Source organism: Pseudomonas sp. 8209 (genome assembly GCF_028682105.1).
Lineage (GTDB): Bacteria > Pseudomonadota > Gammaproteobacteria > Pseudomonadales > Pseudomonadaceae > Aquipseudomonas > Aquipseudomonas palmensis.
Map to the genome: position 1 here is coordinate 340,124 of NZ_JANIAH010000001.1, position 55,998 is coordinate 396,121.

A 55,998-nucleotide genomic window follows, 5' to 3' on the forward strand; every position below is an offset into this window, starting at 1 on the left:
CCGGCATCCAGCGCCGCGCCGATCAGCTGCCCGGTGCCATAGGTGCTGCTGCGGCATGCATCGCGCTGCGCGAGGCCGAGCAGTTGCAGGCCGCTGGCCTGGGCCATTTCGATGATGGCGGTGTGGCTGTCGGCCAACCAGCCCCAGTGGGCCAGTACCGGTGTGCCGAGCGGGCCCTGCACCTGCAGGCTGCGCTGTTCGCCGCTGCAGGTCGCCACCAGGGCCTGCAGGGTGCCCTCGCCGCCATCGGCCATCGGGCAACTGACCAGCTCGGCCTGTGGCAAGGCATCGGCCAGCCCCCGGGCGATGGCAGCGGCCACGTCTTCGGCGCTCAGGCTGTCCTTGAACGAGTCGGGGGCGATGACGATTTTCATGCGGTGTGCTCCTTATCCAGATGAGCTGCATGCTGACAGTTGCGCCGGCGGCGGGCGTCGGTCGGATGCACAGGCGGGCGCAGGGTTATTTGTTCAGTTGGACAATGCACCGACCAAGCGGCCCGCACAGGCAATCAACTGTTCACGGGCAACAACTGCAACCCCAGGTACAGGCTCAGCATCCCTTCCAGCCGCATCGGGTCCACCCCGCTCAACTCGGCCACCCGTTCCAGTCGGTAACGCAAGCTGTTGCGGTGAATGCCCAGCGCCTCGGCGCACGCCTGGCTCTGCCCGTCGTGGGCGCACCAGGCCCGCAGGGTGGCCAGCAGCTGCCCGTTGCTGTCCTTGGCACGCAGCCGTTGCAGCGGTTGCAGCAGTTCGTCCAGTGCATCGTCGTTGCGATGACGCCACAACAGCGCCGGCAGCCGATAGCGCGCCAGGGTCAGCAGGCGCTGGCGGGGCAGTACCTCGCGCCCGTAGGCAAGCAGGTCGCGCACCCGACGATAACCGCGGCGCAGGTTGTCCAGCCCTTCGGCCGGGCCAGCCACTGCCAGGCGCTGCACGGTCCAACCCTGGGCCTGCATCTTGTCCAGCAGGCGCTGTTCGTCCAGTGCCACCGTCGCCGGGCGGCACCACAGCAACGACTGACGTGCCGGGCTCACGCACCAGCTGTCGGGGTAGCGCAGCATCAGCCAGGCCGCCAGCGGCTCGGCGGCCGGGCCCTCCTCCAGCTCGAACAGGCACGGGATACGCGTGAGCTGGGGTTTGAGACCCAGTTGCCGAGCCTCGTCCACCAGCCGGGTGGCGTCGCCGTTGCCGCCCAGCAGCAAGGCCAGCAGGTCGTCGCAGCGCTGCTTGCGCCACTGCTGCTGCACTTGCAGGTGCCGTTGGGCCAGCAGCATCTCGGCGGTCATGCGCACCAGTTCGGCGTAGGTGCGCACCTGCTGCGGGTCGCCGGTGATGCCGAGCACGCCGATCAGGCGCCCGTCCAGCAGCAGCGGCAGGTTCACACCCGGCTGCACGCCCTTGAGGCACCTGGCGGCCTCTTCGTCGAGCTCGACGATGCGTGCGTTGGCCAGCACCAGTTGCGCGCCTTCGTGGCGGGTGTTGATACGCTGCGCCTCGCCACTGCCCAGGATCAGCCCCTGGCTGTCCATGACATTGACGTTGTAGGGCAGAATGACCATCGCACGGTCGACGATATCCTGTGCCAGGTCGTGGTCGAGCTCGAACATGGGCGGATCCTTGTGGTCGCAATGGTTGGTCGAGGGCACAGCGGTGCAGCGCAAAGGCTGTGCAAAAGCACAAAGACAGCGTCCTCTGGCTCAAACAGACTCGTCATGACAACTGCCTCGACGCAGTTGCGGCGATAAACATAAAAACAGAGAGAGAATCATGTCATACCGCCCTGCCCCTGACCAAGGCCACGACATCGACCGCAACGCGCTGTACCGGCGCATCACCCTGCGGCTGATCCCGTTCATCTTCATCTGCTACCTGTTCAACTACCTGGACCGCGTCAACGTCGGCTTCGCCAAGTTGCAGATGCTCGACGCGCTGAAGTTCAGCGAAACCATCTACGGCCTGGGTGCCGGCATCTTCTTCATCGGCTACGTGCTGTGCGGCCTGCCCAGCAACCTGGCGCTCAACCGCTTCGGGCCACGGCGCTGGATCGCGCTGATGATGATCGCCTGGGGCACGCTGTCGACCTGCCTGCTGTTCGTCACCACCCCCATGGAGTTCTACGTGCTGCGCCTGTTCACCGGCGCCGCCGAAGCGGGGTTCTTCCCGGGTATCGTGCTGTACCTCTCGCGTTGGTTCCCGGCGCAGCGGCGCGGGCGCATCATGGCGCTGTTCATGTCGGCGATCCCGGTATCGGGGCTGCTGGGCGGGCCGTTCTCGGGGTGGATTCTCAACCACTTCGCCGCCGGCCAGGGCGGCCTGGCCGGCTGGCAATGGATGTTCCTGATCCAGGGCGTGCCTACCGTGGTGCTCGGCTGTCTGGCGATCGTGCTGCTCAGCGATGGCTACGCCAAGGCCGGCTGGCTGACCCCGGCGCAGCGCCAGGCGGTTGAGGCCGACCTGGATGCGGATGCGGCGGCCAAGCCGAAAACCGCCAGCGACAGCCTGCTGTCGGTGCTGGCCAACCCGTTGATCTGGACCTTCGGCTTCATCTACTTCTGCATCCAGAGCGGCGTGTATGCGATCAACTTCTGGCTGCCATCGATCATCAAGAACATGGGTTTCGACGATGCCCTGCTGATCGGCTGGCTGAGCGCCATCCCGTACCTGCTGGCCGGGCTGTTCATGCTGCTGGTGGGGCGTTCGGCAGACCTGCGCAACGAGCGGCGCTGGCACCTTGTGGTGCCGATGCTGATGGGCGCGGTGGGGCTGCTGATGGCGGTCAACTTCGCCCACAGCCCGGTGATCGCGATTCTGGGCCTGAGCATCGCGACCATGGGCGCGCTCACCGGCCTGCCGATGTTCTGGCCGATGCCCACTGCCCTGCTCACTGCGGGCACTGCGGTGGCGGGCCTGGCGATCATCAACTCGGTGGGCCAGATGGCCGGGTTCCTCAGCCCGTACCTGGTGGGCTGGATCAAGGACCAGACCGGCTCGACCGACGTGGCGTTGTATTCGCTGGGGGGGTTGATCGTGGTGGGCAGCCTGGTGGCGCTGCGGGTGTCGCGCTCCAGCTGACGACCGCTTCGCCGGCAAGGCCGGCTCCTACGGGCCTGAGGGCCGTTCACACGATTGTGCGGGAGCCGGCCTTGCCGACGAAGCTTTCAACCCTGTAAAACAGCTCGACCCCCTCCCGCAAAAGGATGCTCGAGTATGATCTACCGTCCCCTGGGCCGCAGTGGCCTGCAGGTTTCCGCCCTCACCCTGGGCAGCATGATGTTCGGCGAGCAGACCAGCACCGAAGACTCGCTGCGTATCATCGACAAGGCCTGGGACCAGGGCATCAATTTCATCGATACCGCCGACGTGTACAACGCCGGCCGCTCCGAAGAAATCGTCGGCGAAGCCATCGCCCGCCACCGTCACGACTGGGTGCTGGCCTCCAAGGTCGGCTTCGGCCCGGTCGACGGCCTGCCCAACCGCAGCGGCCTGAGCCGCAAGCATATCTTCAATGCCATCGACACCAGCCTCACGCGCCTGGGCACCGATTACCTGGACATCTACTACCTGCACCGCGAAGACCACGCCACCCCGCTGGAGGTCAGCGTGGCAGCCATCGGCGACCTGCTGCGCCAGGGCAAGATCCGTCACTGGGGCGTGTCGAACTTTCGCGGCTGGCGCATCGCCGAGGTGTGCAACCTGGCCGAACGCCTGGGTATCCCCAAGCCTGTGATCAGCCAGCCGCTGTACAACATCGTCAACCGCCAGGCCGAAACCGAGCAGTTCACCGCTGCAGCCTTTCACGGCCTGGGCGTGGTGCCCTACAGCCCGCTGGCGCGTGGGGTGCTCAGCGGCAAGTACGCCCCCGACGCCACCCCGGACGCCAACAGCCGCGCCGGGCGCCAGGACAAGCGCATCCTCGAGACCGAATGGCGCAGCGAGTCACTGGCCATCGCGCAGAAGATCCACGCCTATACCCAGGCCAAGGGCGTGGGCATGGTCGAGTTCGCCATTGCCTGGGTGCTCAACAACCAGCACGTCAGCTCCGCCATCGTCGGCCCGCGCACCGAAGCGCAGTGGGACACCTATGGCGGTGCCCTGCAGGTGAAGATCACCGCCGAAGACGAAGCTTTCATCGATTCGCTGGTTACCCCCGGGCATGCCTCCACCCACGGCTACAACGACGCGGCGCACTTCGTCAGCGGGCGCCAGCCACGCTGAGTTCGCAACCGATCAGGTGGCTGATGGCGGCCTTGAGCTTCATCGGCCGCACCGGTTTGTGCAGCAGGCTGTGGCCCAGGTCGCGCACCTGCTGCTTGAGCTCCACGCTGTAGTTGGCAGTGATCATCAGGGCCGGCAACGGCGTGTGCCGCTGCGTATTGATCGACCCGACCGCCTCCAGGCCATTGCGGTCGTTGTCCAGGTGATAGTCGACGATCAGCAGGTCGGCCCACTCGCTGTCCAGTGCCACCTGGCGGGCCAGGTCCTGCTCGCTCAGGGCGGTGACCACCGAGCAGCCCCACTGCTCCAGCAGGCTGCGCATGCCCGCGCAGATCGCCGCATCGTTGTCCACCACCCAGATACGTGCGCCGTCCAGGCGTTCGGTCAGCGGCTCGACCTGTGACGGTTGCGGCTCGCGCCGGGGCGCACGCTTGCTGCGCGGCACCTCGATGGAGAACACCGAGCCCTTGCCCGGCGTGGAGCGCAGGTGCACGCGGTGGCCGAGAATGCCGGCGATCTTGTCGACGATGGCCAGGCCCAGGCCCAGGCCGCGATCCTGGTCGGGACGCTGCAGGTCGCCGCGCTTGAACTCCTGGAACACCTCGGCGCACTTGTCGGGGGCGATGCCGATGCCGGTGTCCCATACCTCGATGAACACCCGCTGCCCACGCCGCCGGCACCCGAGCATCAGGCGCCCCTGCGGGGTGTAGCGGATGGCATTGCTGAGCAGGTTGCGCAGGATGCGTGCCAGCAGCTGGATGTCGCTGCGCACCCGCAGGCTGCTGCGCACGTAGCTCATGCGCAAGCCTTCGCTGGCGGCGGCATGGGCGTACTCGGCGGCCAGGTTGTCGAGCAGGTCGCTGACGGCGAAGGTCGCGACATCGGCCTTGATCACCCCGGCATCGAGCTTGGAGATGTCGACCAGGGTGCCCAGCAGGCTTTCGACGTCATCCAGCGAATTGCTGACGTTGCGCACCAGCGCCGGGCTTGCACAGTTCTGCTCCTGCAGCGCGCTGGTGAACAGGCGCGCGGCGTTGAGCGGTTGCAGCAGGTCGTGGCTGACCGCGGCAAGGAACTTGGTCTTGGACAGGTTGGCCTGGTCGGCCTCCTGCTTGGCCTCGCGCAGGCGCGCTTCGGCGCGGCGCCGCTCTTCGATTTCGCGCAGCAGCTGCTGGTTGAGCTGGGTGAGTTCGGCGGTGCGCTCGCGCACCCGCAACTCCAGGTTCTGGTAGGCCTGGTGCAGGGCTTCGGCGGTACGCCGGCGTTCGGTGATGTCGCGGATCAGCACGAAGATCCCCACCACCTCGCCGCTGGCCAGCTGGTTGGGCACATAGGAGCGCAGCATGTAGCGCTCCTGGCCGTGGGCGTTGGTTTCGGCGAACTCGAACGTCACGCTCTCGCCCGACAGTGCCCGCTCCACGTAGCTCTCCAGGCGCTGGTAATGCTCGGCGCTGTGCACCTCGCGCAGGCTCTGGCCGAGCATTACTCCGCGCGGCCAGCAGTACCACTGCTCGTACACCTTGTTGGTGAACTCGTAGACCAGGTCGGCGTTGAGGTAGGCGATCAGCGCCGGCACGTGATCGGTGATCAGGCGGATCCAGCGCTCGCTCTCGCTCAGCGCCTCGGCATGCTGATAGCGCTCGGTGATGTCGGTGAAGGTGTTGACGAAACCGCCGGCCGGCAGCGGATGGGTACGGATTTCGAGCATGCGCCCGTCGAACAGGCGCTGCTCCAGTTCATGGATGCTGCGCCCGTTGGCATCGGTACTGGCCGGGGTGAGCAAGGCCAGCTCGCTGTCGGCGATCACCTCGGCAAAGTCGCGGTGGGCGGCAATCGGGGCCAGCCCGCTGAGTTCCAGGAAGCGCCGGTTCCACAACTCCAGCACGCCGTCGGCATTGACCATGGCCACGCCCTGGGACAGGTTGTCGACCGCACGCTGCAGCAGGTGCGACTTCTGCGCCACGGCCTGTTCGCGGCGCTGGGTTTCGCTGAGCTTGATCTGGGTGATGTCGGTGAACAGCATCACGCAGCCGCCGCCCTGGGTCGGCCGCTCGCTGACCTGCAGCCAGCGCCCGCCCTGCAGGCGGTACACCATGTGCTCGGCGCTGGGGCCGCGTTGTTCTTCGCAGAACAGCCCGGTGCTCTGCATCAGCCGCTTGATCTCGGCCAGACGCATGCCGCCGATGATGCGGATGCGGCTGTTGGCCCAGAACGCCTTGAAGCGCTGGTTGAACAGCACGATGCGCTGCTGCGGGTCGAACAGCACGAAGGCGTCGGAAATGCTTTCGATGGCGTCCACCAGGTACTGGTGCGCGGTTTCGGCGCGCAGCCGCGCATCGCTGAGCAGGTGGTTGCTGGCCTTGAGTTCGGCCATGGCCTGGTTCAGCGCATCGGTGCGCTCGCGCACCTGCTCGGCCAGCACCACCGAGTGCTGGAACGCCGCATACGAGTCGTCCGGGCGCGCGGCGCCCGATTCCTGGCGTTCGATCAGGGCGGCGTTGATACGGCTGAGCTTGCGGTTTTCATGCTGCAAGCGGGCGATCAGCGCGGCCTGGTCAATGTCCACGGCGTGCACGGGGCTGGCCAATGGCGACGCCGGTGAACGTCTGGTTGATGTGCATGCCATTGAACTGTTCTCCATAGGAGTTGAACCCCACCACAGGCTGCTGCTGCAAAAAGGCGCCGACGGCTTCGAACTCGGCGCTGCCTTCCAGCTCCAGGCGGCGCAGGAAGCAGTCGCAGCCGATGGTCAGCAGCAACGGCCCGAGGCGTTCGCGCAAGCCGTCGAACAACGCGCTCAGGTTGGGCAGCAGGGGCCCGGGGCGCATGGCGGTGAGCACGATGCCGTTCTCCACCGCGCAGTAGAAACTCAGGCTGCCGTCGTCGTGCACCTGCTGGATGGCCCGCACGTAGTAGCGCTCGTTGATGCGCACCGCCAGCGGGTGGGCGGCGAAGGTGCGGTGGTCGAGCTGTTCGGGGGGCACGCCGATCAGCGCGGCGTATTCCTGCGCGGCGGGTTCGGCATTGAGCTCGTAGACCCGGCGCAGGGTACTGTCGGCGCGGGTGACCACGAGCTTTTCCTGGCGCGGCTGGATGTGGTGGGTGGTGAATACCTCGAAATCCAGGCAGGTATTGACCAGCAGCACCACGGCAGCGCTGCTGTGGAAGGCGCCGTCGAAGTACACATGGGTGTGGTGCAGGTAGTTGTCGTCGCCGGCCGAGCCGCCGAAATGCGGGATGTCGCCCAGGGCGGCACTGAGGGCGGCAAGCACGGTTTCCTCACGGCTGGACAGCCCGTCGAGCAGGGTCAGGGCGAAGCTGTGGCCCTTGATCGGGGCCAGGGTGTTGCTGCGACAGTCGCCCACCAGGCGCTCGACCATCTGCTGCGCGTCGATCAGGCTGAAGTACTGCATGGGGGCGATGAGTTCGGCGGCAATCGAGAACATCCGGTAATCGAAGCCCAGCGCGGTGATGCAGCCGCGGCCGTAGCCTTCGGGGGTGATTTCGCCGGCGCTGGTGCAGCCTGCCAGGCGGATGCCGCCCAGGCTCTGTTGTAGCGAGTGGGCCAGGGCTGGCAGGTCGTATTCGGCGGAGCAGAAGAACAGCACGAAGCCCAGGTGCGGGTGCAGCAGCTGACGGGCCAGGTCCTGTGCGGCCTCTTCGGCGACACTGGCGCGCGAGACGGCACTGACAATGCCCTCGGCGGGGGGTTGGTGCATGACGGCCTCCGGCGGGGGCTTTAACGGATGGGCCCAGTGTACGAAGGGGCTGGAGGGGGTCGAATGCTACTTGGGTAGTGGGTGGGGGTGGCATTGGTTGTAGGTTTGCAAGGGGGGTGCCCTTTCGCTGGAACGCCGGCGCCCACAGGTTTGCCACTGACGTGAAGAACAGTGGCATCGCTGTGGGCGCCGGCTTGCCAGCGAAGGGGCGACGCGGTTTACCAGGTCAGCACGGCACCCAGGGCCAGCGTATCGGTGTCTTCGTTCTGGCTGCTGCCCTCATGCCCGCGGATTTCGAACTGGTTGTATTCGGCTACCAGGGTGAGGTTGGCATTGATGTCGCGGAACAGCGCGATGCCGCGGGTCTCGTAGTCGGCGCCGGTGTTGACCGCGCCGTTGCCGTCGTCCTTGGTCTTGCCGTACGACAACGCCAGGCGGTTCTTGCCGAACTTGTACGAGCCCTGCATCAGGTAGCCCTTGCTGTCGACCTCGCGCAAGGTGGCTTCCCCGGCGTTGTTGGTGAAGAACGGGTTGATGCCCTTGGCGGTGAAGCCGGAACCGGTCAGCGAGAAGGCGCCCATCTTGGCCTGTACGCCATAGCCCAGGCCCTTGGAGGTCACCGAGTCGACGTTGTGGTCGGTGTTGTCCGAGGTCTGGTAGCCACCGTTGATCCAGCTGTAGATCTTGGCGCCCCCCAGGTCGAACTGGTAGGTGATCTCGCTCTCGGTGCGCGGATTCTTCTGGTAGGCCTTGCCCACCGCGCTGTCATCGTTGGTATCGACCGGGTCCATGATGCCCACGGCGATGCGCAGGCCATCCATCACCGGGGTGCGGTAGGTGATCTGCGCAGTGGGGAACGGGTACGGGTAGCCGGTGCCGATGTTGCCGAACGATACACCGCCACCGTCCACCAGGCCGAGGGTGTCACTGACCTGGCCATAGCCGGCCAGCAGCTCGTCGAGCAGGATGTTGGAACGGGCGAACAGGCCGAAGTCCTTGCCGATCAGTACCTCGCCCCACTCCGAATTGGTCACGGTGCCGTAGAACTGACGCACGTCGATGGCCGTGTCGGTGCCGTTGGTTTCACTGTCGTTGATGGTGACCCAGAACGAAGCGCGCCCGCCCAGCTTGAGGTCGTCGATCTGACGGGTCATGTTGAAACCCAGGTAGTTGGGCAGAAAGCCCATCTTGACCCGGGATTGGCGACGGTCGAACTGCTCGCCGTCACGGTCGACCTTGCTGTTGACGTAGAAGGCGTTGATGTAGCCGTCGGTGGAAAAGGTCGTGTCGTCCTTGTCGTACAGCATGATCTCGGCCTGGGCCAGCGGGGTCAGGCCCAGCGCGGCAAGGCTCGCCACCAAGGGCAGGAAACGTGTATGGGCATTCTTATTGTTGTGCATGACGCTCTCCGCAAACGGGTGGACGGTTGTCGGAGGCGATTATCGAAAAGCGGCGCCGCGCGCCCTACGCTGCCTTGGGGGCAAGGCGCTGCTGCTTTGGCGAGGCGCGAGGTGCCAGGCACCGGGGAACTAATCCTGTGTCCGCCAGTGTCACAAGGCTAAAGTGCCAGCACCCGCTCCGGATGGCCGAGACCACCATGCAAAAATGCAGACAGGCACTGCAGTTTTGTCGATTGTAATGGGCAAAATTGCACTGTTACGATCCGACGATCCTTGAATTCATCTCCACGGCGCGACAAATCATGTGGAAAATCAATAACAAAGCAGGGAGACAGCGATGACCGCGCAAGCGCATTCCCCGGTCGATACCAACGTACTGGCTACCGTACGCAACCATGTAGGCCATCTGACCCTCAACCGCCCCGCCGGCCTCAACGCCCTGACCTTGCCGATGGTGCGTCAGCTGCAGCAGCAGCTCGACGCCTGGGCCGTCGACCCGCAGGTTCACGCAGTGGTACTGCGTGGCGAAGGCCCCAAGGGTTTCTGCGCCGGCGGCGACATCCGTTCGCTGCATGACAGCTTCAAGGCAGGCGACAGCCTGCACCGCGACTTCTTCGTGGAGGAGTACGCGCTGGACCTGTGCATTCATCACTACCGCAAGCCCATCGTTGCCCTGATGGACGGCTTTACCCTGGGCGGCGGCATGGGCCTGGCCCAGGGCGCGGAGCTGCGTGTGGTCACCGAGCGCAGCCGCCTGGCCATGCCCGAAACCGGCATCGGCTACTTTCCGGACGTGGGCGGCAGCTATTTCCTGTCGCGCATCCCCGGCGAACTGGGCACCTACCTGGGGGTGAGCGGCGTGCAGATCCAGGCGGCCGACGCGCTGTACTGCGGGCTGGCCGACTGGCACGTCGACAGCGCCAGGCTGAGCACCCTGGATGAACGCCTGAACACGCTCAAGTGGAGCGAGCACCCGCTCAAGGACCTGCAGGGCGTGCTGGCCAGGCTGGGCACCCAGGCCCTGGACAACCCTCCCCTGGCTGCGCTGCGCCCGGCCATCGACCACTTCTTCGCGTTGCCCGATGTGGCCAGCATCATCGAGCAACTGCGTGCCGTGACCGTCGGCGACAGCCACGAATGGGCACTCAAGACCGCCGACCTGCTGGCCACGCGCTCGCCCCTGGCGATGGCGGTGACCCTGGAGATGCTGCGCCGCGGGCGCCACCTGAGCCTGGAGGACTGCTTTGCGATGGAGCTGCACCTGGACCGGCAATGGTTCGAGCACGGCGACCTGATCGAAGGTGTACGCGCGCTGATCATCGACAAGGACAAGCAGCCTCGCTGGAACCCCGCCACCGTCGCCGAGCTTTCACGCTCGCGGGTGGATCAATTCTTCGAAGGCCTGTGAGGGCCGGAGTACGCACATGCAAGACCTGGAACTGACTGAAGAACAGATCATGATCCGCGACATGGCGCGCGACTTCGCCCGTAACGAGATCGCCCCGCATGCTCAGGCCTGGGAAAAGGCCGGCTGGATCGACGATGGCGTGGTGGCCAGGATGGGTGAGCTGGGCTTGCTGGGCATGGTGGTGCCCGAGCAATGGGGCGGCAGCTACACCGACTACGTGGCCTATGCACTGGCGGTGGAAGAGATTGCCGCCGGCGATGGCGCCACCGGGGCGTTGATGAGCATCCACAACTCGGTTGGCTGCGGCCCCCTGCTCGCCTATGGCAGCGACCTGCAGCAGCAGACCTGGCTGGAGCGTCTGGCCACCGGCCAGGTGATCGGCTGCTTCTGCCTTACCGAACCCCAGGCCGGCTCCGAGGCGCACAACCTGCGCACCCGTGCCGAGCAAGTAGGTGATGAGTGGGTGATCAACGGGTCCAAGCAGTTCGTCAGCAATGCGCGGCGCGCGGGCCTGGCGATCGTGTTTGCGGTGACCGACCCGGAGCTGGGCAAGAAAGGGTTGTCGGCGTTTCTGGTGCCGACCGACAACGAAGGTTTCGTGGTCGATCGCAGCGAACACAAGATGGGCATTCGCGCCTCCGACACCTGTGCGGTGACCTTGAACAACTGCCGTGTGCCGGCAGCCAACCTGCTGGGCGAGCGTGGCAAGGGCCTGGCGATCGCGCTGTCCAACCTTGAGGGTGGGCGTATCGGCATTGCGGCTCAGGCGCTGGGCATTGCGCGTGCGGCGTTCGAGGCGGCGCTGGTGTATTCGCGTGACCGCATCCAGTTCGGCAAGCCGATCAACGAGCACCAGAGTGTGGCCAACCTGCTGGCCGACATGCAGGTACAGCTCAATGCGGCGCGGTTGTTGATACTGCATGCGGCGCGTTTGCGCAGTGCGGGCAAGCCGTGTTTGAGCGAGGCTTCGCAGGCCAAGCTGTTTGCTTCGGAGATGGCCGAACGGGTGTGTTCCAAGGCCATCCAGGTGCATGGTGGGTATGGTTACCTGGAAGACTACCCCGTGGAGCGATACTACCGCGATGCGCGGATCACGCAGATCTATGAGGGCTCGAGCGAGATTCAGCGCATGCTGATTGCGCGGGAGTTGAAGCACTATCCGTTGTAAAGGCGCGGTTTGATGTGATGCCGGGCCACCATGGCCTGTCAGCCTTGTTGGCCCGGCCCCAGACCTTCTAGCGATCCACCCGCTTGAGCACCTGCCGCTCATACTGCGGGTACAGATGGCTCACGCTGCGAATGAGCTCGTACTGACTCAACGCTATGCCCGCAAACCGCTGGGGTATCGGCGTGGCAATCACCTCGGTCATGTCCAGCCCCTGCGCCGCACTCTCACGCATCACCTTGTCCAGCCACCCCAGGTAATCAACCATCTGCGCAAACGGCGCACGGTCCGTGGCCAGCGGGCCGTGCCCCGGCACCAGCACCTTCCACGGCAGCGCCTCGAGCCGCTGCAGATCCTGTAGCCACACCGCCAGGCCAGGGGTGTTGGGCGTGGTCAGCGCACGCTGGTAGAACAACAGATCGCCGGCAAACAACACTCCGGTCTTCTCGTCGAACACCGCCAGGTCGGCACCGCTGTGACCGGTCAAGGCCAGCAGCCGCAACCGGTGCGAACCGAACGCACGCTCACTCGCCGCCACCGGCTGGTCGGGCAGGCGCACCTGGGTGCCACGCATCCAGTCACCCACCATGCGGTACATGTTCTCGGCCAGGCCATCACCCTGCTCCTCCAGCAACTGCGTGGTGCCAGGCAGTGCACCGACAGGCACACCGGCAAAGGCCTGGCTGCCCAGTGCGTGATCGGGGTGGTGATGGGTCAGCAGCACCTGCACCACCGGCTGGTCGGTGACGCTTTCGATGGCTTTGCGCAAGGCCTGCCCATAGCGCAGCGACGGACCGCTGTCGATCACCACCACGCCAGCCTCGGTGACGATGAAACCGGTGTTGACGATGTTGCCGCCGTTGGTTCGGGAGAAGTGCTCGGTGCTGCCCTCCAGCACATAGGTGTCGGCCGCGATCTGGCGCGGCGCCAGGTGATAGTCCAGGTCGGCCAGGCTCGGCAGGCTGACACACGCCAGCAACAGCAACAGTGCTCGCATCACGGTCCTCACTCGATGGCAGCGTCGAACTGGTTACCGTTGTTGTCACGCAGCACCAGGCGGGTAGCCCCCTGGTTGAGCAGGTCGAAGCCCAGGCTGGGGTTCTCGCTCACGGCAGGAAACAGTTCGAGGGTGGCCAGCGACTGGCCCTGGGCATCGAACAGCTCGGCGTGTTCGATGAAGAATTCGGGGATGCCGCCAGTCAGGCCGTTATCCATCGGATGCGACACGTCCAGGCGCACGCGGCTGAAGGCTTCGCGCGGGTAGCGTGCACCCAGTACCTGGCCCAGACGCTCTTCCCAGCCGGGCTGGCTGCGTACCACGCTGGGCGCCGTGCAGCCACCGCCGGCGGCATCGATCAGGCTCGAACCGATGTGCCAGGTACCGTCATCGGTCAGCACGGCCGCCCGCAGCGGGGTGGCCTGCTCGATGCGTATGCGCACAGCCAGCCACGGCAGAACCTGCGGGCCGGGATGGAAATCGACGACCCGCGGTATCGGGTTGAGTTCGGCCCACACGAGTATGCGCTGCACCTTGCCCGGCAACGCCCGGGCATCGACCTGCAACGGCACCTGTCGGGCGTCCTCGGCGAATGGCGGGGCAATCACCCGCACGCGCTCATCAAAGACGTAGGGCTCATCCTGGAGCCACTGTTTGCGATAGAACTCCCACATCACCGACGGCACCGGATCGGCACCCGGCTGTATTGCACAGGCCGGGCCGGCCAGCAGCAACGCGGCCAACAGCAACGGTACCCGGCGCATGGCCTATTCCTCGATGTGCACGCTGTCAAGGTAGGTACGCACCGCCCACAACGCTTCCTGGCTCAGGTAGTCGGCCATCTTGGGCATGTACACGCGCCCGTCACGCACCGCGCCGTTGCGTACCCGCTCCACGAACCATTCATCGCCCGCCTCGCCCTCGTCCAGCAGGCGCAGGTCGGGGGCGATGCCACCGGACTTGGCTTCCAGGCCGTGGCAGGCCGCGCAGTTCTGGTTGTAGGCCGAGGCGCCGATGGACACTGCCTCGTCATGGTTGGGGCCGTTGCGGTAGGGGTTGGTTTCACGCCACTCGTCACCGAGTTTTTCCAGGGTGCCGGTGTTGACCGCCGACGGGGTCACGTTGCCATGGGCGAACACCGCCCCGGTACTCATCAGGCCGGCCATCAGCACGGCGCTCATCCAGGCGTTTTTCACTGTTGTCATTGTTCTGCCCTCGACTGCTTTGTCTGTACGGTTTGCACGCAGGCACCTCGCGATACCGGGGTGCTGCCGGGCATCTTAGAAAGCGCACTCCAGCGCCCCCATGCTGCTTTGGTGGTCGCGTGCTACTCCCTTGGTAGTAGGGCTTGTGGGGCAGTGCCAAATCATGCGCCGACTGGGACATTTTCCCGCTCAGGGCGGGAGTTTTTCCGTATCTGCGCAGGCGGCGACGATCCAGTCTAGGCAGGCACAAAACCTCCATTGGGAACACCCACTATGACAATAAGATCGTTACCCGCCGCGCTTTCCCCACTGTCCATGGCTGTGCAGGCCGTCCTGCTGGTCTCGAGCCTGGCCCTGGCACCGGCGGCCAACGCCAAGCCGGTGACCTGGGAAGACATCGCCAACGACCACCTCAACACCCAGAACGTGCTGCAGTACGGCATGGGCACCAATGCCCAGCGCTGGAGCCCGCTGGCCATGGTCAACGACAAGAACGTGTTCAAGCTGACCCCGGCCTGGTCGTACTCCTTCGGTGACGAAAAGCAACGCGGCCAGGAATCCCAGGCGATCATCAACGACGGCGTGATCTACGTCACCGGCTCCTATTCGCGGGTGTTCGCCCTGGATGCCAAGACCGGCAAGCGTCTGTGGACCTACAACCATCGCCTGCCGGACAACATTCGTCCGTGCTGTGACGTGGTCAACCGTGGCGCTGCCATCTTCGGCGACAAGATCTACTTCGGCACCCTCGATGCCCGCGTGATCGCGCTGAACAAAGACACCGGCAAGGTGGTATGGAACAAGAAATTCGGCGATCACAGCGCCGGCTACACCATGACCGGCGCCCCGACCCTGATCAAGGATCAGAAGAGCGGCAAGGTGCTGCTGATTCACGGCAGCTCCGGTGACGAATTCGGCGTGGTCGGCCAGCTGTATGCCCGCGACCCGGAAACCGGTGAAGAAGTGTGGATGCGTCCGTTCGTCGAAGGCCACATGGGCCGCCTGAACGGCAAGGACAGCACCCCTACCGGCGACGTCAAGGCCCCGTCCTGGCCGGACGATCCGACCACCGAGACCGGCAAGGTCGAATCCTGGAGCCACGGTGGCGGCGCCCCATGGCAAAGCGCAAGCTTCGACCCCGAAACCAACACCATCATCGTCGGCGCCGGCAACCCTGGCCCGTGGAACACCTGGGCACGTACCTCCAAGGACGGCAACCCGCACGACTTCGACAGCCTGTACACCTCGGGCCAGGTCGGCGTCGACCCGACCACCGGTGAGGTCAAGTGGTTCTACCAGCACACCCCGAACGATGCCTGGGACTTCTCGGGCAACAACGAACTGGTGCTGTTCGACTACAAGGACAAGGACGGCAAGCAGTACAAGGCCACCGCGCACGCTGACCGCAACGGCTTCTTCTATGTGGTGGACCGCACCAACGGCAAGCTGAAAAACGCCTTCCCGTTCGTGGACAACATCACCTGGGCCAGCCACATCGATCTCAAGACCGGTCGCCCGGTCGAAAACGAAGGCCAGCGCCCTGCCAAGCCATTGCCAGGCGAAACCAAGGGCAAGCCGGTGGAAGTCTCGCCACCGTTCCTGGGCGGCAAGAACTGGAACCCGATGGCCTACAGCCAGGACACCGGCCTGTTCTACGTACCGGCCAACCACTGGAAAGAGGAATACTGGACCGAAGAGGTCAACTACAAGAAAGGGTCGGCCTACCTGGGCATGGGCTTCCGCATCAAGCGCATGTACGAGGACCACGTAGGTTCGCTGCGTGCGATGGACCCGACCACCGGCAAGGTGGTGTGGGAGCACAACGAGCGCCTGCCGCTGTGGGCCGGCGTGCTGGCCACCAAGGGCAACCTGGTGTTCACCGGTACCGGCGACGGCTACTTCAAGGCCTTCAACGCCAAGACCGGCGAAGAGCTGTGGAAATTCCAGACCGGCAGCGGCATCGTTTCGCCACCGATCACCTGGGAACAGGATGGCGAGCAGTACATCGGCGTGACCGTCGGCTACGGCGGTGCAGTACCGCTGTGGGGTGGCGACATGGCCGAGCTGACCAAGCCGGTGGCACAGGGTGGATCGTTCTGGGTGTTCAAGATCCCGGCCTGGGATACCAAGACCGCCAAGCGTTGATCTGAGCGTTTTCGCGGGTCAAGTTCGCCACCACAAGGGATCACCAGACCTGTGGGAGCGGGCTTGACCCGCGTCTGCTTTCAAACTGCCAAGGAGATTCCCATGAAGTATCTGCCCCTAGTGCTCGCCGTCGCCCTGTCCCCGGCTTTTGCTGCCGACGACGAACTGGAACCACAGCCGCTGAAGATCAACGGCTGCATCATCCAGCCTGAAAGCCAGTGCCCCGGCGCCAACCTGCAGAACGCCGACCTGAACAACCAGGACATGCGCAAGATGAACCTGGCCGGTGCCGACCTGCGTGGCGCCAACCTGCGTCACGCCAAGCTCGACCTGGCCAACCTGGAGAAAGCCAACCTGCAAGGCGCCAACCTCACCCGTGCCAGCCTGCAGCAAACCAACCTGCGCGTGGCCAACTTCACCGATGCCACGCTGATCGCGGTCCAGGCCTGGGGCATGTACGCCCAGGGCGCCAACTTCAATGGTGCCAACCTCAGCGCCGCCTACCTGGAGTTTGCCCGCCTGTCCGGCGCCAAGCTGCACAATACCAACCTGCAAGCCGCCGACCTGGAAATGACCTGGCTGAGCAGGGCCGACCTTGTGGGGGCGAACCTGGCCGATGCCAACCTGCAGGAAGCCAAGTTCGGTGAAAGCAACCTGGAGAAAGCCGACCTGCGCGGCACTCGTCAGCACTACGCCAACTTCCAGGACAGCAACATGGAAGGCTGCCAGGGTTGCCCGAGCACCTGGGACTAGGTGCCTGCGTACACAGCCTACGCCGCTATACGCAGCAGGCCGGCTTCGATTGCCAGGTGCACCAGTTCGGCATGGGAGCTGACCTGCAGCTTGCTCTTGAGCAAGGTCAGGTAGTTGGAGACGGTCTTGGCGCTGATGCACAGCTGCTGGGCTATCAACCGGGTCGGCGTGCCCTTGGCCAGCATCAGGAAGATTTCGATCTCGCGCTGGGTCAGCCCCTGCAGGCGAGCATTGCCGCCACCCTGCCCCGGGTGCGGCTGACAGGCCAGCTGGGTGGCCAGCGGTTGCTCGATGTAGGCATGCCCCGCCAGTACCCGGCGCACGGCTTCAAGCACCACCGCCGGCGCTGCCGCTTTGGACAGAAACCCGCAGGCCCCCGCGTCCAGTGCCTGGCGAACCAGGCCCAGCTCGGTGTGTTCGCTGAAAAACAGCACGCGCAGTTGCGGCAGGCGCTGACGCAGGCGCCGGGTGGTTTCCAGGCCGCTGATGCCGGGCAGGTCGAAGTCCATGATCACCAGGCCGGGCAGTTCCTCCTGCACCTGCTGCAGGGCCTCCTCGCCGCTGCCGGCCTCGCGAACTGGCAGGCCATTGAGCCCTTCGCCCAGAAAGTGGGCCAGGCCCAGGCGGATCATCGGGTGGTCGTCGACCAGCAAGATGCCCATCGCGCAGTACTCCTGTAGTGGCTATACCCCATGCTAGAGCCGCTGGCGAGCACGGCCGCTACTACTTTGGTACTGCCCGCGCTGTCGATGGTCGCATTCACAAAGCGCCAGTACTGGCCTGTAATACCAGGCATAACAAAAACGAGACTGCCGACCATGCTGCTGCGTGCCTTGTTCGCTTCTGCCTGCCTGACCCTGGCGGTGCCCGCCAGCGCCGACACGGCGCTGTTCACTGCCGACGGCTACCGCGCCACCCTGTACCGCAGCCCTACCCCCGATAAGGCGCCGCCGGCGCAGACCCTCGATACCGCGCAGCTGCAGGCTCTGCTGCAACAGCAGCCCCCGCCGTTGCTGATCGACGTGTACAAGCGCCCCTGGCTGCATGGACGGTTCATCGACAGCGAGCCGCATGCCAACCTCCCCCACAGCCACTGGCTGGCCAACACCGGCGATGGCCAGCTGGACGCCGCCTGGGCCCGCTATTTCAGCCGCCACCTGCAACGCCTGAGCCATGGCGACAAGCAGCGCGCCATCGTCTTCTACTGTCGCTCCGATTGCTGGCTGAGCTGGAATGCGGTCAAGCGCGCCGATGCACTGGGCTACACGCGGCTGTACTGGTACCGTGATGGCCTGGATGCCTGGGAGAATGCCGGGCTGCCGGTACACCCCGCGACACCCGAAGCGTTCCCCTGACTACTGTCTGCCTAGCGGTCAACCACAACAATAAGGTGCAAAGCCATGTACAAGATTCTGATCGCCGACGACCACCCGCTGTTTCGCGAAGCGATCCACAACGTCATCACTGACGGCTTCCCTGGCAGCGAGGTCATGGAAACCGCCGACCTGGACAGCGCCCTGAGCCTGACCGGCCAGCATGACGACCTGGACCTGATCCTGCTGGACCTGAACATGCCCGGCATGCATGGCCTTGGCGGGCTGATCAACCTGCGCAACGAGGCGCCGACGATCCCGGTGGTGATCGTCTCGGCCGAGCAGGACAAGCAGGTGGTGCTGCAGGCAATCACCTATGGCGCGGTGGGGTTCATCACCAAGTCGTCGCCGCGCTCGCAGATGACCGATGCCATCGAGCAGATCCTCAACGGCAACGTGTACCTGCCGCCCGACATCATCCGCACGCAAAAAAGCACCGGCCGGCGCAACCAGAGCGAGCATGCAGGCTTTGCCCCGGAGCTGCTGCAGGCGCTCACCCGCAAGCAGTTGCTGGTGCTCGAGCGCATGACCAAGGGGGAGTCGAACAAGCAGATCGCCTACAACCTGGATATCGCCGAGACCACGGTCAAGGCCCATGTCTCGGCGATTCTGCGCAAGCTCAACGTGCACAACCGGGTGCAGGCGATTCTCAGTGCCGGCGATATCGACTTTACCGCCTATCTGCGGCGCTGATCAGCCGGCGCCGGGTAGCGCAAGGGTCTTGCCGCTGCCCACCGGCCCCATCGACAACAGGGTTTCGGCCAGGGTCATGGGAACGATCATGTCCTTGGCGTTCTGCACCTTGTAGTTGATGTCGGCATCGATGTGCTGTTGCACCTGCGCCGCATAGTCGGCCGGATACTGAGCCTTCTCGATTGCCGGCAGGCTGTTGTAGTGGGCCTGCACTTGCTTGAAGAAGTCCGTCATGCGGCCGGTGGTGTTGTATTCCTGCTGCGCCTTGTCGCTGACCTCGCGACGCCACGCCTGCTCCTGGCGGGTGGTCTCCTCGAACGCGGCGCGCCGTTCGTTGACCGTGAAGGTGCCGCTGTCATCGTAGGTGATCAGCGCCAGCTGCTCGCGCGACAGGCCGGCGAACGGGTTTTCAACGGTCTTGCTGCCCACGGTCAGCGTCGCGTTCACGAACGCAGTGGCCTGTTCGGCCCGGGCCAGCAGCTCGGGGTCATCTGTGGCCGGTACTTCCTTGTCGTAGGCGGCCTTGTTGGCCGAATACGCAGCGCCGGTAATCTTGTCGAGCAGCGACCTGGCCAACGCACCGAGTGCCGAATGGCTCAGGCCGGTATCGCGCTCGCTGGCACGGGTGGCACTTGCGGCCAGTTGACGGGCCAGGTTGGAGACACTGCTGGTGTCCTGGCCGGCGTAGGCATTCAGGGCCCTGGCGCTGCTGCTGTTGCCATGGTTGATGCCAAGGCTGGTAGGGAGGGGGCTTGCACCGGTGGTGCGGGTGGTAATGGCCGATGTGTAGTCGTTCACATGCATCGGGAGACTCCATGTGGTGGTATGCACGTCTGTGCGGCGTGCGCTGACAACGCTCCGGTGCCAGCAATCGGGCGCAAGCCTAACGCCATTTGCCAGTTGCATCCAGTTGCGCGCCTGAAGTAAGCTCGGGCAATCAACTGGAGCACAGCATGTCGTCTATTTCCCTCACTCAAGCACTGCACACAGGTCGCGTATCGCACCTGGCGGGTGTGCCTGCGTGCGCGGCACTGTCTGCCAGCGGCTTTTATTTTGGGTATTGGTTTAGCCACAGGCGCCGCTGATACCCACACCGGCGCCCACTCCCAGGGCCGCCGAACACGAGAATACTCAACCCCCGGTCGGCCCTGCCCACCGGGGGTTTTGTTTTGGGCGCCGTACACCACCGACATCGATGAGGATTGCACCATGAACCACAGCACCTATTACCGTTACCAAAGCCTTGCCTGGCGATTTAGCCACTGCCGTTCGGGCCAGCCAGCCGCCTCCGACCGGTCGAGTACAGGTGGCACGCAAACACCGACACGAAATCGAACATCTCGCTAGGGCCGAAGGCGCGGGACCGAACCCGCCTTCCGCCCAAGGAAACCCGACCATGCAAGCGTCCACCCAAGCCCTGAACCTGTCCCAACCCCAGGCTGTCGCAGCCAACAGTAGCCTCAACCTGCGCCTGCCCAGCCCGTTTCAGCTCAAGCAGCAACTGCCCTTGTCCAGCGCCCTTGGCGGCCAGGTCGAACGCCATCGCCAGGCGGTGAAGGCGATTCTCGACGGTGAGGATGATCGCCTGCTGGTGATTGTCGGCCCCTGCTCGCTGCACGACCCCCACGCTGCCCTCGAATACGCCGAACGCCTGGCCGCCCTCTCCCGCCAGGTTGATGACCAGTTGTTGCTGGTGATGCGTGCCTATGTCGAAAAGCCTCGCACCACGGTGGGCTGGAAAGGCCTGGCATACGACCCGCACCTGGATGGCAGCGATGACATGCAGGGTGGCCTTGCGCTGTCTCGCCAGCTGATGCTGGGCATGCTCGAACGGGGCCTGCCGGTGGCCACCGAACTGCTGCAGCCGATGGCAGCAGGCTACTTCGATGACCTGCTGAGCTGGGCGGCCATCGGTGCACGCACCACCGAATCGCAGATTCACCGCGAGATGGTCAGCGGCCTGGGGCTGCCGGTCGGATTCAAGAATGGCACCGACGGCGGCGTGGGTATCGCCTGCGACGCCATCCGCAGTGCCGCGCATGCCCACCGCCACTTCGGGCTGGATGCCCAGGGGCATCCGGCGATCGTCGAGACCCTTGGCAATCCTGATACCCACCTGGTGCTGCGCGGCGGCCACCAGGGCCCCAACTACGATGCCGCCAGCCTGGAGCAGGCACGCCAGGGCCTGCACAAGGCCGGCATCCGCCCACGCCTGATGGTGGACTGCAGCCATGCCAACAGCGGCAAGGACCCACTGCGCCAACCTCAAGTGTTCAATCAGGTGCTGCAGCAACGCTTGCAGGGTGACCGCTCGATCATCGGCATGATGCTCGAAAGCCATTTGTTCGAGGGTTGCCAGGCACTGGGCAAGGCCCCCCTGCGCTACGGTGTATCGATCACCGATGGCTGCCTGGGCTGGGGGGCCACAGAAGCCTTGTTGAGCGAAGCGGCCATTAGCCAACGCGGGTAGACACCTGCCGCCCCGACGAGGGCGCTTCGGCCCCCCTCACATAGGCAGAATGTTAAGGGGCAGGCAGGTCAGACGTTCTGGTCCTGCCGGCCCAGCTTGACCAGGGGCAGTGGGTTGGCCGCTGTCGCGTCGATTACCGAAGGGCCTGATCGTTCGGGTCGTAGATGAACAGGCGTCCATCTGTGGGCATCGGGTGCAACTGAAGCAACGGCAAGGTACGGCCCGTATCGGCGAAGTAATCGGTCTGGAACCGCTTGCCACCTGCCAGGCCATCGCCCGCAAAGTAACTGGCCCTGCTGTAGAGCAGCGCCTCAAGCGGCAATCCAAGCGGCGCACCGGCGGGCCAGGCCGCTACAACCATTTCATTCCAGCCAAGGCCATCGTTGAGCTGTTGGCGGATCTCGTTGGCCACCCGAAATTGTTGCGCCGCCGGGGAGAACCAACAACCTGAGTATGGGCTGCCACGGAAGCGCGCCAACCATGCCGCTGCCGAATCGATCCCCGCTGAGGCGCAAGAAAGCCGGAAGTCGCACATATCGGCCCGCCCGCCAGTGCTACCATCGAAGGGGTACACGCACCGTAGAGACAAGGGTCTGGTCGCCGGTGCCGCTTCTTCACGTATCACCAGCCCCTGCGCCTTGTAGGTACGCAGCACCTTGCTGTCGGCGCGAAAATAACTGAAGGACACGCCATTGCCGCGTACCGAATTGGAGCTCGGGTTCCACGCACGGAAGTTGCCGACATCGGTCGTGCGCAGCAGTACACCACGGCAGTAGAAGGCGCCCCGATTGCCCCGGCAGGTGTCGTCGCCATTGCCGGTGTCGAGGTAGCGTGTGTTGAGCCGTGCCGCCACCCGGTAGCCATTGTCCAGTTGGTCTTGCTGACTGAAGCCGAAGACCTGCCCCTGCGGTTCGCCAAGCTGCAAGCGCAGTAGCGGCAGCCATGTACCGGTGGCCTGGAAGTAATCGCGTTGGCTGCTCTGGGCGCGCAACAGACTGCCGGCTTGCCCGGGGTCATAGAACACGCCCTGGATCGCGAGTTGCCCCGGCGCCTGCGCATTCCAGCCGTTCACCACCACCTCGCCCAGGTTGGCCGCTGGCTGGGTGGCCTGGTACGGCTTGCCGTGGGCCAGCGCCGTAAAGCGATCAAACAGCAAGAACCCCGCGCCCGAGCCCAATGTCGTCGGCACATGGTCTTTGCGCACAAAGATGAAGCGCATGTCGGTGCCTTCGGCGGCGTCAGGCACCCAGAACTTCTCGGCCTGGTTGGGCATCAGCGTGCGCAGCACGATGCCGCTGCAGGCAAAGGCAGGTGCGCGCCCCACGCACTGGGACGCGGTACTGGCGTGGCGCGCATTCAGCAGCGCGGCGGTTTGTGCACCCCCAAGGGCATACGCTGCACTCTGTACAAGACACAAGGTGCAGCCCAGGCACAGTGAACGCATCAGGTTCCTCATCGTCGACTCCTTGGCAGCGTGGCTGCGATCAGTGGATATCAGCTTGGATAGCCTGGTTCGTACTCGCCCGCCCGCCCCGAGAAGGCAGTGCCAGCAGAGGGTTTCAGGTACGATTGCTCACCTCACTCCGTAGCTCGCCGTGCTGCCACGCTTGTCGGTCGCAGTGAAGCCCCCTGGTTACCTCCATGCCCTATGCCTTGCGTTGTCACAGGTTCTGGTCCAGGGGGTCGAAGGTGAACACCTGGCCGTTGGCCGCCGTCAGATCGACCCGTAGCACAGGAATGACCTTGCCGGCCTGTTGGTAGTAATCGCGCTGGATGTACCGGGCACCGTTCAGCCCGCCACTGCCACGGATAAGGAATGCAGCCTCGAGTGTGAGCTGCGGGCCGATGTTCTGCGGCCAGGGCGCGATGATGATTTCGTTCCAGGCGCCGCCATGGGCACGCACTTCGATGTTCAACTCGAAGGCCGCAGCACTGGGGTCGAAGGCGCAACTGCTGACGGGGCTGGCACCATAGCGGCTGCGCCAGGCGCTGACACTGTTGATGTTCAGCGAGGCGCAGCTGGCCCGGCAGCTGTTGGGGATGGCGCTGCTACTGGCATTGGCCGGGTAGGCACAGCGCATTACCAGTGTCTGGCGTGCGGGTGCTGCAAGCTCGCGGTAGATGAGCCCTTCGGTACCGGCCAGGCGCTGCGTACCGACATCGGCACGTATGTAGGAGAACGACACGCCGTTGCGTGTCACGGAGTTGCTGCTGGGGTTCCATGCGTGAAAACCGGAGGCGCCATTCACTGCGCGGATCAGCACCCCGCGACAGTAGGCGGCTGCCTGCCCGTCGCGGCATCCGCTCAAGGCATCCCGATAGCGGTGCTCAAGGCGCTCGGCCACGCGCCTGCCATTGTAGAGCTGCTCTTGCTGCGCGAAGCCGAACACCTGTGCCTGCGGATCGCCAGGCGCAATCCGCAGGATCGGCAGCCAGAGGCCGGTGGCCTGGTAATAGGCCAACTGATTGCGTTGAGCACAGCGCAGGCCTCCGGCCTGCGCGCTGTCATGGAACAGTGCCTGGATGGCAAGCTGCGCCGGCGCCTGTGCCTGCCAGCCAGACACCAGGACCGCCCCGGGCGATACCGGGTCTTGCACAGCCTGAAAAGCCTTGCCGAGCGCTGCTGCGCTCAGACCATCGAACAGCAGGTAGCCGCACCCGAGCGCCAGGCCCGCCATGCTGCGGTCGTTGCGCAGGAAGACAAAACGCAGGTCGCTGCCGGCGACGTCCTTGAGCGTCCAGAAATCTGCGTTCGCACTCTGCGGTACGCTGCGCACCAGTACGCCGCTGCAGACGAAGGCAGGACTTCTGCCCACGCACTGTTCCGGCGTGCTGGTGAAGCGTGCATTGAGCCACTGCGCCGTGCGGGTGCCTTCCTGCGCGTGCACCGGCGCAAGGCAGGCGCACAGCGCCAGCACACCGCACAGTCTCAAGATGCCCATGTGCGTGCGCCTCACTTGAGCTGCTGCACAGCGGGGTCATAGGTGAAGGGCTGCCGATTGGCGGCCTGCACGTCCAGTTTGACCAGCGGTAGCCAGCGGTTGGTTTCCTTGAAGTAGTCCTGCTGGAACGACTGCCCCCCGGCCAGGCCGTTGGTACCCCCCACCTGCCCCAGGTAATGCGCAGTGGCGCTGAAGAAGAACGCTTCGATCGGCAATTGCGCTGCAATGTCCTGCGGCCAGGTAGGGACCATGATTTCATTCCAACCGGTTAGCCCCGGGACTTTCTGGCGAATCTCGACCATCAGTTGCAAGGCCGTGGCGTCGGCGCGGAACGCACAGCTTCTGTACCGATTGCCAGCAGTGGAGGCGGACCAGGTGGCGACGCTGTTCACGGGCGGTTGTTTTTCGTCGCACCAGCCACGAAAGGTGCAGGTGTTGGTTGACACCGCATCGTGCGTGGCGCCGTCGGCGACGTACAGGCATGCGGCAGGCAGGGTGTGTATTACAGGGGCGGCGGTTTCGCGAATCAGATAGCCTTGCGGCCACACCACCACCTTGATGGCCATGTCACTGCGCAGGTAGCTGAAGGACACGCCGCCGTTCTTCAGCGCACGGGGGGCCGGATTCCAGGCCTTGAAGTTGCCCGTGCCTGTCGAGCGCAACAGCACCCCGTTGCAATCGAACCCGGAGCGGCCGCTGATACAGGCAGGCCGGGTGTCGGCGTAACGCTGGTTGAGGCGCCGGGTGACCCTGTAGCCATTGTCCAGCTGATCCTGCTGGCTGAAACCGAACACCAGACCATTGCCATCGCCCAGGTGCAGGCGCACCACCGGCAACCACTGGGCCGTGGCGTCGAAGTAGGCGCGCTGGCTGCGTTGGGCTGCCGCCAGGGCACCGGCCCGGGTGACGTCGTAGAAGATGGCCTGGATGGGCAATTGCGCGGGCACCTGGGCATTCCAGGTACTGACCACCACGCCACCGGCACTGCTGTCGGCCTGATACGGCTTGCCCAGGCCCACGGCCGTCAGCCGGTCGAACAGCACGAACCCCGAAGGTGCTGCCAGCCCGTCAAAGGCGCGGTCCTTGCGCAGAAAAACCAGTTGCGCGGCATCGTCTTTCTTCCAGAACGTTTCGACGTCGCTGGCTGGCACTGCGCGTAGCAACACGCCGCTGCAGGCAAAGGCCGGTGCGCGTCCTAAGCACTGTGCCGGTGTGCTGCTGTAGCGCGCATTCAACTGCATCGCTACCTGCGGGCTCCCGACGGCATGGGCGCTGCCCAGCAAAACGCACAATGCGATGCCACAAATCAGTTTGCTCGCAACGTTCATACAGGTCGCCTCCCATGGCGCGCCGCTGTTCAACGAATGCCGGCCGGGTAGCCCAGCTCATACTCTGTCGTGACTTCGGAACTGACCAGGTTGTCGTAGAGGTCCAGGTACACGGCCGTCTGTGCGCCCAACCCTATGCCCCACACCCGGTACGGAGCCAGGTTCAGTGCCTCGGCGAGGCTGTTGGCCGGCGATGGGTAGAGCCGTGCCAGCGCCTCGAAATCCTCGTTGCTCGGCAGGGTGTAGCCCTCGTCGCGGGCCTTGGCCTGCGCCTGTGCCCAGGTGGATCGATACGCCGAGCTGAGCAGGCGCAGCTCACGCACGCCGCGCACACTGAGCACGTAGCTGGAACTGGCCCCTGCCGCGTTCTGCGCAGTGACGGTGATGTCGCCATTGCCCCATACCGAGACCTGTCCATCGGGATCGACCCTGGCAATGCCCGTGTTGTCCACGCTATAGCCGGTGGCCCCTGGCTGTGCACGGGTGTAGCGGGCATAGTCGGGGATGGTCGGTGGCGTCCTGGCCAGGTTGTGCTCGTCGAAGAACACGACATAGCGTCGGCTGGCCAGGTTGAGTGCCTGTGCAGCAGTGAAGCCTTCCTTGATCAGCAGGGTGACCACGCCCGATCTGCGCGGCGCCGAGCGCGGCGCCTGCGCGGTGTAGTAGACCTGCAGGGTCTTGCCGACATTGGCGTCGACATAGCGCTTTTCGATCGGCAAGGTGACGGGTTTGCCGGCATTGCGCGCCGAGATCGGCCAACTGATCGTGGTGATCGCCTGGCCTTGCGCATCGGCAAGGTAGATCGTCAAGGTGGTCTGGAACGCCAGTACTACCGCGTTATTGTTATCAACCCCCTGGACGGTGATGTTCAGCCCCGTGGCCGGTACCTTTTCAGGGTCCAGCTCGGCGCCCTGCAAGGCTGCCACTTCGGGCAGGCGAAGGGTGGGGTCCGGAGGTTGGGTAGTGTCTGCATGCGCATTGAACATGCTCGCGCAAACGCATAACACCAGTGCCGCATAGGTACGTCTGATTGCGTCCATCAACGGTTGCTCCTGCCGTGGAGTCAGTGGGGCTGGCTGATGCCCATCGCGTAGCCTTTCTGGCTTGGGCTGGCACTGCTTACCTGCAGCGTTGCCAGGTCCAGGTAGGTGGGCGAGCCGTTCGTATCAGTAGCACCCAGAAAGCCTTTTTCCGTCATGTTCGGCAGGCCCAGGTTCTGCGCCTTCAGATAGCCCGCGAGGTCGTCTTTTGCCGCCGCGTACACAGCGCTGAAGCGACTGAAGTCGTCGGCTGTCGGCACGTCCAGGCCATAGCTGGTGGCGGCTAGTGCGGCGCCTGGGGCCTGCAGCTCGTGGTCGTAGCTCAACAGGTACAACCCCCTGACCCCTCGGACCGTCAGTGTGTAGCTGCCGACCGAGGCACCGGCAGCGTCCAGTGCGGTAATGGTGACCGGCGGATCCTCTGCATTGCCCAGCAGGCTGACCTTGCCGCTGCTGTCGACACGGGCAACGTTGATGTCGCTGCTTTCGTAGTTGACGGCTTGTGCGTTGGTGCGGGTGAACTGTGCGTAGTCAGGCACTTCTGGCGGCGGGCTGGGCACCTCGGCGGCGGTGCGGAACACGATGTAGTTGCGGCCGCTGAGGTCGACTGTCAGGGGCGCAGCGAAGTTCGCCTTGATGGTGAGTGTCAGTACCTGCGACTTCACCCCGTCGACCTCGTAATACACGCGCAGTTGTTGGCCCTCACGGCCAAGCAATATGCTTTTCGCAATATTTTCCCACACCGCCAGTCGGTCGTTGTTCGGGGTGGGCCTTACCTCGTCGTAGAGCACCTTGTTCTGCTCGTCGAGCACAAACAGCTTCAGCACTTTGTTGTGCCAGCTGGCACTTCTTTGTACCTCTGCACGGGTGAATTCACCCACTGTACCGAGGTCGAGTGCCCCTTCGCTGACGTCGTTCATCTTTGGCACGGTGTAGTCGGTCATGTCGTCAAACTCCCGCAGGTAGGCAACCGGCGCCAGGCAGCGCCGATTGCAGGGTCATATCGCTCAAAGGCCTCAGGCGCCTGGCGCGCCAGCCCATTCGCCGTCGGCCTCGGCATTGACATCTACCCGGTGGCCGGTGGTCACCTTGTTGCGCAGCGCCGCCTGCACCGCCGCACTGTCGCCACCGCCCTGCGGTTGGCCCCACGTCACCACGCGCCCGTCTGACGTCAATGCGGCGAAGCCGTTGGAGTTGGCGTACACCGCACGCACATGTTTCAGTTGGTCGGACACCCGGCTGATATCGCCGCCGGCTTCAGAACGCCCCCAGACCGCCACGGTGCCGTCGCTGCACAGGGCGGCGAACGCCCATGCGCTGCCGGTGACTTGAATGACATTGCGCAGGTTGGCCACAGGCTGTGGCACGTTGCCGCCGTTGTTCGCGTTGCCCCAGGCCACCACCGAACCGTTCCTGCGCCGGGCACAGAAGGCATGCCAGGTGCTGGTGACCTCCACGATGTCAGTCAGACCTGCAATTTCTTGCGGCACCGAGCCGCCATGGCTGCCAGCCCCCCAGGCCACTACCTGGCCGGTGGCACGCAAGGCGCTGAATGCCTGGGCCGTAGCCCCCTCAAGGGTGACGATATCGGTCAACTGGGCGATTGCATCCGGTACCGTGCCGCCATATCCGGCATTGCCCCAGGCAACGACACGATTGTTGGTGCGCCGTGCGGCAAAGGCGGCAAAGTTGCCCTTGACGTAGTAGATGTCCTTGAGGTCGGCGATATCGTTGGGCAAGCTGCCGCCGTTGGCGGCACTGCCCCAGGCTACCAGCGAACCGTCGGCACGCTGCGCTGCAAAAGCGCTGCCGGCACCGTAGACAGCGGTGAAATCCGTCAGGTTGAGGATCCCCGGCGGAATGGTCGCGCCCTCGGGCCCCACACCCCAGGCAATGAGGCGGCCGTCGGCTTTGCGTCCGACAAACGCCCTGGCATTGCTGCGCACTTCGACGAAATTTCCGGTTTCACCTTTAGGCATGGAACCGCCCTCGCCCGCCTGGCCCCAGCACTGCACAGTGCCATTGGTCATGCGTGCGGCATACGCGCTGCGCGTGCAACTGACTTCAGCGATGTCGTCGCGGGTCTGCAATGTCGGCGGAATAGCTGCCCCGTAGGCAATACTGCCCCAGCCGACGATATCGCGCTCCCCCCCTGAGCGTTCGTTGCGCAGGGCGACAAACGCTGCACTGCCATTGACCGCGGCGTCGATTCCGTTGCCAATGATGTTGGCCGGGTTGAGCTGCACCTCATCGGTTTGCGTGCGCACGCGCAGCGCCTTCCAGGGCTGCTTGTCCATCCAGGTAGTGCCTGCGGTCCAGGTGGGCTCGTCCAGGTAACGCCATTCGGCGAGGATCGGCTGCAGGCTTTGCGCATTGAATGCGCTCAGAATTCGCGAGGTACTGGAGGCGCGGTAGGTGCTCGCGCCGTAGCGGGCGCCGAAAATACGCAGGTTGCCGCTGCCTATCACACGGTTTACGAAATAGCTGTTGGACGGCGAGCGTTCCTCCGGGCCGCCGCTGCTACGCTGCAGCGTGTATTCGAGCTTGATCGTGGTGCGATTGCTGGCGTTGATCGTGGCATAGGGTACCGACACGTCGAGGGCCTTGCCCTCGTCGCCCGCCGTTACCACGATCGTGCGGTTGAAGTTGCCTGCCGGCAGCTCGCTGTACACCCGTACGGTCACCCTGTCACCGCGCAGCAATCTGGCCACGGTGTCGATCCGATACGTTGCACCATTGCGTACATCGTCCGGGTTCAGCTGGTTGTTGGCGGTCGCCTGCACGAATATCGGCAGCGGCAGCGCCGCACGCTGTACCCGCAGCGTGACGGTGCCGGACGTCTGCTCGCGGCCATCGAAGCGGTACACCACGTACTTGACCCGTACATTGGCATCGATGTTGGCCAGTACGAACCGTGCATCGATAGACTGCTTAAGCTCACGTGTCTGATCTTCCAGTATGTACAGGGTGACGCTCGTCGAGCCTTGGGGGGCATCGCCATCCCAGAGCAGTTCCACTTCATCGCCAAGTTTGAGCTGGGCCTCGGCTGGGATCGTGACCACTGCATCGCCCACAGGGCGCAGCGTGCCATTGACCGCGCCCTCCACCACCGGGTCGGGCAGCAGGAACTGGCGCTCTTTGCGACGCAACGAAAGCATGGCAGACACGCGAGTCGGCTGGCGGTCTTCGATGACCTGGTAGTACACATCGGCTGCCACTGTCAGGTAGTTGCTCCATTTGGCGTGCTCGAAGGTGAACGTCACTTGCTTGTCGAGATTGTTCTTGGTCACCTTCATCAGATCGTCGAAGAAGGTACCGCCCGCGTCGGACCACACCACCCTGATGGTCTGGTCGAGTTTCATTCCGGTGTACGGCTCGATGATCACATCGACGCTGGCGAGGACATCAGGATCCAGTTCACCGTCTTGTGCCTGCGGGCAACGGGGTGCCGGCAGTTCCAACTGCGCCACGCCCACTTGCAGCGTGAGAGCCTGTGATTCCAGAGGGCGCCCCAGGCCCTGCCGGCTTACGGTGTAGCTGACTTCGAGCGAACCGCCGCTGAGCGGCTGAATGTTCTGCGGCCCGTTCACGGCAAACGAGATGTCTTTTCCTGCGCTGGCGCTGGTGACCGTTTTGGCGTCCTTGTAGAGCAACGTGCTGCCATCGGAACCGGTGCCTCGCCAGGTGATCTCGATGAAGTCGTCCTTCTCCAGCTGGGCCGCTGCCGGTACCACCACGGTCGCCGTTGCCAGTGTGGCCTCCAGCACGCCGTCGACCGCTTCGGTCACTTGCGGGCTTGGCAGCTTGACGGCGGCGCCGATAAAGTTTGCACCCACACGCCGGGAGGTCTGTTCCTTGCCATTGACAGGCTTTCGGGTGAACCAGGTTCTGCCAAAACCCCGCGCCAGCATCTGCACGTGGGCATAGGGAATCTTGAATACCAATATCCGGGGGCTGCTCAACGTTTGCGAGTACTTCAGGGCAATGATCTGGCCTTGCGCCGTGGTGCCTACCCAGTACAGGGTAATCTCATCCCTTGCCTTGAAGCCGAACACCGACAGCGCCGCCACTTGTACTTCCAGGCCATCTTGCGCCACCAGCGCCACATCGATCGGGTCGCCCTCCACGGCTTGCGAGTCTGGGTTGACGATGATGGGCGGCAACAGTTTGTTGGGGTCGATCGATACCTCGATGTAACCGCGCAATGACCAGTCGCTTGCGGGATTGAACACTTCGTCCCAGATCCAGTACACAAGCACCAGCTTTTCGCTGTCGCCGGCCTCGTAGATGAGCTCGGCATCCACCTCGATGACGAGGTCGTTGCCCACCTCGTCAGGTTGCACGATGTACTCGACGATCGAGCCGCCCCAACTCAGGCGAATTGTGTCGTACTCGCGCATGTTCGGGTACGCCGGTACGGTGACTTCCACGCCATACAGCTCGCCATCAAGGAAGTCCTTGATGTCTTCTTCACCCACCACGCCACCGATTGGAGGGCTGGTCAGAAACGGTGGCAGCAACTTGTAGTGCCCGGCGCGATCGGGTTCAGGGTCGTTTCCGCCGGGGTACTTGAGGCGTGCCAGTACCTTGAGCACCAGCGAAGACTCCTTGTTGGTGGAGCCTGCACGCGTGATCACGTAGTAGAGGTCGTGCACGCCCTCCAGCACCTTTTTGGCCGGGATGTAGGTTTCGATGTTCTGGCCGAGCTGTTCCTCGCGGACACTGACCTTCACCGCCGCGATGTTGCTGGTGCCATAGAACACCTCGATCAGATCCCCCGCCAGCATGTTCGGATACGGCTGCACGAATACCTGCATTCCGCGCACCGAATTGACCATCCCCTTGTTCACGCCAACCTGGGCGCCTTCGGTGTATACCGGGGTGATGTAACCTGGAATGTAGATGCGTCGCAGGGCCAGGGTGCCGGCTGCAAATCCTCCGAATGCCGGCGGCCCTCCCACTATGGCATTGAACAGGTCGATCATCGTTTGCAAGCCCGATTGGGTCCCGGGGACAATCAAGTTGTTCGTCATGAAGTTTTCTCCAATCCAGGAAGCCCGAAAGGTATGAACGGGGGAATGGGCTGGAAATGATTCAAAGGCAAAATGTACGAGGCGCACAACTGACACAAATACCAGGTGCCCGGCCAAGGCACGTGCGCACAGGGGGAGGAAATCGCGCGCCGATTGCGCTAGGCTGCACCTTTACTCACCAGGAGCATTCTCCATGGCAAAAGCCACCGCCCGTCACATCCTTGTCGCCAGCGAAGACAAGTGCAACGAACTCAAGGCACAGATCGAAGCCGGCGCCGACTTCGCCGAAATCGCCAAGGCCAACTCCACCTGCCCCTCCAGCCGCCAGGGCGGTGACCTGGGCTCGTTCGGCCCCGGCCAGATGGTCAAGGAGTTCGACACCGTGGTGTTCAGCGCACCGGTGAACACTGTTCAAGGCCCGGTGAAGACCCAGTTCGGCTATCACCTGCTGGAAGTGACCAGCCGCCAGGACTGATCGGCCTTGGCCGCATCTGCCGGCCGTGTCGAGGGTCGGCCCGCTCCTGTGAGAGCGGGCTTGACCCGCATTGTGCTGTTCGCCCTTGCCCCGCTGCTGTTTCTGCTGCCTCCCTGGCAAACCCTGATCGCCGCCCCCAGCCACGCCCTCACCGTCTATGGTGAAGCCCCCCGCTACCGCGCCTCGTTCAGCCATTTCGACTACGTCAACCCGCAAGCCCCGAAAGGTGGAAGCCTGCGTCGCTCGGCGCTGGAAATCGGCGGTTTCGACCATGTGCTGCCCTACATCGACAAGGGCACCGGGGTCAGCGAGGTGGACGGCTGGCTGTATGCACCGCTGGCCATTCGGTCACTGGACGAGCCCTATACCGTGTACGGCCTGATCGCGCAAAAGCTCGAGCGCAGCGCCGATGGGCTGTGGCTGCGCTTCTACATCGACCCGCGTGCGCGTTTTGCCGATGGCCGCCCAGTGCGTGCCGAGGATGTGCGCTTCACCTACCAACTGCTGCTGCGTGAAGGCAACCTCAAGTACCGCACGCAGTTTGCCGACGTGGCTGCTGTGGTGGTCGAGACGCCCCTGCAGGTACGCTTCGACTTCAAGAACAATCAGAACCGTACCCTGGCCCTGGACCTGGCGTCGCTGCCGGTATTGCCCGAGCACGCGCTCGACCAGGATGCATTCACCAACGGCGGCGGCTTCCAGGCGCTGGTGGGTAGCGGCCCGTACCGCATCGCACGGGTCGACAACGGGCGCAGCATCACCTTCGAGCGCAACCGCGACTGGTGGGCACGGGACCTGCCGGTCAATCGTGGGCGCTACAACTTCGACCAGCTGAAGATCGAGTATTTCGGCGACACCGACGTGGCGCGCCAGGTGCTGCGCGGTGGCGGTTACGATTACAACCGCGAGTTCTCCGCCACCGGGTATTCGATCGGCTACAACGGCCCGGCCCTGGACGACGGGCGCCTGCAACGTGCGCACCTGGCCCGAGGGGCGCCGCAGAACGCCCAGGGCTATGTGTTCAACCTGCAGCGCCCGATGTTCCAGGACCGGCGCGTGCGCCAGGCGCTGGGCCTGCTGTGGGATTTCGAATGGAGCAACCGGCAGATGATGCGCAACCTGTACATCCGCCAGCAGAGCTTTTTCGCCAACAGTGCGCTGGCCGCCCGCGCCCTGCCCGACCGCGCAGAGCTCGCCCTGCTCGAACCCCTGCGTGCCCAGGTGCCGGCCGAGGTATTCGACCGGGTGTTCGAGGCGCCGCGCACCGACGGCTCGGGGCTGATCCGTGACAAGCAGCTGCAAGCCCTCGCTCTGCTGCAGCAGGCCGGCTGGCGCCCGCAGGGCGATCAGCTGATCAATGCCCGGGGCGAACCGCTGAGCTTTACCTTCCTCAATGGCCAGTCGGGCCTGGAGCGCCTGCTGCTGCCGTGGAAACGCAACCTGGCGCAGATCGGCATCACCCTGGACATACGCCGCATCGACGCGGCCCAGTACGTCAACCGGCTGATGGCCCGTGACTACGACATGATCGTCACTGGCTACCCGGTGTCGCCCTCGCCCGGGCCGGAGCTTTACAGCTACTTCGGCTCGGCGGCGGCTACCGACCCTGGCTCGAACAACTACATGGCCCTGCAGGACCCGGCGGTGGACAGCCTGATCGACGGCCTGGTCAAGGCCGCGAGCCCGGCCGACATGCTGCGCCATGCCCATGCGCTGGACCGGGTGCTGCAATGGAACTACTACTGGATCCCCAATTACTACCCGCCCGGCGCCTCCACGGTGTGGTGGAACCGCTTCGGCATCCCCAGGGTGCAAGCCAGCAATGACCCGGCGCTGGACACCTGGTGGGAGGTCAGCCCCACCCCGCTGACCACGGCGCAGATGGCCGAGCGCCTGGAGGCTGCGCCATGACTGCGTACATCCTGCGCCGGCTGCTGCTGATACTGCCCACCCTGCTGATCATTCTGCTGGTGAACTTCGTGATCATCCAGGCGGCACCGGGCGGCCCGGTAGAACAGGCCGTGGCGCGCCTGCAGGGTATCGGCGGCGGTGCGCCGGGGGCCGGCAGCGACACGCTGCACAGCGACTCGCGGGCCAGCCGCGGGCTGGACCCCAAACTGCTGGAGACCATCAGACGCCAGTACGGCTTCGACAAGCCGGCCCACGAGCGGCTGTGGCTGATGCTCACTCGCTACGCCCAGCTGGATTTCGGCAGCAGCTTCTTTCGCGGTGCCAAGGTCACCGATCTGATCCTGGACAAGTTGCCGGTCACCCTCTCACTGGGCCTATGGGCCACCCTGATCACATACCTGGTGTCGATCCCGCTGGGCATCCGCAAGGCCATCCGCCACGGCAGCGCTTTCGATGCCTGGAGCAGTGCGCTGATCGTGATCGGCTACGCGCTGCCAGCGTTTCTGTTCGGACTGTTGCTGATCGTGCTGTTTGCCGGTGGGACCTCGCTCAACTGGTTTCCGGTGCGCGGGCTGGTGTCGGAGAACTTTGCCGAGCTGAGCCTGGCCGGCAAGCTGGCCGACTATTTCTGGCACCTGGTGCTGCCGGTGGGCTCGCTGGTGATCGGCGGTTTCGCCACCCTCACCCTGCTGACCAAGAACGCCTTCCTCAACGAGATCACCCGCCAGTACGTGGTCACCGCGCGGGCCAAGGGCCTGAGCGAGCGTCGGGTGCTGTACGGGCATGTGTTTCGCAACGCGATGCTGCTGGTGGTGGCGGGCATTCCCCAGGCGCTGATCACGGTGTTCTTCGCAGGCTCGCTGCTGATCGAAGTGATCTTCTCGCTCGACGGCCTGGGCCGCATGAGCTACGAGGCGGCCGTGTCGCGGGATTACCCGGTGGTGTTCGGTTCGCTGTTCATCTTCACCCTGTTCGGCCTGTTGATCCGCCTGCTGGGCGACCTGTGCTACACCCTGGTCGACCCGCGTATCGACTTTGCCACGAGGCAGCACTGATGCGGCGCCTGTCGCCGTTGTCCAGGCGCCGGCTGGCGAATTTTCGGCGCAATCGCCGCGGCTGGTTCTCGCTGTGGGCGTTCGGGCTGCTGTTGCTGCTCAGCCTGGGGGCGGAGCTGGTGGCCAACGACAAGCCGCTGCTGCTGGGCTACCAGGGCAGCCTGTACTTCCCCGCCTTCAAGCGCTACACCGAACAGCAGTTCGGCGGCCAGTTGCCGTTCCAGCCCGACTACCGCAGCCAGTACGTGCGCCAGCTGATCGAGGGCCAGGGTGGCTGGATGCTGTTTGCCCCGATCCCCTTCAGCGCCGACACCCCCAACTACGACCTGCAGGTACCCACCCCCAGCCCACCCACCGCCACCAACTGGCTGGGCACCGACGACCAGGCGCGCGACGTGCTGGCGCGGGTGCTGTACGGCACCCGTGTGTCGATACTGTTCGCCCTGCTGCTGACCGCCATCAGCACCGTGATCGGCGTGGCCGCCGGCGCCCTGCAGGGCTACCACGGCGGCTGGGTGGACCTGATCGGCCAGCGCCTGCTGGAAGTGTGGTCGGGGCTGCCGGTGCTGTACCTGCTGATCATTCTCAGTGGTTTTGTGGAACCCGGCTTCTGGTGGCTGCTGGGAATCATGGCGCTGTTTTCATGGCTGGCACTGGTGGACGTGGTGCGCGCGGAGTTCCTGCGCGGGCGCAACCTGGAATACGTGCAGGCCGCCAGGGCGCTGGGCCTGCCCGACCGGCTGGTGATCGTGCGGCACATTCTGCCCAATGCGATGAACGCCACCCTCACCTACCTTCCGTTCATTCTCACCGGGGCCATCTCGACCCTCACTGCACTGGATTTTCTCGGTTTCGGCATGCCTGCCGGCAGCGCCTCCCTGGGCGAGCTGGTGAACCAGGGCAAACAGAACCTGCAGGCGCCATGGCTGGGGTTTACCGCATTCTTCGCCCTGGCGTTGATCCTTTCGCTGCTGGTGTTCATCGGCGACGCATTGCGCGAGGCGTTCGATCCACGGGCATAATCGCAGCCTCATTACGGCGGAGCGGCCCATGCAAGACAGTGACAGCCTCAAGGACTACCAGCGCGTGCGCCAACTGGCGATCCGCTCGCTGTTCGAGATCATCGAGCAATCCAGCGAGGGCACGATCATCGTCGATCGCGATGCACGAATCGTGTGGATGAACCAGCGCTACGCACGGCGCTTTGGCCTGGAGGACGCCAGTGCCGCGATTGGTCAGCCGTGTGAAAGCGTGATCCCCGGCAGCCAGATGCGCGACGTGATCACCCAGGGCCGGCCGATTCTGCTGGACATGCTCGACACGCCCAAGGAGCCGCTGGTGGTGATGCGCCTGCCGATCCACGATGCCGAGGGCGCGGTAATGGGCGCCATCGGCTTTGCCCTGTTCGATGAGTTGCACAGCCTTTCGCCGCTGCTCAAGCGCTATGCGAGCATGCAGCAGGAACTGGCCTCGACCCGCTCGCTGCTGCGTGCGCGCCAGGCCAAGTACAGCTTTGCGCAGTTCATCGGTACCAGCGCCGCAAGCCTTGAGGTCAAACGCCGCGCGCGGCGTGGGGCCAGCAGCGATTCGCCGGTGCTGCTACTGGGTGAGACCGGCACGGGCAAGGAGTTGCTCGCCCATGCCATCCACGCCGCCTCGCCCCGCGCCCACAAGCCGTTTGTCAGCATCAACAGCGCCGCTATCCCGCACGATCTGCTGGAGGCCGAATTCTTCGGCACCGCGCCGGGTGCGTTCACTGGCGCCGACCGCAAGGGCCGGCCGGGCAAGCTGCAGGTGGCCGAAGGCGGCACGCTGTTTCTCGATGAGATCGGCGACATGCCGCTGGCGCTGCAAAGCAAACTGCTGCGCGTGCTGCAGGAAAAGGAATACGAGCCGGTGGGTTCCAACCAGATGCTGCAGAGCGATGTGCGGGTGATTGCTGCCACTTCGCGCGACCTTTCGGCAGCGATGGCCCGCGGGGAGTTTCGCGCCGACCTGTATTACCGCCTGAACGTGCTGCCGATCGAGGTGCCGCCATTGCGTGCCCGGCTCGATGACCTGCCGGCGTTGAGCGAGGCGATTCTGGAGGAGCTGGGCAGCCGCCATGAGCTGCAGGCACCGGCCCAGGCGCTGCTGGCCCGACATGCCTGGCCGGGCAACATTCGCGAGCTGCGCAACGTGTTGGAGCGGGCCACGCTGATGGCTGACCAGCAGCAACTGACTGCCGCCCAGGTGCAATCGGCATTGGGCCCGTTGACGCCCCTTACAGTCGACACCGACCCCATAACCGACTACAGGCAGGCGTGCGAAGCATTCGAGCGCCAGTTGCTGGAAAACGCCCTCGCCCGCTGCGCCGGGAATGTGCCGCAGGCCGCACGTGAGCTGGGGTTGGGGCGTTCGACGCTGTACAAGAAGCTGGCGGCTCTGGGGATCAAGTCTCAATAGAGAGACTTGCATCTCAACCTGGAGACGGCCTTGCTGATGAATCGGCACAACGCGGTCATAGACCTGTTTGCGCGGTGTGTCAGGCAGTCCGCATATGCAGGTTTTGCTGGCGCTGCGCACCAGATCGCGGGGCAAGGCCCGCTCCTACGGCCTGCCGGCCAGAGGCGTAGGAGCCGGCGTTGCCGGCGAACGAGCGCGAAGCGGTCGTAGACCCTGACTGCGCGATGTATCAGGCAGATCGCATATGCAGGTTTTACTGGCGCTGCGCACCAGATCGCGGGCAAGGCCCGCTCCTACGGCCTGGCGGCCAGAGGCGTAGGAGCCGGCCTTGCCGGCGAACGAGCGCGAAGCGGTCGTAAAACCAGAGTGCACGGGGTGTCAGGCAGACCCCATATGCTGGTTTTACTGGCGCTGCGCACCAGATCGCGGGCAAGGCCCGCTCCTACGGCCTGCCGGCCAGAGGCGTAGGAGCCGGCCTTGCCGGCGAACGAGCGCGAAGCGGTCGTAAAACTAGGGTGCACGGGGTGTCATGCAGACCCCGTGTGCAGATCCCCATGCGCTGCAAGCGCACGCACGCCACCGCCAGTCTCAAACCAGAGACAATCATTCGATAAATTCCACTGGAATTAGTATTTATCCATATAAATCAATAGCTTATTAACATGGCACGGTCTTCGCTAAGGGCTGCATCCCAACAAAAACAAGATGCACCCAAGGAGACACTCAATGAGTGTGATCATTGCCCTGGCAGCCCTGGCGCTGCTGATGCTGGCGGCCTACCGTGGCTACAGCGTGATTCTTTTTGCCCCCATCGCCGCCCTCGGCGCGATGCTGCTTACCGACCCTTCCGCCGTCGCGCCCGCCTTCACCGGGGTGTTCATGGAAAAGATGGTCGGGTTCATCAAGCTCTATTTCCCGGTATTCCTGCTCGGCGCCGTGTTCGGCAAGCTGATCGAGCTCTCGGGTTTCTCGCGCTCGATCGTGGCTGCCGCCATTCGCCTGCTAGGCACACGCCAGGCCATGCTGGTGATCGTACTGGTGTGCGCGCTGCTCACCTATGGCGGGGTGTCGCTGTTCGTGGTGGTGTTCGCGGTGTACCCGTTCGCCGCCGAGATGTTTCGCCAGAGCGATATCCCCAAACGTCTGATACCAGCCACCATTGCCCTGGGTGCGTTCTCGTTCACCATGGACGCCCTGCCGGGCACCCCGCAGATCCAGAACATCATCCCCAGCACCTTCTTCAACACCACCGCCTGGGCCGCGCCTTGGCTTGGCGTGATCGGTACGCTGTTCGTGTTCTGCACCGGGATGCTGTACCTGCAGCGCCAGCGCAACAAGGCGCAGCGCGCCGGTGAAGGCTACGGCAGCGACTTGCGCAACGAGCCCGAAACCGCCGCCGACCTGACCCTGCCGCACCCGCTGCTGGCGTTGTCGCCACTGCTGCTGGTGGGGGTGATGAACCTGCTGTTCACCCACTGGATCCCGGCGTGGTACGGCAAGACCCACAGCCTGAGCCTGCCCGGCATGAGCGCCCCGGTACAGACCGAGATCGCCAAGCTGACGGCCATCTGGGCGGTCGAGGCCGCCCTGCTGCTGGGCATCCTGCTGGTGCTGGTCAGCGCCTTCGGCGCCATCCGCACACGCCTGGCAGAGGGCAGCAAGAGCGCGGTCAACGGTGCCCTGCTGGCGGCGATGAACACGGCGTCGGAATACGGTTTCGGCGCTGTGATCGCGTCGCTGCCAGGCTTTCTGGTATTGGCCGATGCGCTGCGCAACATTCCCAACCCGCTGGTCAACGAAGCCATCACCGTGACCCTGCTGGCCGGCATCACCGGCTCGGCATCCGGCGGCATGAGCATTGCGCTGGCGGCCATGGCCGACAGTTTCATCAGTGCGGCGCACGCGGCGAACATTCCGCTGGAGGTGCTGCACCGAGTGGCCGCGATGGCCAGCGGCGGCATGGACACCCTGCCGCACAACGGCGCGGTGATCACCCTGCTGGCGGTGACCGGCCTGACCCACCGCGAAGCCTACAAGGACATCTTCGGCATCACCCTGATCAAGACCCTGGCAGTCTTCGTGGTGATCGCTACCTTCTACGCTACAGGCATTGTCTAAGGAGACTTCCATGAGCCTTGCAGGAAAAGTCGCACTGGTTACCGGTTCCACCAGTGGCATCGGCCTGGGTATCGCCCAGGCATTGGCCGGCGCTGGCGCCGATGTGATTCTCAACGGCTTCGGCGACGCCAGTGCAGCGCTTGCCGAGGTGGGCCGGCATGGCACCCGGGTGGGGCACCACGCGGCAGACCTTGGCAGCGTGGAGCAACTGAACGACCTGTTTGCCTATGCCGAACGCGAGTTCGGCGGGGTCGATATCCTGGTCAACAACGCCGGCATCCAGCATGTCGCCCCGGTGGAGGCGTTCCCGGTGGAACGCTGGGACGCGATCATCGCGCTCAACCTTTCGGCGGTGTTTCACAGCACCCGCCTGGCACTGCCCGGCATGCGCCAGCGCAACTGGGGGCGGGTGATCAACATCGCCTCGGTGCACGGGCAGGTCGGCTCGGTAGGCAAGGCCGCCTATGTGGCGGCCAAGCACGGGGTGGTCGGGCTGACCAAGGTGGTGGGCCTGGAGACCGCCACCAGCAACGTGACCTGCAACGCCATCTGCCCCGGCTGGGTGCTCACCCCGCTGGTACAGAAGCAGATCGACGATCGCATCGCCAGCGGGGTCGACCCGCAGCAGGCCCAGCAGGACCTGCTGGCCGAAAAGCAGCCCTCGCACGCCTTCGTCACACCGCAACACCTGGGCGAGCTGGTATTGTTTCTGTGTAGCGAAGCCGGCAGCCAGGTACGCGGCGCCGCCTGGAACATCGATGGCGGCTGGCTGGCCCAGTAGCCATCGGCCTGGGGCGCAGGTACCGCTGGCCGGCTACGACTGTCATTTTCAAACCGCAAGGAGCTTTTATGCGACCGCTTTCCCTGACCGCCCTGTTCATGCTGCCCCTGGCTTTCAGCGCCCCTGTTCTCGCAGCCAGCCTCAAGGATGTGGCCCCTTATCCCGAAGCCGAAAACGGTTTTGTGCGCCAGGTGATCCACCTGCCCGAGCAGAAAGACGAGTCGGCATTCAAGGTCGAGGTACTGGCCGGCAAGACCCTCAAGGTGGACTGCAACCTGCAGCGCCTGGGTGGCAACCTCGAAGAAAAGACCCTCGAAGGCTGGGGCTATAGTTACTACCGGCTGGACAAGGTGATGGGCCCTGTCTCTACCCTGATGGGCTGCCCCGACAACAAGAAGGCCGACGCCTTCGTGCCGGTGGTCGGCGATGGTTTCCTGCTGCGCTACAACAGCAAGTTGCCGGTGGTGGTCTACACCCCCAAGGACGTGGAAGTGCGCTATCGCATCTGGTCGGCTTCCAGCGAGGTGAAACGCGCCACGGTGGAGTAACCCGCCAAGCGTGGGTTCGGGGCACGGCGCGCCAAGCCGCCCTGCCCCGAATCAGGCATAATCGCCGGTTTTACCCGTAACAGAGGCAACATGAAAGCACAGGCCCGTCACATCCTGGTCAAGACCGCCGAAGAGGCCGAACAGCTCAAGCAGCGCATCGCCAAGGGCGAAGCCTTCGATGTGCTGGCGAAAAAGTACTCCACCTGCCCGTCGGGCAAACGCGGCGGCGACCTGGGCGAAGTACGCCCGGGACAGATGGTGGGCGCCATCGACCAGGTGATTTTCAAGAAGCCGTTGCGGGTAGTACACGGCCCGATCAAGAGCAAATTCGGTTACCACCTGGTGCAGGTGTTCTACCGCGATTGAGCCCTCTGCCCTGATCGACAGGCGTGCCATCGGTCAGGCGTTTTTGCGCCAATGTGCACATTTCCGATGACCACCTATCATTTCTGCCAGTTGCGACCGCCGTCGCAGCCCTGTATCGCTTGGGCCGATCGCTAGCCCAAGGAGGACGAAATGAGCCCGCCCAGCCGCGTTGCCCTGGCGTGCCTGCCGTTGCTGGGCCCGTGGGCCCTGACAAGTCAGGCGGACTGCACCTTCGCCCCTACCGGCGGCAACGATCGTTATGTCTGCGACAGCGGCATTGGCACCTCCCTTGTCGACCCTGGCGGTGACAACACGCTGATACTGCCGGCCGGGGGCAGCGGCACCCTCGCCGGCAGCGTGACCTTCGGCCCCGGCGCCGACCGCGTCGAGATGGCGTCGGGTATCATCACCGGCGTGCTCGATCAGGGCGCGGGCATCGACACCTTCATCATGACAGGCGGGCAGTTGCAGGCCTTGCAGCAGGGCAACGGCCGCGACCTGTTCCAGATGAGCGGCGGACGCATCATCGGCGCTTTCGAAGATGGCGATGTGGCCTACATGAGCGGCGGGCGCATCGGGCGCGTCGACATGAAGCTGGACCGCAACCTGTTCGACATGTCCGGCGGCATCATCGACGCCAACCTGGTCACAGGCTTTGACCGCGACACGGTCATCGTCAGTGGCGGACGCATCGGCGGCAACATCAGCGTCAGCGGCGGCGACGACAGCGTGACCATCAGCGGTGGCGAGGTGGTGGGCAATGTGCTGCTCAGCTTCGGCGACGACAGCTTCACCTGGCGCGACGACGGCATCGTGCGCGGTGCGGTGCTGATGGGCGACGGCAGCGACCAGGCGCTGCTGGCCAACCTCGACGAAAGCCGCCTGGGGCTGGTGCGCCAGGTGGACGGCGGCCTGGGCAGCGACAGCCTGGTACTGGACCGTACCCGCAGCAGCCTGGGCGCGCGCTATACCGGTTGGGAGCGCATGGCCCTGACCAACGCCTCGGTCTTCAACCTGGATGACCACCTGGTTCTTGGAGACCAGGGCACGGGTACCGGCACCTTGCTGATCGATGCCACCAGCCAGCTGGTGGCGCGCACCGGCCAGGTGACGGCGTTTGCCGGCGGCACACCGGTGAGCGTGAACAACGCCGGGCTCATCGACCTCAGCAGCGGCGCCAATGCACTGGGCCGCCTGACCCTCGGCGGCAATTACGCAGGCAGCAACGGCGTGCTCAAGGTCGACAGCGTGCTCGAAGGCGACGGCGCCGCCTCCGACCGGCTGGTGGTCAACCAGGGCTCGCTGGCCGGCAGCACTGCCCTTCAGGTGAACAACCTGGGCGGCAGCGGCGCGCTGACAGCGGCCGATGGCATCCAGGTGGTCGAGGCCGGCCCTGGCACCACCAGCACCAGCACGGCGTTCAGCCTTGGCCAGCCCTTGTCGGCCGGGGCCTACCAGTACTACCTGTTCAAGGGCGGGGTCAGCGCCGGCAGCGAGAACAGCTGGTACCTGCGCTCGAGCGTGGTCGCGCCCCCGGTATCGGCGCCGCCCCTGCCCGGCCAGCCACCGCCACCGGTGGTGCCGGCGCCCGTGGCCGCCCCGGGTACCCCGCCACTGCCCACCCCGGTCGCCGGGCAGGCCATCGTGCTGTACCGCGCCGAAGTGCCGGTGTACGCGGTGGCCAGCCGCGCCGCGGCCATCATCAGCCTGTCGACCCTGGGCACCTTCCACCAGCGCCAGGGCGAGCAACGCCTGCTCGACGAACAAGGCCCGGTGGCCGCCGGGTGGGCCCGCACCTTTGGCGAGCACCTGCGCCAGCAGTGGTCCGGCACGGTGTCGCCAAGCCTGGACGGCAACCTGAGCGGTTTCGAGGTGGGCCATGACCTGTATGCGACGCACACCGACGGCGGTTATCGCCAGCACGCCGGGGTGTATGTCAGCCATAGCCGGCTCGATGGCGATGTCAAAGGCTTCGCGCTGGGTTTCGAAGACAATGCTGTGGGCGATGTTCGCCTCGATGGCGACAGTGTCGGCGCCTACTGGACGCTGATCGGTCCCGGGCAGTGGTACGTGGACACAGTGCTGCAGTACACCGATCTGGACGGCCGCGCCCGTTCCGATCGCGGCGTGAAGCTCGATCTGGATGGGCATGCCCTGGCGGCCTCGGTGGAGGCCGGCTATCCGCTGGCATTGAGCGCGCGCTGGGTGGTCGAGCCCCAGGTGCAGGTGATCGCCCGCAAGGTCGACTTCGATACGCGCAGCGATGGCATTTCAACGGTCACCCAGGACAGCCAGACCAACTGGACCGGTCGCGTTGGCGCACGAATCAAGGGCAGCTACCTGGCCGGCAGCGTGCCGCTCGAGCCCTACCTGCGCAGCAATGTATGGCGCAGCAGTGGCGGGCGCGACACCCTGCGGTTCGACGGGGGCGAGCCGATCAGGACTGATCAGGCCGCCACCTGGATGGACGTGGGCGCCGGCCTGGACGCCCGGCTGAGCCCCGCCGTGGCGGTGTACGGCGCAATGACCTACAGCGCCAACCTTGATAGCCGCCAGCAGGAATCGATTGGCGGCACCCTGGGGCTGCGCATCAGCTGGTAGGGCTCAGGCCCGGCGTGCGGCGAGCAGGCCGAACCCCGCCAGGCCCAGCAACGATGCGCTGACCCGGTTGAACAGCCGACGCGGTGCAGGCTGGTTGAACCAGCGCTGCATGTACGCCCCCAGCCAGCCGTAGATGGCGATGGCCAGCCACTCCAGTACCAGGAACATCGCCCCCAGCACGGCGAACTGCTCGGCCACCGGGGTGGCGCTTGTCACACTGACGAACTGGGGCAGGAACGCGGTGAAGATCAGGATGGCCTTGGGGTTGCCCGCCGCCACCAGGAACTCCTGACGCGCCAGGCGCAGGGTACCCACGCCGCGTGCACCGACCTGCGCAGCCTCGCCGACCGGTGCGCGCCACAACTGCCAGGCGATGTAGAACAGGTAGCCGGCGCCCAGCACCTTGACCAGCAGGAACAGGTATTCACTGGTATGCAGCACCACCGCCAGGCCCATGGCGGCCAGTACGATCATGCCGGCAAACGCCAGCAGGCGGCCGGCGCCAGCCAGGCAGGCCGTGCGCAGGCCGTAGCGGCTGGCGTTGTTCAGCGACAGCAGGTTGTTGGGGCCAGGGGCCATGTTCAGGGCGAAACAGGCCGGGATGAATAACGCGAGGGTGGTCAGGTCCATGAGGGGCTCCGGTGGCTGGGGCAACGAGTTTCAAATGCCCTGCCGGCCAGCGTCAAGTCATGTATGATCGCGCGCTTCTCGAAATCTGCCAGGAGGCGACCATGCGCCAGAACAGCGTGGGCAGCGGCCATATGATGGTCTTGCTGATGGCTGGCTTCCTGTTGATTCTGGGTGCCCTGGCGATGGCCCTGCTGAACCTGCAAGACCTGCAGGCGGGCAGCGTGACCAGTATGGTCAGCAATCGTATCCGGCCAGTCCACCACGTGACCCATACGCTGCGTGACAACCCCGACGCGTTTCATGCCGCGATCCTGTTCAAGATGGTGTTCAGTGGCCTGATGCTGCTGGTTGGCGTCGCGTTGGCATGGGTATCGATACGCCAGCTCAGGCGAACCCCCACCAAGCCCAACGGTGACCCGTGGTGGTTCATCTAGGCGTCTGCAGTAACTCAAGGCTGGCAAGATCAAGAAGGCTGAAGTGTCCGCTTGCCCAGCCGCCGGTATCGAGGTGCCAGACATTGCCCAGCACCTTCACCTCGCGCAGCGTGGTGTGCCCGACGATCAGCGCACGCAAGCCCTGAACCTCGCCAGTGTCGCCCTGCTGCAAGCGTCGTCGCGACCATTGGCACACCTCCTGAACATCGGCTGAAGGTTCGCCTGCCAGGTGCTCGCACAGTGTCTGCCAATGCGCGAACGGGCAGTCGGCGTGCAGCAGGCCGACCAGGCCTTCAGGGGTTTGCAGCTCCAGCGCCAGGGGCATCTGTTCGAAGGCGGCCACAAAGCGGGCCTGGGCCTGCGCATCCAGGTCGAGAAACCAGCCGCCACCACTGGCGCGGTACATCGCCTGGTCCAGCCAGTGGCCCCGCACGTGGGCAATGGCCAACGCTTCATGATTGCCTTGCACCGCGTGAAACCAGGGTTGATCGAGCCATGCCAGCGCCTGTTCGCTGTCGGGCCCACGGTCGACCAGGTCGCCCACGCTGAAAAGCCGATCGATGGCTGGATCGAACCCGACGGCATCCAGTGCCTGCTGCAGGCGCTGGAAGTGCCCATGGACATCGCCCACCGCGATATCGCGACCACGACGGTTGGCCCGTACCTGCACCCTGGCGCTCATGCTGTGCCTCCCCTCTTCTGTTGCCGATGGTGTCGCCTGCTAGAATGCACCCATTTGAACGCAATCAGCCCATCCGAGGTATCCATGGGTATCAAGAAGTCCTCCGCAGAACTCAAACGTGACCTGAAGCTGGTCGCCACCGACCTTGAGCGTACCGCCGGTGAAATCAGCAAGCTGGCCGAGCGCATCAAGGACGTCGACGTGGTGGCGGTGCTGCACCTGATGAACCGCCTGTACCGGGACTCGGACAAGCTCAAGGCCTATGCCGACGAGGTCAAGGACGGGCGCATCGTGCGCGGCAAACCCGATTGAGGCTGGGGGGGCCAACTGCCGGCGCACTGCTACACTTAATTCGCCGAAGGGAGGAATGCGCCATGTCCGACAAAGAGATCACCACCCTGCTGACCCTGATCAACCACCGTCAGGACCGCCTGGCCGTGGCCTGCAAGGAGATCGCCGACTGGATCGACCGCCAGGGCGATGTACCGGTGGCGGGCAAGATCCGCGACACCCTCAAGGCCGTCGAAGCCGACGAGGTGCTGGTGAAGAAGACCCTGACCTCCCTCACCCTGGACCGACCGCTGCCGCGTTTTCGCTAGCCGCTGACAGGCAGGCGCATCGCCCGTTCCGATGGAATTGTTGTCGCAATATCAATATGATAGCGGCCTGTCGCACGCCGTTCGTGCGACAGTGGACAATGACTCGGGAAGGATTACTCGTGAAAGATTTTGTTATCAGCGTCAACAACGTGGTGCTGTACGTGGCACTGGCCGTCATCTGGATTTCCGGCCTGTTCATGTTCAGCCAGAGCTTCCTGGCTGGCCTGGGCACATTGATTGTCGGTACGCTGACCTGGTGCATCGTTTCCGGCTTCTGGTTCGTCCAGTCGGCCACCTACGAAGAACTGCGCAAGCTCAACAACAAGCCCTGACGCCCCGGCGTAGCGCTTGACCCACTGCCCCGCGGCGTTGCCCGGGGCAGTTCTGTTTCAGGGCCCTGCTGCCCGCCCCCATCCCGCAACCTGCTGTAACGCAACCGGTCGCCCCCTCGCGACATCCGGTGGAATCCCTGCCGCCCTGGCCTGTCGGAAGCTGTGCAACGCCCTTCATACCCATGAACACTGCGAGGCAGGCAATGACCAATCAAACACTGCAAAACGAAGTACTCACCCGGCTGTACCACGCCCACCCGAACGGGTTGGGCAAGGAAGTGCTGGACAACTTCGAAGGCGAAAAGGCGGTGGCCGAGACGCTCAAGCAACTGCAGGACAAGGGGTTGATCCAGGACGGTGCGGTCACCGTTGGGGCCGACGATGAACCGTCAGTGCGTTACCCGGTCAAGCTCAGTGCGGCGGGTGTGACCGCGGCCAAGGCAGCCGGCGGCTGATTGCACGGCTGATTGCAAAAAGGCCCGGCATTGCGCCGGGCCCTTGTTTGCGGCTACTCGCCAAGAAGCGGTGGCTTGCGTGGTTCTGGCCCGCCCTTGGGCGCCTTGGCCGGGCCTACCGGATCGACCTGCGGGTCATCTAGGTCTGGCGAATCGGGATCAAAGTCCAGCGTGTCCCGTTCAGAGGCGTGCTCGGATGAATGCGGTCCTTCTGGTTTGTGCTGATTACCGGTCATCAATACCTCCACGTCGTCGAATGGGGCCAGGCATCCGGGTGTCTGCCAGCGATCCCCCCAGCCCCCTGGCAGACGCCCCTGCGCTCAATCATTGGGCAGCGGCATGTCTTCGTCATCGGGCACGCCATCACCGCTGGCCGGGTCTTTCCAGTCCTCGGGACGATCTGGCGTGAACACCGGTGGGCGTGCCAGCGGATCGACGTCTTCGGGAGCCGTCGTCGGTTGGGTGGGGTCTTGGGGTTGGGCAGTCACTTGGTCAGTCATGGAACACCTCGCCAGCAAAGGCCCGGAACATCCGGGCCCTGTCAGTTGGAGGTCAGGCCGGGGCCAGGGTGCAGCAGACGCGACGAATGGTGAAGCCGGCAGGGCTACGGGTCTTCGGGCTGGTCATCGTCATCGTCGAGCAGACCCCAGGCATCATCGTCCTCGTCATCCTCATCCATACCGCCCGCCTCTGGCTCGGGGGCAATGTATTGATCGTGAAATTCGTGGTCGAGCAGGTGGTCGTGCTCGGGTTCGTGGATATCGTCGTCATCGTGCATGGAACGGGCTCGCCGGCGGTTCTGGTAAGCGCGTATTTAACCAGAATTTGAAGGGGCGCCGCGCGCCCCTTCACAGCTGAGCCCGCTCCTGCAGAACGGCGCAGGAGACGGGCTGCAACGGCTACTTGGTAGCCCAGGCGTTGAACCGCTCCTCCAGTTCGTCACCATGATCGACCCAGAACTCGACATTCATCGACAGCGCCCCTTGAAGGTTCTGCGGCGAGGTCGGCACCCAGCTGGCCAGCGACGGGTCCAGCTTTGCCGCGGCCTGGGTGTTGGTCGGGCCGTAGGGAATCTGCTGCACATAGCGCACCTGCGCTGCCGGGTCGTTGGTGTAGGCGATCAGCCGCTTGGCCTGGTCGACATGTTTGGAGCCCTTGATGATGGCCCAGTAGTCCATGCCGTACAGGCTGCCGGGCCATACCACCGCCAACGGCGCACCGGCCTGCGCGGCGCTGGCGATGCGCCCGCTGTAGGTGGAGGTCATCACCACGTCACCCGCCGTCAGCCACTGCGCCGGCTGCGCGCCTGCCTCCCACCACTGGATGTTGGGCTTGAGCTCGCTCAGCTTGGCAAAGGCGCGGTCCACGCCCTCGGGGGTGGCCAGTACCTTGTAGACGTCCTCGACCTTGACGCCGTCGGCCAGCAGTGCGAACTCCAGGTTGTACACCGCACGCTTCCTCAGGCCGCGCTTGCCCGGGTATTTGTTCACGTCCCAGAAGTCGGCCCAGGAGGTGGGCGCCTGGGCCAGTTTGTCGCGGTCATAGGCGATCGCCACGCTCCACACCAGCGCCGCCGAGCCGCACGCCTGGGCAGCGTCCGGGATCAGCTCGTCGGCATGCCCCAGCTGCTTCCAGTCGAGGGGTTCGTACATGCCTTCGTCGCACCCGCGCATCAAGTCAGGCCCTTCGATCTGCACCACATCCCAGTCCACATTGCCAGTGTCGACCATGACCTTGATGCGGGCCATTTCACCGTTGTACTCGCTCTGGATCAGCTTGCTCTTGTCCTGGGCACTGAACGGCTGGAAGAACGCCACGTCCTGGGCCTTCTGCCCGGCACCGCCATAACCCACCACGACCATCTGCGGAGCTGCCTGGGCACTGCCCAGGCCCAGGGCAAGCAGCACTGCATACAGGCCTGGTTTACGCGGGAACGCTTTCATCGATGGATCCTCCTGCGGGTACCACTCGGCCTGGCGCCGGCGTGGTCCACTTTCTTGTTTTTGTGAGGTAAGCCCCTGCACTGGGGTGACTCGACGCTAATCAAACCCAAGTAAAAAAACAAGTTGATTTTTTACTGTCGGTACACTTTCATAGAAAAATAATAACAACACCCCCGCTGGAGCCTGACCACCATGTCGACCGCCTTCGCGCACCTGTTCACCCCGTTGCAGATCCGTGGCAAGCGCCTCAAGAACCGCATCATGTCCAGCGGCCACGACACCTCGATGCCCACCGACAACCTGGTCAACGAACAGCTGATTGCCTATCACCAAGCCCGGGCCGAAGGTGGTGTGGGGCTGATCGTGCTGCAGGTGGCCGGCGTACACGACAGCGCCCGCTACACCTCCCACGTGCTGATGGCCACCGATGACGCCTGCATCGAGGGGTATCGCCGGCTGGCCGAGACCTGCCATGCCCACGGCACCGTGGTGCTGTCGCAGATCTTTCACCCGGGCCGCGAGATCATGGAGTCCAGCGACGGCTTGCTGGCGGTGGCCTACTCGGCCTCGGCGGTGCCCAACGAACGGTTCCGGGTGATGCCGCGCGAGCTTGACCAAGGCATGATCGACGAGATCGTGGCCGGCTATGCCGCGGCGGCGCGGCGCCTGCATCAGGCGGGCGTGGACGGCGTGGAGGTGGTGGCCAGCCACGGGTACCTGCCCGCCCAGTTCATCAACCCACGGGTCAACCGGCGTAGCGACGACTACAACGGCGACCTTGAACATCGTTTGCGCTTTGTGCGCGAGGTCATCGCCGCGGTGCGTGCCAGCACCGACGAACACTTCATCATCGGCCTGCGCATCAGCGCCGATGAACGCGACGCCGAGGGCCTGAGCGAAGATGAATCGCTCGGCGCGGTGAAGGCCCTGCAAGGGCAACTGGACTATGTGCATATTGTGGCCGGCACCTCGGCGTCCCTGGGCGGCGCGGTGCATATCGTGCCGCCGATGGCCATCGAGGCCGCCTATCTGGCCCGCGAGGCGGGCACCTTCAAGGCCAGCCTGGACATTCCGCTGTTCGTTACCGGGCGCATCAACCAGCCCCAGGAGGCCGAGCTGATACTTGCCCGCGGCCAGGCCGACGTGTGTGGCATGACCCGCGCGCTGATCTGCGACCCGCAGATGCCGAACAAGACCGACAGCGGCCGGGCCGAAGACGTGCGTGCCTGCATCGCCTGCAACCAGGCCTGTATCGGGCACTTCCACAAGGGCCTGCCGATTTCGTGCATCCAGCATCCGGAGACCGGGCGCGAGCGGCAGTTCGGCCAACTGCAGCCTGCCACACTGCGCAAGAAGGTGATGGTGGTGGGCGGCGGCCCGGCCGGCATGAAGGCTGCCGCGGTAGCGGCGGCCCGTGGTCATCAGGTCACCCTGTATGAGGCGGCCGCCCAACTGGGTGGCCAGGTGCTGCTGGCGCAACTGCTGCCACGGCGCAGCGAATTCGGCGGTGCCAGCACCAACCTGCAACGCGAGATGCAGTTGGCCGGCGTGGAGGTGGTGCGCAATACCCGGGTCGACCGCGCGCTGGTCGCGCGCGAGCAGCCGGATGCCGTGATCGTCGCCACCGGTGCCGCGCCCTACTGGCCGGCGTTCGAGCGCGGCGGCGAGTTGCAGGTGGTCGACGCCTGGCAGGTGCTGCGCGAGCAGGTACAGGTCGGTCGCTCGGTGATGGTGATGGACTGGCGCTGCGACTGGATCGGGCCGGGCATCGCCGAACGCCTGACCCGCGCCGGGCATCAGGTGCAACTGGCGGTCAACGGTACCCACTGTGGCGAGAGCCTGCCGCTGTATGTGCGTGACCAGATGGCCGGCGAGCTGCACAAGCTGGGCATCCCGATCACGCCCTATGCGCGGCTGTATGGCTGCGACGACAGCAGCGTCTACCTGCAGCACACCGCCAGCGGCGAGGCGATGATCTTCGAGGGCATCGACACCCTGGTGCTGTGCCACGGCCATCACCCGGTCGACACCCTGGCCGGCGAGATCCAGGACCTGGCCGCAGTACACCGCATTGGCGATTGCCTGGCGGCACGTACCGCCGAGGAAGCCATCTATGAGGGTCTTAAAGTCGCCGCGAGCCTGTGAGGCTGTTTATACTCCGGGCCTTTGCAGGGCTGATCGGATAACGCCATGAGCAACAACAGCAAGCTGCCGCCCACCGCCGAGGACGGCAGCGCCGCGCCGCACTTTCTGGGCACGCGCATTCGCGGGCTTCGCAAGCGTCGCGGCATGACCCTGACCGAGCTTGCGCAACAGAGCGAGCTGACCGCCGGCTATATCAGCCAGCTGGAACGCAACCTGTCGTACCCCTCGATACCGGCACTGTTCAATATCGCCCGCAGCCTGGGCGTGACCATCCAGTGGTTCTTCGCCAGCGAGGCGGTCACCGCCCCCGAGGACAGCGGCTACGTGGTGCGCCGGCAGAGCCGACTGAGCGTGCATTACGAAGACGGCATCGTCGACCAGTTGCTCACCCCGCAACCCAACCGCGAACTGGAGATGCTCCACTCGCGTTTTCCGCCGGGCACCTACAGCCAGCAGAGCTACAGCCATGAGGGCGAAGAAGCCGGGTACGTGCTGTCCGGCCGCTTCGAGCTGTGGGTGGGGGATCGCCATTTCGAACTCGGTGAAGGCGACAGCTTCAGCTTCTCCAGCCAGGAGCCGCACAAGTACGGCAACCCGGGTGAAGTGGATGCGGTGGTGATCTGGGTGATCACCCCGCCCACCTTCTGAGCCCTGCGCCCCAAGCCTCGGCTGACTGGGGCGCACGTTCGCTCAAGCTAGTTGTTGGGGGGTTGCCGAGGCGCCGGCTCCGCAGGGGGCGTGTCGGGCTTTTGCATCTGCAGGGAAGACTTGCTGCGATCGGTATCCTTGTCGACATGCTCGGGCTCGTTGAAGCACCCTTGCAGCATCGACAGGCTGGCGACCAGCAACGCCAACGCGGTCAGTTTCATGACGCTAACCTCCAGGCACTGCCGGCATTGGCAACGCCCCTCAGTGGAAGATAAAGGCATTGGCTTCCTTCACCAGCTCGCGCCACTCGCGACTGCTGATGATGCCCGCCACCTCGAGTGCATCGGCGGCCATCAACGCCTTGTCGTAACGCTGCTCGGCGTCCAGTGACGCATGCTCGTGGACCAACGCCTGTCGCCAGTTCTGCAACGCCTGCCTTTTGTCCGTGTCGTTCATCGTCACCTCTCCTCTACGACTGGAACGGTGCGTACTGCATTGCCAATGGCCAGCGCCTGCGCACTGGCCAGCGGGCATTGACTCAGGGCTGGGCTGCATCACCGCCGTGTGCGCTGGCAAGTGCCCTGGCCTTGGTCAGATGCTCTTTCAGCGTGGGCAGGGTTTTCTCGGCGAACGCCTTGAGCTCGGCATCGGTGCCGTCCTTCACATAGTTCTCGAACAGCTCGATGGTGGCCTCGTGCGCCTTGACCTGGTTGTTGGCATAGGCCTGGTCGAACGACTTGGCGCTACGCAGCTCCAGAATCATCGCCTTGGCCTTGTCCATCAGCATGGCATCATCCGAGACTTCCAGCTTTTTGCTGGCAGCGATGGCCTTGAGCTTCTCGTTGGCTGCGGTATGGTCCTTGACCATCATGTCGGCAAAGGCTTTCACGTCGCTGGCACTGCCCTTCTCCTGGGCCAGCTTGCCGGCTTCCACTTCGGCGATGCCTTTGGCCGAGGCGTCTTCCACGAAATCGTCGGCGTCCTGGGCCGCGTGTACCGCGCCTGCCAGGGTAAACGCCAGCGCAAAAGCGCTGCTTCGCAACAGGGTATTCATCATGAAATCCTCGTTCTGTTTTTCGGGAACTGCGTTTGAGGTACCGCTGTTCATGTGAGCGCGTGGCGGCGTGGGTGGTTCATCTTTTTTGCCTGGCCTGTTGGCGGTCGTCGATACACGGGCAAAAAAATTGAATTAGCCCGACACCCGCCCGGTCCAGACCTATGAACGCAGTAAATCTGACGAGGTAACAGCAATGACTATCGAAGCAGAGACACTCGTACAACTGACCGACGCCCTGCGCAAACGCGGCCTGACCCGCGTCTCGGACATCACCTTCATGCGCGCGCCCTACCGGCACAATCATCGCTGGACCTGCATGGTGAAATAGCAATCATTCAGACCAATCCCGTAATTTTCACAAGCCTTTCACATTCGAAGGCTTATGGTTGACCCAGCTCCTAGTAGAAACCTTTAAGCCCGCTCCCCCCCATCGCGGGCTTTTCTTTGTCTGGGATTTGGGTTGTCACAGGCAGGCTGATGACCGAGCCGCCTTTTGTTCAACGCACACAAAAGCGCTCGACCTCATGATTGCCGAGGCGAGCGCTGTTGCGTCCTGAGTGTAAATGTCAGGGATCAAGTCGCTGGTGCAATTCAAATCCCCTCGAATTTGAACGGTGCGGACTCTTCGAAGCGCGCGGACACTTCGCCGGCATACACGTTTGCCTGGTTCGGGCCCAGGTCCAGCTTTTTCACCTTGCCGGTTTTCTGGCTGAGGTCCAGCTTCTTCAGGTCAACCCAGAACGTATTGGGCGTGACTGCGGACTCGAAAAAATACTGCTTGTGTTTATGGTCCGCCACGGTCCGCCAGCGCGTGGATGAGATATTGGGCTGATCTGGCGTTGTAATGCCGTACGGCACCGAGACGTTGCGAATCACACTGAACACACTGGCCAGTGACAGCCGCGCATCCTCATGCTTGGGCACGGCATTTACGTAGAAGGACGCACGCGCAAAGCGATCAGGCGAGCGGTTGGTGCCAGGCAACATCTGTGTTCCGTCAATGCCTTGCCAATAAGCATACATTTCCAACTGCTCGTCGAACTTCGGCGAGTTCGTCATCACTTGATATTTTCTGTCGTGGTGAATGACTTGCTTGCCATCGATATATTCAACGATTGCGCTATCACCCGACGCATCGGACATTGAAAGGTGGAGCGTTGCCAGGCGGGTTTCCTTCGGAACCTTGGATGTCACCACATGAAACGGTTCGGCCTTGAGCGCCTCGACCGCTTCAGCCACGGTCTTGAAGTTATCCAATACGTACTGAGCCCATGCCGAGATACTGAGCCCTGGCTTGCCCTGTTCGAGTGCTGGATATTCTGATTCCACCAGCCACAGCAGGTTTGCAGACAACCCGGCTTCGTTGATGCCGTCGGTGGTGGAAATATCGTAGCCGGACGCAATGACACTGCCGTACTTCGACGTCCAGGTAACCGAATTGGGGCCTGCCTCACCGTGGCGCTTCATGCCCTGGGGGAACACCCACAGGTTGGTTTCCACATCCTTCGCCCAGTCCATTGAGCGTGCCGTTATGATCTGTTGGTTGTCTCCAAGAAAAACCAGCCGCGTGCAGGCGTGCACCACGGGTATCGATGAACAGAAACCGACCAGGGCCAGTGCAATTCCTTTTGCTGCGGGTGAAAGTTTCATTCCTTTGATTTCCTTGACCAAACTGATTATCAACACGCGCGAGCCCAGGCCTTCAAGCGAACGTGCAAGCACCTGGCTCGGTAATGACAAATAGTGTTTGATCGTCAATGACGACAAACATCAGCCAATAAAGCACGGACATATCAGAAATCAAGATTTGAGGGGACAAACAGCGTTCGCTTACAAGTACCGCAGCCTTGGCTTACCCCACTTGGGTCGATTCGGTGTTTTTCCATTTTGTGGTTGCACGGGGCGCGGATGCGCCGGCCGAGCTGGTCCAGGTCGGTCATACCCGTCAGATCGGCGAAGGCTTCGTCGATATAAAGGAAAGATGTCAACCCATGGAGATCAGTTTGAATGAACAGTTGGCGGGGTTTAGAGCAAGTTTCCGGCGTCCATAGACCACACGCATTTTCACAGAAATGGTTCACGTGGTGTCCATGGTAAATACGCGAATTGTGGCGACGAACAGATAGCGGATTTTAGCAAGGGCAGCCTTTCCAAACCGGCACGACAGAGCGTGCCGGTAGTTCTCATCGCTACAGTCTTATTTTTTAATGGAAACGATTGCGGCTTTGCCATCCTTTACCCTAAAGGAAAACGATACATGGTCTCCGACCTTCAGACCTGCCAGCTGATCCTCCGTCACTGAAAAGGCCATAGTCATTGGGGGCCATTGCACCGCTGGCACAGCTCCGTGGGAGATGGTCACCGTATGCTTCGAAGTATCCATAGCCTTGATGGTTCCCTCAGCGTCAGCAACTGGAGCCTGTTTTGTTTCCTGCTCCATCTTCATGCCCTCCATACCATCCATTTTCATACCCGGCATGTCCTGCGAGTAGGCAGAAAGTGAAAACATAAACGCGGTACTGGCAGCTGCGATCAGGGTCAGTTTCATACGAATTTTCCTTGTGGTTTGATCGGTTCAACGATGAGGTGCCGGCGACGCATCAGGCGATAGGCTGCCGGAATGACAAACAGGGAAAGCAAGGGGGCCGTGACCATGCCGCCGACCATGGGCGCGGCAATGCGGCTCATCACTTCGCTACCAGTGCCACTGCCCAACAGGATCGGCAGCAAACCGGCAATAATGACCGCCACGGTCATGGCCTTGGGTCGAACGCGCTGCACAGCGCCTTCACGAATCGCTGCCACCAGCCCGCGCTCAGTGCTGTCGCCGAGGTCTTCCCGTTCGGCCCAGGCATTCTTCAGGTAGAGCAGCATGATCACACCAA

General features: G+C 64.1%; 56 protein-coding genes (2 of these 56 only partly in view). 27 read left to right on the plus strand and 29 right to left on the minus strand.

The window, feature by feature from the left end:
* Together NP552_RS01460 and NP552_RS01465 are read right to left on the minus strand one after the other, a co-directional pair.
* On the minus strand, positions 1-374 hold the beginning of the coding sequence (locus NP552_RS01460; protein ID WP_054914526.1) for a glycerate kinase. Its footprint begins 766 nt before the window's first position; 374 of the gene's 1,140 nt are visible here — the first part of the coding sequence; it begins with the start codon at positions 372-374; its stop codon lies off the left edge, out of view.
* A 134-nt stretch (positions 375-508) separates the two neighbouring features.
* Positions 509-1,609 (minus strand): sugar diacid recognition domain-containing protein, encoded by a 1,101-nt coding sequence (locus tag NP552_RS01465; RefSeq protein ID WP_058540177.1) that lies wholly within the window; start codon positions 1,607-1,609, stop codon positions 509-511.
* 160 nt (positions 1,610-1,769) lie between these two features.
* Here NP552_RS01465 and NP552_RS01470 point away from each other — a divergent pair, with 160 nt between their 5' ends.
* Both NP552_RS01470 and NP552_RS01475 read left to right on the plus strand, forming a co-directional pair.
* Positions 1,770-3,074, plus strand: a complete 1,305-nt coding sequence (locus tag NP552_RS01470) for an MFS transporter (RefSeq protein WP_058540176.1) — start codon at positions 1,770-1,772, stop codon at positions 3,072-3,074.
* Between the two features lie 135 nt (positions 3,075-3,209).
* Entirely contained in the window at positions 3,210-4,217 is a 1,008-nt protein-coding gene (locus tag NP552_RS01475; RefSeq protein ID WP_043862758.1) for an aldo/keto reductase, read from the plus strand.
* Here NP552_RS01475 and nahK read toward each other — a convergent pair.
* The 3 genes from nahK to NP552_RS01490 form a co-directional block, all read right to left on the minus strand.
* Positions 4,195-6,843 carry a hybrid sensor histidine kinase/response regulator NahK/ErcS' gene (gene nahK / locus NP552_RS01480; RefSeq protein ID WP_078481000.1) on the minus strand — a complete coding sequence of 883 codons (2,649 nt, stop codon included), beginning with the start codon at positions 6,841-6,843 and terminating at the stop codon, positions 4,195-4,197. The genes NP552_RS01475 and nahK overlap by 23 nt on opposite strands.
* Positions 6,773-7,936 carry a nitric oxide-sensing protein NosP gene (nosP, locus tag NP552_RS01485; RefSeq protein WP_058540175.1) on the minus strand — a complete coding sequence of 388 codons (1,164 nt, stop codon included), beginning with the start codon at positions 7,934-7,936 and terminating at the stop codon, positions 6,773-6,775. Before nosP ends, nahK begins: the two co-directional genes overlap by 71 nt.
* A gap of 218 nt (positions 7,937-8,154) precedes the next feature.
* The gene (locus NP552_RS01490) at positions 8,155-9,336 is read right to left on the minus strand and encodes a porin (RefSeq protein ID WP_043860154.1); all 1,182 of its coding nucleotides are present in this window, start codon (positions 9,334-9,336) and stop codon (positions 8,155-8,157) included.
* Between the two features lie 337 nt (positions 9,337-9,673).
* Here NP552_RS01490 and NP552_RS01495 point away from each other — a divergent pair, with 337 nt between their 5' ends.
* Complete coding sequence (locus NP552_RS01495) at positions 9,674-10,744, plus strand: enoyl-CoA hydratase/isomerase family protein (RefSeq protein WP_043860155.1); 1,071 nt, start codon at positions 9,674-9,676, stop codon at positions 10,742-10,744.
* Between the two features lie 16 nt (positions 10,745-10,760).
* The gene (locus NP552_RS01500; RefSeq protein WP_100632770.1) at positions 10,761-11,912 is read left to right on the plus strand and encodes an acyl-CoA dehydrogenase family protein; all 1,152 of its coding nucleotides are present in this window, start codon (positions 10,761-10,763) and stop codon (positions 11,910-11,912) included.
* Between the two features lie 67 nt (positions 11,913-11,979).
* On the opposite strand, the gene NP552_RS01505 is transcribed toward NP552_RS01500, so the two are convergent.
* From NP552_RS01505 to pedF, 3 genes are read right to left on the minus strand one after another with little or no spacing between them, the layout of a single operon-like run.
* Positions 11,980-12,906: a quinoprotein relay system zinc metallohydrolase 1 gene (locus NP552_RS01505; RefSeq protein WP_274096322.1), complete on the minus strand. Its 927-nt coding sequence runs from the start codon at positions 12,904-12,906 to the stop codon at positions 11,980-11,982.
* An 8-nt stretch (positions 12,907-12,914) separates the two neighbouring features.
* Complete coding sequence (locus NP552_RS01510; RefSeq protein WP_043860158.1) at positions 12,915-13,670, minus strand: quinoprotein dehydrogenase-associated SoxYZ-like carrier; 756 nt, start codon at positions 13,668-13,670, stop codon at positions 12,915-12,917.
* A 3-nt stretch (positions 13,671-13,673) separates the two neighbouring features.
* Positions 13,674-14,111, minus strand: coding sequence for a cytochrome c-550 PedF (gene pedF / locus NP552_RS01515; protein ID WP_043860159.1), 438 nt, complete (start codon positions 14,109-14,111; stop codon positions 13,674-13,676).
* A 273-nt stretch (positions 14,112-14,384) separates the two neighbouring features.
* On the opposite strand from pedF, the gene exaA reads away from it, so the two are divergent.
* Both exaA and NP552_RS01525 read left to right on the plus strand, forming a co-directional pair.
* On the plus strand, positions 14,385-16,256 hold the full coding sequence (gene exaA, locus NP552_RS01520) for a quinoprotein ethanol dehydrogenase (protein WP_043860160.1): 1,872 nt from the start codon (positions 14,385-14,387) through the stop codon (positions 16,254-16,256).
* 102 nt (positions 16,257-16,358) lie between these two features.
* Positions 16,359-17,009 carry a pentapeptide repeat-containing protein gene (locus NP552_RS01525; protein ID WP_043860161.1) on the plus strand — a complete coding sequence of 217 codons (651 nt, stop codon included), beginning with the start codon at positions 16,359-16,361 and terminating at the stop codon, positions 17,007-17,009.
* 17 nt (positions 17,010-17,026) lie between these two features.
* On the opposite strand, the gene NP552_RS01530 is transcribed toward NP552_RS01525, so the two are convergent.
* Positions 17,027-17,671 carry a response regulator gene (locus tag NP552_RS01530; protein ID WP_043860162.1) on the minus strand — a complete coding sequence of 215 codons (645 nt, stop codon included), beginning with the start codon at positions 17,669-17,671 and terminating at the stop codon, positions 17,027-17,029.
* 156 nt (positions 17,672-17,827) lie between these two features.
* On the opposite strand from NP552_RS01530, the gene NP552_RS01535 reads away from it, so the two are divergent.
* The gene (locus NP552_RS01535) at positions 17,828-18,364 is read left to right on the plus strand and encodes a PQQ-dependent catabolism-associated CXXCW motif protein (RefSeq protein WP_104572445.1); all 537 of its coding nucleotides are present in this window, start codon (positions 17,828-17,830) and stop codon (positions 18,362-18,364) included.
* A gap of 45 nt (positions 18,365-18,409) precedes the next feature.
* The gene (locus tag NP552_RS01540; RefSeq protein ID WP_043860164.1) at positions 18,410-19,075 is read left to right on the plus strand and encodes a response regulator transcription factor; all 666 of its coding nucleotides are present in this window, start codon (positions 18,410-18,412) and stop codon (positions 19,073-19,075) included.
* Here the strand turns inward: NP552_RS01540 and NP552_RS01545 are convergent, their stop codons facing one another.
* A complete protein-coding gene (locus NP552_RS01545) occupies positions 19,076-19,879 on the minus strand; it encodes a hypothetical protein (RefSeq protein WP_274096323.1) in 804 nt (267 codons plus the stop codon).
* 592 nt (positions 19,880-20,471) lie between these two features.
* Here NP552_RS01545 and NP552_RS01550 point away from each other — a divergent pair.
* Positions 20,472-21,545 carry a 3-deoxy-7-phosphoheptulonate synthase gene (locus NP552_RS01550; RefSeq protein WP_274096324.1) on the plus strand — a complete coding sequence of 358 codons (1,074 nt, stop codon included), beginning with the start codon at positions 20,472-20,474 and terminating at the stop codon, positions 21,543-21,545.
* Between the two features lie 133 nt (positions 21,546-21,678).
* On the opposite strand, the gene NP552_RS01555 is transcribed toward NP552_RS01550, so the two are convergent.
* The 6 genes from NP552_RS01555 to NP552_RS01580 form a co-directional block, all read right to left on the minus strand.
* Positions 21,679-22,833 carry a hypothetical protein gene (locus NP552_RS01555; RefSeq protein WP_274096325.1) on the minus strand — a complete coding sequence of 385 codons (1,155 nt, stop codon included), beginning with the start codon at positions 22,831-22,833 and terminating at the stop codon, positions 21,679-21,681.
* 373 nt (positions 22,834-23,206) lie between these two features.
* Complete coding sequence (locus tag NP552_RS01560; protein WP_274096326.1) at positions 23,207-24,487, minus strand: hypothetical protein; 1,281 nt, start codon at positions 24,485-24,487, stop codon at positions 23,207-23,209.
* An 11-nt stretch (positions 24,488-24,498) separates the two neighbouring features.
* Positions 24,499-25,728 (minus strand): hypothetical protein, encoded by a 1,230-nt coding sequence (locus NP552_RS01565; RefSeq protein WP_274096327.1) that lies wholly within the window; start codon positions 25,726-25,728, stop codon positions 24,499-24,501.
* A gap of 116 nt (positions 25,729-25,844) precedes the next feature.
* A complete protein-coding gene (locus NP552_RS01570; protein ID WP_104572441.1) occupies positions 25,845-26,855 on the minus strand; it encodes a hypothetical protein in 1,011 nt (336 codons plus the stop codon).
* 23 nt (positions 26,856-26,878) lie between these two features.
* The gene (locus NP552_RS01575; RefSeq protein ID WP_274096328.1) at positions 26,879-27,799 is read right to left on the minus strand and encodes a hypothetical protein; all 921 of its coding nucleotides are present in this window, start codon (positions 27,797-27,799) and stop codon (positions 26,879-26,881) included.
* 72 nt (positions 27,800-27,871) lie between these two features.
* Positions 27,872-31,975: an RCC1 domain-containing protein gene (locus tag NP552_RS01580; RefSeq protein WP_274096329.1), complete on the minus strand. Its 4,104-nt coding sequence runs from the start codon at positions 31,973-31,975 to the stop codon at positions 27,872-27,874.
* A gap of 106 nt (positions 31,976-32,081) precedes the next feature.
* Between NP552_RS01580 and NP552_RS01585 the strand changes: the two genes are divergently transcribed.
* The 10 genes from NP552_RS01585 to NP552_RS01630 all read left to right on the plus strand — a co-directional run bounded on the left by NP552_RS01585 (position 32,082) and on the right by NP552_RS01630 (position 44,188).
* The gene (locus NP552_RS01585) at positions 32,082-32,363 is read left to right on the plus strand and encodes a peptidylprolyl isomerase (protein WP_043860171.1); all 282 of its coding nucleotides are present in this window, start codon (positions 32,082-32,084) and stop codon (positions 32,361-32,363) included.
* Positions 32,364-32,432: 69 nt separating this feature from the next.
* Positions 32,433-34,274: an extracellular solute-binding protein gene (locus NP552_RS01590; RefSeq protein WP_229590259.1), complete on the plus strand. Its 1,842-nt coding sequence runs from the start codon at positions 32,433-32,435 to the stop codon at positions 34,272-34,274.
* Positions 34,271-35,329, plus strand: a complete 1,059-nt coding sequence (locus tag NP552_RS01595; protein WP_210015312.1) for a microcin C ABC transporter permease YejB — start codon at positions 34,271-34,273, stop codon at positions 35,327-35,329. Before NP552_RS01590 ends, NP552_RS01595 begins: the two co-directional genes overlap by 4 nt.
* Entirely contained in the window at positions 35,329-36,351 is a 1,023-nt protein-coding gene (locus NP552_RS01600) for an ABC transporter permease (protein WP_058540165.1), read from the plus strand. The genes NP552_RS01595 and NP552_RS01600 overlap by 1 nt, the downstream gene beginning before the upstream one ends.
* 28 nt (positions 36,352-36,379) lie before the next feature.
* A complete protein-coding gene (locus tag NP552_RS01605) occupies positions 36,380-37,774 on the plus strand; it encodes a sigma-54 interaction domain-containing protein (protein ID WP_058540164.1) in 1,395 nt (464 codons plus the stop codon).
* A 726-nt stretch (positions 37,775-38,500) separates the two neighbouring features.
* Entirely contained in the window at positions 38,501-39,892 is a 1,392-nt protein-coding gene (locus NP552_RS01610) for a GntP family permease (RefSeq protein ID WP_123752667.1), read from the plus strand.
* A gap of 10 nt (positions 39,893-39,902) precedes the next feature.
* Positions 39,903-40,673: a 3-hydroxybutyrate dehydrogenase gene (gene hbdH, locus NP552_RS01615; RefSeq protein ID WP_043861492.1), complete on the plus strand. Its 771-nt coding sequence runs from the start codon at positions 39,903-39,905 to the stop codon at positions 40,671-40,673.
* A gap of 68 nt (positions 40,674-40,741) precedes the next feature.
* Positions 40,742-41,221, plus strand: a complete 480-nt coding sequence (gene eco / locus NP552_RS01620) for a serine protease inhibitor ecotin (protein WP_274096330.1) — start codon at positions 40,742-40,744, stop codon at positions 41,219-41,221.
* A gap of 90 nt (positions 41,222-41,311) precedes the next feature.
* Positions 41,312-41,587 carry a peptidylprolyl isomerase gene (locus NP552_RS01625; RefSeq protein ID WP_038611202.1) on the plus strand — a complete coding sequence of 92 codons (276 nt, stop codon included), beginning with the start codon at positions 41,312-41,314 and terminating at the stop codon, positions 41,585-41,587.
* Positions 41,588-41,737: 150 nt separating this feature from the next.
* Entirely contained in the window at positions 41,738-44,188 is a 2,451-nt protein-coding gene (locus NP552_RS01630) for an autotransporter family protein (RefSeq protein WP_274096331.1), read from the plus strand.
* Between the two features lie 3 nt (positions 44,189-44,191).
* On the opposite strand, the gene NP552_RS01635 is transcribed toward NP552_RS01630, so the two are convergent.
* On the minus strand, positions 44,192-44,818 hold the full coding sequence (locus tag NP552_RS01635; protein ID WP_043861489.1) for a LysE family translocator: 627 nt from the start codon (positions 44,816-44,818) through the stop codon (positions 44,192-44,194).
* 101 nt (positions 44,819-44,919) lie between these two features.
* Between NP552_RS01635 and NP552_RS01640 the strand changes: the two genes are divergently transcribed.
* A complete protein-coding gene (locus NP552_RS01640; RefSeq protein WP_229590080.1) occupies positions 44,920-45,252 on the plus strand; it encodes a hypothetical protein in 333 nt (110 codons plus the stop codon).
* On the opposite strand, the gene NP552_RS01645 is transcribed toward NP552_RS01640, so the two are convergent.
* Positions 45,245-45,934 carry a metallophosphoesterase gene (locus NP552_RS01645; RefSeq protein ID WP_058540159.1) on the minus strand — a complete coding sequence of 230 codons (690 nt, stop codon included), beginning with the start codon at positions 45,932-45,934 and terminating at the stop codon, positions 45,245-45,247. The two genes, NP552_RS01640 and NP552_RS01645, sit on opposite strands and share 8 nt — an antisense overlap.
* An 84-nt stretch (positions 45,935-46,018) precedes the next feature.
* Here NP552_RS01645 and NP552_RS01650 point away from each other — a divergent pair, with 84 nt between their 5' ends.
* The 4 genes from NP552_RS01650 to NP552_RS01665 all read left to right on the plus strand — a co-directional run bounded on the left by NP552_RS01650 (position 46,019) and on the right by NP552_RS01665 (position 47,320).
* Positions 46,019-46,246 (plus strand): hypothetical protein, encoded by a 228-nt coding sequence (locus tag NP552_RS01650; protein ID WP_043861486.1) that lies wholly within the window; start codon positions 46,019-46,021, stop codon positions 46,244-46,246.
* A gap of 62 nt (positions 46,247-46,308) precedes the next feature.
* A complete protein-coding gene (locus NP552_RS01655; RefSeq protein WP_043861485.1) occupies positions 46,309-46,533 on the plus strand; it encodes a hypothetical protein in 225 nt (74 codons plus the stop codon).
* 119 nt (positions 46,534-46,652) lie between these two features.
* Positions 46,653-46,865 (plus strand): hypothetical protein, encoded by a 213-nt coding sequence (locus NP552_RS01660; RefSeq protein WP_043861484.1) that lies wholly within the window; start codon positions 46,653-46,655, stop codon positions 46,863-46,865.
* A gap of 203 nt (positions 46,866-47,068) precedes the next feature.
* Positions 47,069-47,320 carry a hypothetical protein gene (locus NP552_RS01665; RefSeq protein ID WP_274096332.1) on the plus strand — a complete coding sequence of 84 codons (252 nt, stop codon included), beginning with the start codon at positions 47,069-47,071 and terminating at the stop codon, positions 47,318-47,320.
* 53 nt (positions 47,321-47,373) lie between these two features.
* Here NP552_RS01665 and NP552_RS01670 read toward each other — a convergent pair whose 3' ends face one another.
* The 4 genes from NP552_RS01670 to NP552_RS01685 all read right to left on the minus strand — a co-directional run bounded on the left by NP552_RS01670 (position 47,374) and on the right by NP552_RS01685 (position 49,263).
* Complete coding sequence (locus NP552_RS01670) at positions 47,374-47,556, minus strand: DUF6021 family protein (protein WP_078480403.1); 183 nt, start codon at positions 47,554-47,556, stop codon at positions 47,374-47,376.
* 84 nt (positions 47,557-47,640) lie between these two features.
* Positions 47,641-47,820, minus strand: coding sequence for a hypothetical protein (locus NP552_RS01675; RefSeq protein ID WP_229590079.1), 180 nt, complete (start codon positions 47,818-47,820; stop codon positions 47,641-47,643).
* Between the two features lie 104 nt (positions 47,821-47,924).
* Entirely contained in the window at positions 47,925-48,098 is a 174-nt protein-coding gene (locus tag NP552_RS01680; protein ID WP_167400190.1) for a hypothetical protein, read from the minus strand.
* Positions 48,099-48,219: 121 nt separating this feature from the next.
* A complete protein-coding gene (locus NP552_RS01685) occupies positions 48,220-49,263 on the minus strand; it encodes an ABC transporter substrate-binding protein (RefSeq protein ID WP_054914548.1) in 1,044 nt (347 codons plus the stop codon).
* Positions 49,264-49,455: 192 nt separating this feature from the next.
* Here NP552_RS01685 and NP552_RS01690 point away from each other — a divergent pair, with 192 nt between their 5' ends.
* Both NP552_RS01690 and NP552_RS01695 read left to right on the plus strand, forming a co-directional pair.
* On the plus strand, positions 49,456-51,408 hold the full coding sequence (locus NP552_RS01690) for an oxidoreductase (protein WP_274096333.1): 1,953 nt from the start codon (positions 49,456-49,458) through the stop codon (positions 51,406-51,408).
* Between the two features lie 45 nt (positions 51,409-51,453).
* Complete coding sequence (locus NP552_RS01695; RefSeq protein ID WP_043861479.1) at positions 51,454-52,056, plus strand: helix-turn-helix domain-containing protein; 603 nt, start codon at positions 51,454-51,456, stop codon at positions 52,054-52,056.
* Positions 52,057-52,103: 47 nt separating this feature from the next.
* On the opposite strand, the gene NP552_RS01700 is transcribed toward NP552_RS01695, so the two are convergent.
* From NP552_RS01700 to NP552_RS01710, 3 genes are all read right to left on the minus strand, one after another.
* Complete coding sequence (locus NP552_RS01700; protein ID WP_167400191.1) at positions 52,104-52,277, minus strand: hypothetical protein; 174 nt, start codon at positions 52,275-52,277, stop codon at positions 52,104-52,106.
* Between the two features lie 40 nt (positions 52,278-52,317).
* The gene (locus tag NP552_RS01705) at positions 52,318-52,512 is read right to left on the minus strand and encodes a hypothetical protein (protein WP_054914550.1); all 195 of its coding nucleotides are present in this window, start codon (positions 52,510-52,512) and stop codon (positions 52,318-52,320) included.
* 82 nt (positions 52,513-52,594) lie between these two features.
* Positions 52,595-53,110, minus strand: a complete 516-nt coding sequence (locus tag NP552_RS01710) for a DUF4142 domain-containing protein (RefSeq protein WP_043861503.1) — start codon at positions 53,108-53,110, stop codon at positions 52,595-52,597.
* 196 nt (positions 53,111-53,306) lie between these two features.
* On the opposite strand from NP552_RS01710, the gene NP552_RS01715 reads away from it, so the two are divergent.
* Positions 53,307-53,441 (plus strand): hypothetical protein, encoded by a 135-nt coding sequence (locus NP552_RS01715; RefSeq protein WP_274096334.1) that lies wholly within the window; start codon positions 53,307-53,309, stop codon positions 53,439-53,441.
* A 263-nt stretch (positions 53,442-53,704) separates the two neighbouring features.
* On the opposite strand, the gene NP552_RS01720 is transcribed toward NP552_RS01715, so the two are convergent.
* From NP552_RS01720 to NP552_RS01735, 4 genes are all read right to left on the minus strand, one after another.
* Positions 53,705-54,763, minus strand: a complete 1,059-nt coding sequence (locus NP552_RS01720; protein WP_043861477.1) for a linear amide C-N hydrolase — start codon at positions 54,761-54,763, stop codon at positions 53,705-53,707.
* Positions 54,764-54,906: 143 nt separating this feature from the next.
* Positions 54,907-55,194, minus strand: coding sequence for a hypothetical protein (locus tag NP552_RS01725; RefSeq protein ID WP_274096335.1), 288 nt, complete (start codon positions 55,192-55,194; stop codon positions 54,907-54,909).
* Between the two features lie 116 nt (positions 55,195-55,310).
* A complete protein-coding gene (locus NP552_RS01730; RefSeq protein WP_078480399.1) occupies positions 55,311-55,661 on the minus strand; it encodes a copper-binding protein in 351 nt (116 codons plus the stop codon).
* Positions 55,658-55,998: the final stretch of an efflux RND transporter permease subunit gene (locus NP552_RS01735; RefSeq protein WP_058540155.1), read on the minus strand. The gene runs 2,818 nt beyond the window's last position; 341 of the gene's 3,159 nt are visible here — the last part of the coding sequence; the start codon falls outside the window, past its right edge — the gene reads right to left on this strand; it ends in the stop codon at positions 55,658-55,660. The genes NP552_RS01730 and NP552_RS01735 overlap by 4 nt, the downstream gene beginning before the upstream one ends.

Bases quoted from the DNA above. Each gene is read 5' to 3' on its own strand.
- NP552_RS01465 (WP_058540177.1), bottom strand. From the start codon at position 1,609: ATGTTCGAGCTCGACCACGACCTGGCACAGGATATCGTCGACCGTGCG.
- NP552_RS01470 (WP_058540176.1), top strand. From the start codon at position 1,770: ATGTCATACCGCCCTGCCCCTGACCAAGGCCACGACATCGACCGCAAC.
- NP552_RS01475 (WP_043862758.1), top strand. From the start codon at position 3,210: ATGATCTACCGTCCCCTGGGCCGCAGTGGCCTGCAGGTTTCCGCCCTC.
- nahK (WP_078481000.1), bottom strand. From the start codon at position 6,843: ATGGCATGCACATCAACCAGACGTTCACCGGCGTCGCCATTGGCCAGC.
- nosP (WP_058540175.1), bottom strand. From the start codon at position 7,936: ATGCACCAACCCCCCGCCGAGGGCATTGTCAGTGCCGTCTCGCGCGCC.
- NP552_RS01490 (WP_043860154.1), bottom strand. From the start codon at position 9,336: ATGCACAACAATAAGAATGCCCATACACGTTTCCTGCCCTTGGTGGCG.
- NP552_RS01495 (WP_043860155.1), top strand. From the start codon at position 9,674: ATGACCGCGCAAGCGCATTCCCCGGTCGATACCAACGTACTGGCTACC.
- NP552_RS01500 (WP_100632770.1), top strand. From the start codon at position 10,761: ATGCAAGACCTGGAACTGACTGAAGAACAGATCATGATCCGCGACATG.
- NP552_RS01505 (WP_274096322.1), bottom strand. From the start codon at position 12,906: ATGCGAGCACTGTTGCTGTTGCTGGCGTGTGTCAGCCTGCCGAGCCTG.
- NP552_RS01510 (WP_043860158.1), bottom strand. From the start codon at position 13,670: ATGCGCCGGGTACCGTTGCTGTTGGCCGCGTTGCTGCTGGCCGGCCCG.
- pedF (WP_043860159.1), bottom strand. From the start codon at position 14,111: ATGACAACAGTGAAAAACGCCTGGATGAGCGCCGTGCTGATGGCCGGC.
- exaA (WP_043860160.1), top strand. From the start codon at position 14,385: ATGACAATAAGATCGTTACCCGCCGCGCTTTCCCCACTGTCCATGGCT.
- NP552_RS01525 (WP_043860161.1), top strand. From the start codon at position 16,359: ATGAAGTATCTGCCCCTAGTGCTCGCCGTCGCCCTGTCCCCGGCTTTT.
- NP552_RS01530 (WP_043860162.1), bottom strand. From the start codon at position 17,671: ATGGGCATCTTGCTGGTCGACGACCACCCGATGATCCGCCTGGGCCTG.
- NP552_RS01535 (WP_104572445.1), top strand. From the start codon at position 17,828: ATGCTGCTGCGTGCCTTGTTCGCTTCTGCCTGCCTGACCCTGGCGGTG.
- NP552_RS01540 (WP_043860164.1), top strand. From the start codon at position 18,410: ATGTACAAGATTCTGATCGCCGACGACCACCCGCTGTTTCGCGAAGCG.
- NP552_RS01545 (WP_274096323.1), bottom strand. From the start codon at position 19,879: ATGCATGTGAACGACTACACATCGGCCATTACCACCCGCACCACCGGT.
- NP552_RS01550 (WP_274096324.1), top strand. From the start codon at position 20,472: ATGCAAGCGTCCACCCAAGCCCTGAACCTGTCCCAACCCCAGGCTGTC.
- NP552_RS01560 (WP_274096326.1), bottom strand. From the start codon at position 24,487: ATGGGCATCTTGAGACTGTGCGGTGTGCTGGCGCTGTGCGCCTGCCTT.
- NP552_RS01565 (WP_274096327.1), bottom strand. From the start codon at position 25,728: ATGCAGTTGAATGCGCGCTACAGCAGCACACCGGCACAGTGCTTAGGA.
- NP552_RS01570 (WP_104572441.1), bottom strand. From the start codon at position 26,855: ATGGACGCAATCAGACGTACCTATGCGGCACTGGTGTTATGCGTTTGC.
- NP552_RS01575 (WP_274096328.1), bottom strand. From the start codon at position 27,799: ATGACCGACTACACCGTGCCAAAGATGAACGACGTCAGCGAAGGGGCA.
- NP552_RS01585 (WP_043860171.1), top strand. From the start codon at position 32,082: ATGGCAAAAGCCACCGCCCGTCACATCCTTGTCGCCAGCGAAGACAAG.
- NP552_RS01595 (WP_210015312.1), top strand. From the start codon at position 34,271: ATGACTGCGTACATCCTGCGCCGGCTGCTGCTGATACTGCCCACCCTG.
- NP552_RS01600 (WP_058540165.1), top strand. From the start codon at position 35,329: ATGCGGCGCCTGTCGCCGTTGTCCAGGCGCCGGCTGGCGAATTTTCGG.
- NP552_RS01605 (WP_058540164.1), top strand. From the start codon at position 36,380: ATGCAAGACAGTGACAGCCTCAAGGACTACCAGCGCGTGCGCCAACTG.
- NP552_RS01610 (WP_123752667.1), top strand. From the start codon at position 38,501: ATGAGTGTGATCATTGCCCTGGCAGCCCTGGCGCTGCTGATGCTGGCG.
- hbdH (WP_043861492.1), top strand. From the start codon at position 39,903: ATGAGCCTTGCAGGAAAAGTCGCACTGGTTACCGGTTCCACCAGTGGC.
- eco (WP_274096330.1), top strand. From the start codon at position 40,742: ATGCGACCGCTTTCCCTGACCGCCCTGTTCATGCTGCCCCTGGCTTTC.
- NP552_RS01625 (WP_038611202.1), top strand. From the start codon at position 41,312: ATGAAAGCACAGGCCCGTCACATCCTGGTCAAGACCGCCGAAGAGGCC.
- NP552_RS01630 (WP_274096331.1), top strand. From the start codon at position 41,738: ATGAGCCCGCCCAGCCGCGTTGCCCTGGCGTGCCTGCCGTTGCTGGGC.
- NP552_RS01635 (WP_043861489.1), bottom strand. From the start codon at position 44,818: ATGGACCTGACCACCCTCGCGTTATTCATCCCGGCCTGTTTCGCCCTG.
- NP552_RS01640 (WP_229590080.1), top strand. From the start codon at position 44,920: ATGCGCCAGAACAGCGTGGGCAGCGGCCATATGATGGTCTTGCTGATG.
- NP552_RS01645 (WP_058540159.1), bottom strand. From the start codon at position 45,934: ATGAGCGCCAGGGTGCAGGTACGGGCCAACCGTCGTGGTCGCGATATC.
- NP552_RS01650 (WP_043861486.1), top strand. From the start codon at position 46,019: ATGGGTATCAAGAAGTCCTCCGCAGAACTCAAACGTGACCTGAAGCTG.
- NP552_RS01655 (WP_043861485.1), top strand. From the start codon at position 46,309: ATGTCCGACAAAGAGATCACCACCCTGCTGACCCTGATCAACCACCGT.
- NP552_RS01665 (WP_274096332.1), top strand. From the start codon at position 47,069: ATGACCAATCAAACACTGCAAAACGAAGTACTCACCCGGCTGTACCAC.
- NP552_RS01670 (WP_078480403.1), bottom strand. From the start codon at position 47,556: ATGACCGGTAATCAGCACAAACCAGAAGGACCGCATTCATCCGAGCAC.
- NP552_RS01675 (WP_229590079.1), bottom strand. From the start codon at position 47,820: ATGACTGACCAAGTGACTGCCCAACCCCAAGACCCCACCCAACCGACG.
- NP552_RS01680 (WP_167400190.1), bottom strand. From the start codon at position 48,098: ATGCACGATGACGACGATATCCACGAACCCGAGCACGACCACCTGCTC.
- NP552_RS01685 (WP_054914548.1), bottom strand. From the start codon at position 49,263: ATGAAAGCGTTCCCGCGTAAACCAGGCCTGTATGCAGTGCTGCTTGCC.
- NP552_RS01690 (WP_274096333.1), top strand. From the start codon at position 49,456: ATGTCGACCGCCTTCGCGCACCTGTTCACCCCGTTGCAGATCCGTGGC.
- NP552_RS01695 (WP_043861479.1), top strand. From the start codon at position 51,454: ATGAGCAACAACAGCAAGCTGCCGCCCACCGCCGAGGACGGCAGCGCC.
- NP552_RS01700 (WP_167400191.1), bottom strand. From the start codon at position 52,277: ATGAAACTGACCGCGTTGGCGTTGCTGGTCGCCAGCCTGTCGATGCTG.
- NP552_RS01705 (WP_054914550.1), bottom strand. From the start codon at position 52,512: ATGAACGACACGGACAAAAGGCAGGCGTTGCAGAACTGGCGACAGGCG.
- NP552_RS01710 (WP_043861503.1), bottom strand. From the start codon at position 53,110: ATGAATACCCTGTTGCGAAGCAGCGCTTTTGCGCTGGCGTTTACCCTG.
- NP552_RS01715 (WP_274096334.1), top strand. From the start codon at position 53,307: ATGACTATCGAAGCAGAGACACTCGTACAACTGACCGACGCCCTGCGC.
- NP552_RS01720 (WP_043861477.1), bottom strand. From the start codon at position 54,763: ATGAAACTTTCACCCGCAGCAAAAGGAATTGCACTGGCCCTGGTCGGT.
- NP552_RS01730 (WP_078480399.1), bottom strand. From the start codon at position 55,661: ATGAAACTGACCCTGATCGCAGCTGCCAGTACCGCGTTTATGTTTTCA.